The organism is Saccharibacter floricola DSM 15669 (assembly GCF_000378165.1).
Taxonomy (GTDB): domain Bacteria; phylum Pseudomonadota; class Alphaproteobacteria; order Acetobacterales; family Acetobacteraceae; genus Saccharibacter; species Saccharibacter floricola.
On the sequence record NZ_KB899343.1, the window covers coordinates 1 to 57,671 of the forward strand.

Annotated in this window: 53 protein-coding genes, 1 tRNA gene and 1 riboswitch (1 of these 55 running past the window's edge); of the genes, 30 read left to right on the forward strand and 24 right to left on the reverse strand. The window is 52.5% G+C overall.

The annotated features are described in order from the left end of the window. Window positions 1-519: invasion associated locus B family protein (locus F457_RS12745; RefSeq protein WP_018980825.1), on the forward strand; the 519-nt coding region annotated here is incomplete at its 5' end. 63 nt (window positions 520-582) lie between these two features. Here the strand turns inward: F457_RS12745 and F457_RS0109085 are convergent. Further along, window positions 583-1,098, reverse strand: a complete 516-nt coding sequence (locus F457_RS0109085; protein WP_018980826.1) for a hypothetical protein — start codon at window positions 1,096-1,098, stop codon at window positions 583-585. Between the two features lie 213 nt (window positions 1,099-1,311). Between F457_RS0109085 and F457_RS0109090 the strand changes: the two genes are divergently transcribed. After that, window positions 1,312-1,965 carry an SDR family oxidoreductase gene (locus tag F457_RS0109090; protein ID WP_040921048.1) on the forward strand — a complete coding sequence of 218 codons (654 nt, stop codon included), beginning with the start codon at window positions 1,312-1,314 and terminating at the stop codon, window positions 1,963-1,965. Between the two features lie 120 nt (window positions 1,966-2,085). Here F457_RS0109090 and F457_RS0109095 read toward each other — a convergent pair whose 3' ends face one another. Then, complete coding sequence (locus F457_RS0109095) at window positions 2,086-3,129, reverse strand: hypothetical protein (protein WP_018980828.1); 1,044 nt, start codon at window positions 3,127-3,129, stop codon at window positions 2,086-2,088. 266 nt (window positions 3,130-3,395) lie between these two features. On the opposite strand from F457_RS0109095, the gene F457_RS0109105 reads away from it, so the two are divergent. Together F457_RS0109105 and F457_RS0109110 are read left to right on the forward strand one after the other, a co-directional pair. Then, window positions 3,396-6,029 (forward strand): M1 family metallopeptidase, encoded by a 2,634-nt coding sequence (locus tag F457_RS0109105; protein WP_018980830.1) that lies wholly within the window; start codon window positions 3,396-3,398, stop codon window positions 6,027-6,029. Window positions 6,030-6,199: 170 nt separating this feature from the next. Then, on the forward strand, window positions 6,200-7,087 hold the full coding sequence (locus tag F457_RS0109110; RefSeq protein WP_018980831.1) for a TauD/TfdA dioxygenase family protein: 888 nt from the start codon (window positions 6,200-6,202) through the stop codon (window positions 7,085-7,087). A gap of 184 nt (window positions 7,088-7,271) precedes the next feature. Here F457_RS0109110 and F457_RS0109115 read toward each other — a convergent pair whose 3' ends face one another. The 11 genes from F457_RS0109115 to ccmC form a co-directional block, all read right to left on the reverse strand. After that, window positions 7,272-10,052, reverse strand: coding sequence for a TonB-dependent receptor domain-containing protein (locus F457_RS0109115; protein ID WP_018980832.1), 2,781 nt, complete (start codon window positions 10,050-10,052; stop codon window positions 7,272-7,274). Window positions 10,053-10,182: 130 nt separating this feature from the next. Beyond that, a complete protein-coding gene (locus F457_RS0109120) occupies window positions 10,183-11,580 on the reverse strand; it encodes a class II fumarate hydratase (protein WP_018980833.1) in 1,398 nt (465 codons plus the stop codon). A gap of 36 nt (window positions 11,581-11,616) precedes the next feature. After that, window positions 11,617-13,275, reverse strand: a complete 1,659-nt coding sequence (locus F457_RS0109125; protein WP_018980834.1) for an NAD-dependent malic enzyme — start codon at window positions 13,273-13,275, stop codon at window positions 11,617-11,619. Further along, window positions 13,275-13,589 (reverse strand): hypothetical protein, encoded by a 315-nt coding sequence (locus F457_RS12750; RefSeq protein ID WP_018980835.1) that lies wholly within the window; start codon window positions 13,587-13,589, stop codon window positions 13,275-13,277. The genes F457_RS0109125 and F457_RS12750 overlap by 1 nt, the downstream gene beginning before the upstream one ends. Next, the gene (gene ccmI, locus F457_RS13370; RefSeq protein ID WP_018980836.1) at window positions 13,586-14,329 is read right to left on the reverse strand and encodes a c-type cytochrome biogenesis protein CcmI; all 744 of its coding nucleotides are present in this window, start codon (window positions 14,327-14,329) and stop codon (window positions 13,586-13,588) included. Before ccmI ends, F457_RS12750 begins: the two co-directional genes overlap by 4 nt. A 4-nt stretch (window positions 14,330-14,333) precedes the next feature. Next, window positions 14,334-14,771 carry a cytochrome c-type biogenesis protein gene (locus F457_RS0109140; RefSeq protein WP_026294322.1) on the reverse strand — a complete coding sequence of 146 codons (438 nt, stop codon included), beginning with the start codon at window positions 14,769-14,771 and terminating at the stop codon, window positions 14,334-14,336. Next, window positions 14,768-15,331 (reverse strand): redoxin domain-containing protein, encoded by a 564-nt coding sequence (locus F457_RS0109145; RefSeq protein WP_018980838.1) that lies wholly within the window; start codon window positions 15,329-15,331, stop codon window positions 14,768-14,770. The genes F457_RS0109140 and F457_RS0109145 overlap by 4 nt, the downstream gene beginning before the upstream one ends. Continuing rightward, complete coding sequence (locus F457_RS0109150; RefSeq protein WP_018980839.1) at window positions 15,328-17,274, reverse strand: heme lyase CcmF/NrfE family subunit; 1,947 nt, start codon at window positions 17,272-17,274, stop codon at window positions 15,328-15,330. Before F457_RS0109150 ends, F457_RS0109145 begins: the two co-directional genes overlap by 4 nt. Beyond that, complete coding sequence (gene ccmE / locus F457_RS0109155) at window positions 17,271-17,804, reverse strand: cytochrome c maturation protein CcmE (protein ID WP_018980840.1); 534 nt, start codon at window positions 17,802-17,804, stop codon at window positions 17,271-17,273. Before ccmE ends, F457_RS0109150 begins: the two co-directional genes overlap by 4 nt. Before the next feature lie 2 nt (window positions 17,805-17,806). Next, on the reverse strand, window positions 17,807-17,950 hold the full coding sequence (locus F457_RS13810) for a heme exporter protein CcmD (protein ID WP_156809418.1): 144 nt from the start codon (window positions 17,948-17,950) through the stop codon (window positions 17,807-17,809). Continuing rightward, window positions 17,947-18,792 (reverse strand): heme ABC transporter permease CcmC, encoded by an 846-nt coding sequence (ccmC, locus tag F457_RS0109160; protein ID WP_018980841.1) that lies wholly within the window; start codon window positions 18,790-18,792, stop codon window positions 17,947-17,949. Before ccmC ends, F457_RS13810 begins: the two co-directional genes overlap by 4 nt. On the opposite strand from ccmC, the gene F457_RS0109165 reads away from it, so the two are divergent. Both F457_RS0109165 and F457_RS0109170 read left to right on the forward strand, forming a co-directional pair. Beyond that, window positions 18,791-19,207: an EVE domain-containing protein gene (locus tag F457_RS0109165; RefSeq protein WP_018980842.1), complete on the forward strand. Its 417-nt coding sequence runs from the start codon at window positions 18,791-18,793 to the stop codon at window positions 19,205-19,207. The genes ccmC and F457_RS0109165 overlap by 2 nt on opposite strands. Window positions 19,208-19,254: 47 nt before the next feature. Further along, complete coding sequence (locus F457_RS0109170) at window positions 19,255-20,094, forward strand: EcsC family protein (RefSeq protein ID WP_018980843.1); 840 nt, start codon at window positions 19,255-19,257, stop codon at window positions 20,092-20,094. Here F457_RS0109170 and F457_RS0109175 read toward each other — a convergent pair. Beyond that, window positions 20,061-20,288, reverse strand: a complete 228-nt coding sequence (locus tag F457_RS0109175) for a hypothetical protein (RefSeq protein ID WP_018980844.1) — start codon at window positions 20,286-20,288, stop codon at window positions 20,061-20,063. The two genes, F457_RS0109170 and F457_RS0109175, sit on opposite strands and share 34 nt — an antisense overlap. Window positions 20,289-20,329: 41 nt before the next feature. Between F457_RS0109175 and aat the strand changes: the two genes are divergently transcribed. From aat to F457_RS0109215, 8 genes are read left to right on the forward strand one after another with little or no spacing between them, the layout of a single operon-like run. Further along, on the forward strand, window positions 20,330-21,013 hold the full coding sequence (gene aat / locus F457_RS12760; protein ID WP_040921052.1) for a leucyl/phenylalanyl-tRNA--protein transferase: 684 nt from the start codon (window positions 20,330-20,332) through the stop codon (window positions 21,011-21,013). After that, window positions 20,997-21,764 carry a hypothetical protein gene (locus F457_RS0109185; protein ID WP_018980846.1) on the forward strand — a complete coding sequence of 256 codons (768 nt, stop codon included), beginning with the start codon at window positions 20,997-20,999 and terminating at the stop codon, window positions 21,762-21,764. The genes aat and F457_RS0109185 overlap by 17 nt, the downstream gene beginning before the upstream one ends. A 33-nt stretch (window positions 21,765-21,797) precedes the next feature. Continuing rightward, entirely contained in the window at window positions 21,798-22,295 is a 498-nt protein-coding gene (gene bcp / locus F457_RS0109190; RefSeq protein WP_018980847.1) for a thioredoxin-dependent thiol peroxidase, read from the forward strand. Window positions 22,296-22,319: 24 nt separating this feature from the next. After that, on the forward strand, window positions 22,320-25,589 hold the full coding sequence (locus tag F457_RS0109195; protein ID WP_018980848.1) for an AsmA-like C-terminal region-containing protein: 3,270 nt from the start codon (window positions 22,320-22,322) through the stop codon (window positions 25,587-25,589). 47 nt (window positions 25,590-25,636) lie between these two features. Further along, complete coding sequence (locus F457_RS0109200; RefSeq protein WP_018980849.1) at window positions 25,637-27,019, forward strand: replication-associated recombination protein A; 1,383 nt, start codon at window positions 25,637-25,639, stop codon at window positions 27,017-27,019. Continuing rightward, a complete protein-coding gene (locus F457_RS0109205; RefSeq protein ID WP_018980850.1) occupies window positions 27,016-27,987 on the forward strand; it encodes an RluA family pseudouridine synthase in 972 nt (323 codons plus the stop codon). The genes F457_RS0109200 and F457_RS0109205 overlap by 4 nt, the downstream gene beginning before the upstream one ends. 27 nt (window positions 27,988-28,014) lie before the next feature. Beyond that, on the forward strand, window positions 28,015-30,585 hold the full coding sequence (locus F457_RS0109210; RefSeq protein WP_018980851.1) for an AsmA family protein: 2,571 nt from the start codon (window positions 28,015-28,017) through the stop codon (window positions 30,583-30,585). Next, a complete protein-coding gene (locus F457_RS0109215) occupies window positions 30,582-31,283 on the forward strand; it encodes an ATP12 family protein (RefSeq protein WP_018980852.1) in 702 nt (233 codons plus the stop codon). The genes F457_RS0109210 and F457_RS0109215 overlap by 4 nt, the downstream gene beginning before the upstream one ends. Window positions 31,284-31,337: 54 nt before the next feature. Here F457_RS0109215 and ispF read toward each other — a convergent pair whose 3' ends face one another. The 3 genes from ispF to F457_RS0109230 are packed head-to-tail and all read right to left on the reverse strand — an operon-like array spanning window position 31,338 to window position 34,316. Continuing rightward, the gene (gene ispF / locus F457_RS0109220; protein ID WP_018980853.1) at window positions 31,338-32,561 is read right to left on the reverse strand and encodes a 2-C-methyl-D-erythritol 2,4-cyclodiphosphate synthase; all 1,224 of its coding nucleotides are present in this window, start codon (window positions 32,559-32,561) and stop codon (window positions 31,338-31,340) included. An 18-nt stretch (window positions 32,562-32,579) separates the two neighbouring features. Continuing rightward, window positions 32,580-33,053 carry a Co2+/Mg2+ efflux protein ApaG gene (gene apaG / locus F457_RS0109225; RefSeq protein ID WP_018980854.1) on the reverse strand — a complete coding sequence of 158 codons (474 nt, stop codon included), beginning with the start codon at window positions 33,051-33,053 and terminating at the stop codon, window positions 32,580-32,582. A gap of 51 nt (window positions 33,054-33,104) precedes the next feature. Then, window positions 33,105-34,316: an aminotransferase class I/II-fold pyridoxal phosphate-dependent enzyme gene (locus tag F457_RS0109230; protein WP_018980855.1), complete on the reverse strand. Its 1,212-nt coding sequence runs from the start codon at window positions 34,314-34,316 to the stop codon at window positions 33,105-33,107. A 75-nt stretch (window positions 34,317-34,391) separates the two neighbouring features. After that, window positions 34,392-34,471, reverse strand: a riboswitch (SAM riboswitch). Window positions 34,472-34,607: 136 nt separating this feature from the next. Here F457_RS0109230 and F457_RS0109235 point away from each other — a divergent pair. Then, window positions 34,608-34,681 (forward strand) — tRNA-Gly (locus tag F457_RS0109235). Between the two features lie 85 nt (window positions 34,682-34,766). Here F457_RS0109235 and F457_RS0109240 read toward each other — a convergent pair. From F457_RS0109240 to F457_RS0109260, 4 genes are all read right to left on the reverse strand, one after another. Continuing rightward, window positions 34,767-35,519, reverse strand: a complete 753-nt coding sequence (locus tag F457_RS0109240) for a 2OG-Fe dioxygenase family protein (protein WP_026294325.1) — start codon at window positions 35,517-35,519, stop codon at window positions 34,767-34,769. A gap of 125 nt (window positions 35,520-35,644) precedes the next feature. Next, entirely contained in the window at window positions 35,645-36,898 is a 1,254-nt protein-coding gene (locus F457_RS0109250; RefSeq protein ID WP_018980859.1) for an NAD(P)/FAD-dependent oxidoreductase, read from the reverse strand. Window positions 36,899-37,125: 227 nt separating this feature from the next. Then, entirely contained in the window at window positions 37,126-38,364 is a 1,239-nt protein-coding gene (gene argJ, locus F457_RS0109255) for a bifunctional glutamate N-acetyltransferase/amino-acid acetyltransferase ArgJ (RefSeq protein WP_018980860.1), read from the reverse strand. A gap of 3 nt (window positions 38,365-38,367) precedes the next feature. Then, window positions 38,368-39,267 carry a peptidylprolyl isomerase gene (locus F457_RS0109260; protein WP_018980861.1) on the reverse strand — a complete coding sequence of 300 codons (900 nt, stop codon included), beginning with the start codon at window positions 39,265-39,267 and terminating at the stop codon, window positions 38,368-38,370. Between the two features lie 376 nt (window positions 39,268-39,643). Here F457_RS0109260 and secA point away from each other — a divergent pair, with 376 nt between their 5' ends. From secA to glmM, 15 genes are all read left to right on the forward strand, one after another. Next, on the forward strand, window positions 39,644-42,334 hold the full coding sequence (secA, locus tag F457_RS0109265) for a preprotein translocase subunit SecA (RefSeq protein WP_018980862.1): 2,691 nt from the start codon (window positions 39,644-39,646) through the stop codon (window positions 42,332-42,334). Between the two features lie 40 nt (window positions 42,335-42,374). Further along, window positions 42,375-43,124, forward strand: coding sequence for a YebC/PmpR family DNA-binding transcriptional regulator (locus F457_RS0109270; RefSeq protein WP_018980863.1), 750 nt, complete (start codon window positions 42,375-42,377; stop codon window positions 43,122-43,124). Further along, entirely contained in the window at window positions 43,121-43,627 is a 507-nt protein-coding gene (ruvC, locus tag F457_RS0109275; RefSeq protein ID WP_018980864.1) for a crossover junction endodeoxyribonuclease RuvC, read from the forward strand. Before F457_RS0109270 ends, ruvC begins: the two co-directional genes overlap by 4 nt. After that, a complete protein-coding gene (gene ruvA, locus F457_RS0109280) occupies window positions 43,624-44,244 on the forward strand; it encodes a Holliday junction branch migration protein RuvA (protein ID WP_018980865.1) in 621 nt (206 codons plus the stop codon). Before ruvC ends, ruvA begins: the two co-directional genes overlap by 4 nt. Further along, on the forward strand, window positions 44,244-45,290 hold the full coding sequence (ruvB, locus tag F457_RS0109285) for a Holliday junction branch migration DNA helicase RuvB (protein ID WP_018980866.1): 1,047 nt from the start codon (window positions 44,244-44,246) through the stop codon (window positions 45,288-45,290). The genes ruvA and ruvB overlap by 1 nt, the downstream gene beginning before the upstream one ends. A 7-nt stretch (window positions 45,291-45,297) precedes the next feature. Continuing rightward, window positions 45,298-45,726: a YbgC/FadM family acyl-CoA thioesterase gene (locus F457_RS0109290; protein ID WP_018980867.1), complete on the forward strand. Its 429-nt coding sequence runs from the start codon at window positions 45,298-45,300 to the stop codon at window positions 45,724-45,726. Between the two features lie 138 nt (window positions 45,727-45,864). Beyond that, complete coding sequence (gene tolQ / locus F457_RS0109295; RefSeq protein WP_018980868.1) at window positions 45,865-46,596, forward strand: protein TolQ; 732 nt, start codon at window positions 45,865-45,867, stop codon at window positions 46,594-46,596. A 4-nt stretch (window positions 46,597-46,600) separates the two neighbouring features. Next, the gene (tolR, locus tag F457_RS0109300) at window positions 46,601-47,038 is read left to right on the forward strand and encodes a protein TolR (protein WP_018980869.1); all 438 of its coding nucleotides are present in this window, start codon (window positions 46,601-46,603) and stop codon (window positions 47,036-47,038) included. Window positions 47,039-47,051: 13 nt separating this feature from the next. Beyond that, a complete protein-coding gene (locus tag F457_RS0109305; protein ID WP_018980870.1) occupies window positions 47,052-48,065 on the forward strand; it encodes a hypothetical protein in 1,014 nt (337 codons plus the stop codon). A 20-nt stretch (window positions 48,066-48,085) separates the two neighbouring features. Continuing rightward, window positions 48,086-49,441 carry a Tol-Pal system beta propeller repeat protein TolB gene (tolB, locus tag F457_RS0109310; protein ID WP_018980871.1) on the forward strand — a complete coding sequence of 452 codons (1,356 nt, stop codon included), beginning with the start codon at window positions 48,086-48,088 and terminating at the stop codon, window positions 49,439-49,441. Window positions 49,442-49,512: 71 nt separating this feature from the next. Next, on the forward strand, window positions 49,513-50,001 hold the full coding sequence (pal, locus tag F457_RS0109315) for a peptidoglycan-associated lipoprotein Pal (protein ID WP_018980872.1): 489 nt from the start codon (window positions 49,513-49,515) through the stop codon (window positions 49,999-50,001). A 98-nt stretch (window positions 50,002-50,099) separates the two neighbouring features. Then, entirely contained in the window at window positions 50,100-50,990 is an 891-nt protein-coding gene (locus tag F457_RS12765) for a hypothetical protein (RefSeq protein WP_018980873.1), read from the forward strand. Further along, window positions 50,929-52,212, forward strand: a complete 1,284-nt coding sequence (tilS, locus tag F457_RS0109325; RefSeq protein WP_169584122.1) for a tRNA lysidine(34) synthetase TilS — start codon at window positions 50,929-50,931, stop codon at window positions 52,210-52,212. Before F457_RS12765 ends, tilS begins: the two co-directional genes overlap by 62 nt. Window positions 52,213-52,354: 142 nt before the next feature. Then, window positions 52,355-54,229 carry an ATP-dependent zinc metalloprotease FtsH gene (gene ftsH, locus F457_RS0109330; RefSeq protein ID WP_018980875.1) on the forward strand — a complete coding sequence of 625 codons (1,875 nt, stop codon included), beginning with the start codon at window positions 52,355-52,357 and terminating at the stop codon, window positions 54,227-54,229. Between the two features lie 160 nt (window positions 54,230-54,389). Further along, on the forward strand, window positions 54,390-55,751 hold the full coding sequence (gene glmM, locus F457_RS0109335) for a phosphoglucosamine mutase (protein ID WP_018980876.1): 1,362 nt from the start codon (window positions 54,390-54,392) through the stop codon (window positions 55,749-55,751). 70 nt (window positions 55,752-55,821) lie between these two features. On the opposite strand, the gene F457_RS0109340 is transcribed toward glmM, so the two are convergent. The 3 genes from F457_RS0109340 to F457_RS0109350 all read right to left on the reverse strand — a co-directional run. Continuing rightward, on the reverse strand, window positions 55,822-56,562 hold the full coding sequence (locus tag F457_RS0109340; RefSeq protein ID WP_018980877.1) for a response regulator transcription factor: 741 nt from the start codon (window positions 56,560-56,562) through the stop codon (window positions 55,822-55,824). A gap of 362 nt (window positions 56,563-56,924) precedes the next feature. Beyond that, window positions 56,925-57,353 carry a hypothetical protein gene (locus tag F457_RS0109345; protein WP_018980878.1) on the reverse strand — a complete coding sequence of 143 codons (429 nt, stop codon included), beginning with the start codon at window positions 57,351-57,353 and terminating at the stop codon, window positions 56,925-56,927. A 5-nt stretch (window positions 57,354-57,358) separates the two neighbouring features. After that, a protein-coding gene (locus F457_RS0109350) for an aminopeptidase (RefSeq protein ID WP_018980879.1) crosses the window boundary here: on the reverse strand, window positions 57,359-57,671 show its final stretch. Its footprint extends 932 nt past the window's final position; 313 of the gene's 1,245 nt are visible here — the last part of the coding sequence; its start codon lies beyond the right edge, outside the window; the stop codon is at window positions 57,359-57,361.

Below are 57,671 nucleotides of genomic sequence, written 5' to 3' on the forward strand. Positions count from 1 at the left end.
GGAGTAGCGTGCGTTGTGGCGTTGGGTGCTCCGACAGCTATGGCACAGAGTGGTAAGAAGCCCTCAGTTCATAAATTGCCGGGTGGTGCGTCTTCGTTGAACGAGACCTATCAGGATTGGCAGGTTATGTGTCAGCAAGGGTCAGCTGGTGCGCGTTGTGCGGCTGTTCAGCAGGCATTTAATAACCAGAATCATCAGCGTATTCTTAGCGTGCAGCTGATGCCAGAAAATGGCCGAACGACTGGTATCATCGTCGCTCCGTTGGGAGTTGCCCTCGTTAAGGGGGTGACGCTTCAATCTGATGGACAGAAGATTGGAGAACCAATGGGTTTTACAGCCTGTGTTGCCGATGGTTGTCTTGCTCCGGCGTCTTTTAATGAGGCGCAGTTTAATAAGCTTCAAAATGCGAAGAAAGCGACTGTGAAGCTGACGGCGCTGACGGGGCAAGATATTGTTTTGCCTTTCTCAACGAAGGGACTGAGTGATGCCGTTGCACGTGTTAATGCATTAATGCACTAAGATGGTGTGATGGAATCAGAAAAAAAGCCCTCCAGATGGAGGGCCTTTTTTGTAGGAAATGTATTAAAACCCAGCAGCAATAGCGTTAATTGAGATCGTGCCTGAGAAATATTTATTGGTCGGTAACGTTACCTGGCCATTGCCATTATGAAGAGGGATTGTACCGCGCGTATGAGGGAGAATACTTGAGGTATGCGAACCAACAGTATGCTCAATAGCAGCAGAAAGAGAATAAACGAGCGTTCCGTTGTCGTTACTCTCATCTTTGTTGGGTTTTAGGCGGACGCGAAGCGTATAAGCACTGATCTTATAGGCATTATCGCCCTGATCGACACCAACATGTGTCATATTTTTTCGATTATTAGGAGCAACTTTTGTTTGCAGGGCGGTGGCTGATACGGGGTTTTTCGTAACAAGTGCCGTTGGTGTTACCATCGCTTGCACTTGATATACGCGATCAAGCCCTTCTGCATGAAGGGGGGTGCTCGCTAGGGGGAGGAAGCCACCAAAAGTCGCGCATACCATAAGAAAAGCCCGACGAGATGATAAGCGGGGGGAGGGGGTGGTACGGAAAAACACAATGCGTTCCTTAAGAAACCTATAAAGATGACTTGCACTAAACCGAACAAGCTTTGCTAAACTGTTTCTACGTCATAACAAACTATCGAGCAAGAATAAGGCTATGAGCTAAGAGATGGTCTCCTGTGCAGAGCCGTTGACCGTTCTATGGTTGATCAAGCGACCAAGGTTTCTTACCTCCAGCGCTATAGAGATCGGAAGATGGAGATTACGATGGCATCCAGTATTTTTGTAATTGGTGCGGCAGGGAAAGTTGGGAGGCGCCTTGTCCCTCGACTTATCAAAGAGGGGCATCGCGTTACGGCGCTTTATCGTCGACCTGAGCAGGAGGAAGATCTTAAGAAGCTCGGGGCAGTCCCAGTGTTCGGGTCTCTAACGGAATTATCCGTTGAGGAATTAGCCCAGAAGATGAAGGGCAGTGACGAAATCGTCTTCTCTGCAGGTGCTGGGGGAGCGAGCATTGAGCTTACAACAGCCATTGACAAGGATGGGCTAGAAAAAGCTGTGCAGGCTGCTCAACAGGCAGATGTAAAACGGTTTATATTGGTTTCAGCCTATCCTAAATCCTGGCGTGAAGAGCTGTATGCGCAGGTTTTTGAGCATTATATGCATGTCAAAAAAGAGGCGGATACCTATTTGGCAGAAAGCTCATTAGATTGGGTGATCCTCCGTCCTGTTGCGTTAACAGACGAGCCCGGTGTGGGGCGTGTACATGCGGGATTGTCCGTCCCTAATGGGAGCATTCGACGTGATGATGTTGCGGACTTTATCGTTGCTGTGATCGGCAAAGCAACGCTTTCTCATCGGATCATTGAGTTGGTCGGAGGTGATACGCCGATTGATGTTGCTCTGCAACGTATTCCGTAACTGTGCTGGAAAGGTGGAGTTTTATACTCTACCTTTCCTCCGTAATGATCTATTTGCATATGTAATATTCCGGTTGATTATCCGGTGGCTATGGACATGCTGTTTGTATAGACCGTTTTATTAATCATTTTGCTCTTTCTTTTCGGCTTCATCGATGGCGTGCTGTTGAGCGGTGATTTCACCAACTGTTTCTTGAGCGGATGCTCCATGATGAATTTTCGCAGCGCTATCAATGATGATGTTTGTTAAGTCAGGGCCAAGTTCTTCAGCTTTCCCTTCTTCCTCTTGATGGTGATGCTCGGCGATCAATGTGCTTAAATCCCCAAGAGTGAATTTATGGTCATTTAATGCATCCACAATTGAGTGAATATTGTTAAAAAATTCGGGATTATCTGTGTCTTTATGATGGGGGTTTGAAATGGTTTGTTCAAAGATATGATTGAGAGAAGCAGCAGTGTGCCCGTCTCTAACGCCAATCCCGACCCAGCTTTTTTCATCATTGGCAGGGATTCCCGCATCTGTAAAACTCTGCGTATCAATAACCGGTGCAGCTTGAGGTGCTGTCTTATTCTGATTGCTAGCAGCAGCTGCCGCCGCTGTATGAGAGCCCTGAGCACTCTCTTCTGAAGACGAGCTTCCTTTCGTAGGAGCGTTTTTATCTACGGCAGGATGCGCGCTCTGCGTGGAGGCCGGTGCGTTTGGCTGAGGGGCAGCTGTCTGAGCAGCGGTTGGTGTATTTCCTTTCGTAGAAGCGTTTTTATCTACGGCAGGAGGCGCGCTCTGCGTGGAGGCCGGTGCATTTTGCTGAGGGGTGGCTGTTTGCGCAGCGGTTGGTGTGCTTCCTGTATGAGAATTTTTATCTACGGTAGGAGGCGCGCTCTGCGTGGAGGCTGGCGCGTTTTTCTGAGGCGAGGCTGTCTGCGCAGCGGTTGGCGTATTGCCTGTATGAGCGTTTTTATCCACGGCAGGAGGAGCGCTCTGCGTGGAGGTTGCCGCATTCTCTGTATGAGGAATGGAGGATGCTGGAGCGTTCTGTCCTGCTACGGATGTAGTATTTTGGGAAGCTTGTGAGCCGGTTGGAGAAGAGACGTTTGAAGCGTAAACCGGACCAGCTAGGCTGGACGTTAAAAGAGCAACCGAAGCAACGCGAGTGAGCGTGGTCATACAGGCAATGGGTCCTTGAGCTGGTGGGATCGTCTCAAAAAAGGAAAAGTGGTCGTCAGAGGGTATACGAATTCGTGATATTTTCTACGATAAAGACACTAACTTTTTGTCATCCTCAGGTAAGGAAAGAGATGGGTGATGATTGTGTTGTGCGTTAAAAAGCGTTTACCTTTTGATGAGCTTGGGATTTATGGCGGTGAGCACGGTCATAATACTGAGTTGTTGCCTATCGCCGTTGGCATGTTACGAGATTAGGATGAAGCTATATGAATAAAAGATATTACTATGCGGCAACAGCTTTGCTTGGGGCTTTATGTCTTACGCCTGCGCGAGCTGAGGCGCCTTTTTCGTTTAAAACCACGCCGGGGCAGCTTTCAAAAAATACGATCCCTTCTGCTTATGCGCTTAATGTGAATCTTGATCCGGATTCGCTTGTGTTAAAAGGGCACGAGGCGATTACCGTTACTGTTGTTGCGCCCATGCGGAGCGTGACATTGAACCAAGCCGGGTTGCATGTCACGCGCGCTGCTATCGATGATAATGCGGTTCAGGCGATTGTTCATGATGAGAAGAAACAAACAGTTACGCTCTTTATGCGCCGCGCGCTTAAAGTGGGGCAGCATCGTATAACGCTCGATTATGATGGGGCGATTTTAACGACCCCGAACGGGCTCTATAGTAATGATTACCGTGGGGAAGATGGCCGGACGCATCGTATGCTGGTTACTCAATTTGAGGTGGCGGATGCGCGGCGAATGTTCCCTGTTTGGGATGAGCCCGCTTTCAAAGCGACTTTTAGGCTGAAGGTGACGTTGCCTGCCGATTATGTGGGTGTAAGCAACATGCCTGTTGAGAAGACACGCCGCGTTGGTGCGGGCTGGAAGACGCTGACCTTCCAAAAAACACCGAAGATGTCGAGTTATCTCCTCGCTTTCATTGCTGGTGATATGGGCTTTCTGCAGGCACGGTCAGGTGCGACAGATATTGGGGTTTATACCCCTAAGGGTAAGCAAGAGCAGGGGCGTTACGCTCTGCAAGCAGCTCAGTCGTTGCTGCCTTATTATAATAGCTATTTTGGGACATCTTATCCGCTTCCCAAGATGGATATGATTGCCGTTCCTGGGAATTATCAGGCAGGTGCAATGGAGAATTGGGGTGCCCTGACCTACATTGATAATGATCTTCTCTTTGACCCGAAAAGCAGCACGTTATCGACTAAGGAGCTGATTTACGAAGTTGTTGCCCATGAGATGGCCCATCAATGGTCGGGTGATCTCGTAACGATGGGTTGGTGGAATGATTTATGGCTCAATGAAGGTTTCGCAAGCTGGATGGAGGTGAAGGCTACGGCGGCCTTTAACCCAGAGTGGGACTTCTGGACACGGCAGCATCAAACGCGAGAAGCAACGATGGCCCGTGATGCTCTGCCCAGCACACACCCCATTCAACAGGTGATCCATAATGTCGCTGAAGCGGAATCCGTCTTTGATGCGATCAGCTACGGCAAGGGAGAGCTGGTGATTCGTATGTTGGAAGGCTGGCTTGGTGAGGACAGATTCCGCGATGGGATGCGTCATTATATGCAGGCTCATGCTTATTCTAACGCGACAAGCCAAGATTTATGGAATGCTCTGTCGAAAGCCTCTGGGCAAGATGTTTCTCGTGTCGCGAAAAGCTTTACAGAGCAAAAAGGTCTTCCTCAACTGAATGTCGCTCTGCGCTGTGTCGGGGGGAAGGCGTCTTATACGCTGACTCAGCGGCGCTTCGTTGTTCATGATCCAAAAGCGAGCGCCTCTATATGGAGTATTCCCGTCGTGGTGGGCGGGCCGAATCAAGCTGTGCAAAAATTGGTGGTGGGAACGCGCCCTGTAACGGTGATGGGGGCTTCGTGCCAAACGCCTTTGGCTTTTAACTGGGGAGAAAGCGGGTATTACCGCGTTAATTATGATGCTGCTTCCCTTGCCTTGTTGGAAGATCATGCTGCAGCGTTGCCTGCTGTGGAGCGGGCCACTTTATTGGGAGACCGTTACGCCTTGTTTGAAGCTGGGAGGGCTCCGCTTTCGCAGTATCTCAATGGGGTGATCCGTCTTGTTGGTGCTCAAGAACGCAATAGTACGGTGGTGGAGGAAGTTCTATCTCGCTTCACGCTGCTGAATGGTTATGAGCAAGGGCAAGCAGATCAAGAGGTGTTTCAACAGCGGGTGCGTCCTGTGTTGCAACCGCAGCTTGCTCGCTTGGGGTGGGACGCTCAGGAAGGTGAAAGCGTCTTAGATAGCTTACTTCGTCCACAGGTCATTGAGGCTTTAGGGTTACTCAATGACCCGCAAACGCTCAAAGAGGCCAACCCCCGCTTTACAGCATGGCTTGCAGACGCGAATGCCCTGCGGCCTGAACTGGTCGCGCCAGTGACGGCTGTGATGATGCGTCATGCTGACCAAAACACGTGGAACCGCGTGGCTCAGCGTATCCAGCATGCCGATAGTACAGAAGTGAAGCTACGTCTCTTTAATGCGCTGTCTTATGTTTCTGATCCATCATTGATTGAGCAAACGGTTCAGTTTGCCTATAGCGGGGCGATTCCTAATGGGCGTATTAACCGTGTTCTCGTGATGATGGCGCGACATAGCGCTCATCCTGAGCAGGTCTGGCAGAGCGTTTTGGCGCATAAAGACGAGATCCGTGTGCATTTAACGCCCGGATCACAAGATACATTCCTTGCTGATATAGCCTCTTGTTTGCTGGGCGTGCCAACGCGTGAAGCGCTGGAGGCGGATGTTAAAGCTCGTCCGACACATGGGGCACAATTAGCTTTAAAACGGGCTTTGGAGCAAAGCGCTGCGCAAGAAGATAACCGTCATCGTGCTGTGATGCAGATACATGATTGGTTGCACGCTCCATAAGTCATGCAGGCAAGACTTTCTTCACTCTCTGTTCATGGTGTCTGTGTAGAAAAGGCGGCGATATAAATGATGCTGTGCATGGCCTCAGGAAAGAGTGTGCCCTTGATATAAGGACGTGATGAACGTTGGGATTGGGGGCCTCTTTCTTGCCAGAAAGGGAGGGAGTCTCAATGCCTGATACGTTGAAAGCGCCAGGGCTTCATGTGACTAAAATCGGCGCCCGCTTGGGCGTCGTTGTGCATGGAATTAACGCGAAGGACGCCTTGACGGACAGTCAATGTCAGTTCTTGCGAGAGGCATTACGTCTTTACAAAGTACTGTTTCTCAAACGTCAATTTCTTGATAGCGACCAACATGAAAAGCTTGCCTCTGTTTTTGGGGAGCCGATTTTACATCCAACGATCAAAGCGCCTCATGGGCCACGCTATCGTTTTGATGCGGCGGCAGATTATGAAGCGCCGACTGATACAGGACATACGGATGTCACTTTTATACCGGCCTATCCAAAAGTGTCTGTGCTTCGTGCATTGGAGATCCCCCCAGTAGGTGGGGCAACCGTATGGGGGAATACAGCAACGGCCTATCAGGATCTTCCGAGAGCGTTAAAACATTTTGCGGAAGTCGCCTGGGGCATTCATTCTAATAATTGTGGATGTAATGAAAAGCGATTTGATGCCGATGCTCAGATTGAGCAGCAAGCATTTGAAGGTAAATTGCCTTGCTATATTACCCGACATCCTGTGGTGCAGGTGCATCCTGAGACAAAAGAGCGCAATCTCTTGTTAGGGGATTTTATTAGTGGCCTAGACGGGTTTTCAAGACGTGAATCAAATGTTCTTATAGAGCTGCTTCAACGTTATGTGACTCGTATTGATAATACGGTGTCATGGCATTGGGAGGAGGGTGATGTGGCGATTTGGGATACCCGCGCAACCCAACATTATGCTCCTGCCAATTTTGAGAGCCATCCGCGGTTACTGCGACGCATCACGGTAAAGGGTGATGTTTCAATGAGTTGTGATGGTCGCCCCGGTCAGGCGCTTGTTCAGCCTAAGTAAAGAGGGGTAGAAAAGATTTGCTTTTTGGTGAAAGGCTCGTCATTGTAATTTTGATAATGATAATCATTATCACACAGTCATCCGCACATAACGCTACACCGTCGGCAGGGGCCAGAGCCTTCCGGCGGTGTGGTGTATTGAGGGCGAGCGTTCTGACAGTGTTGTGTGTGCAGGGGCAAGGCGCCTAAAAAGTAACGCCTGCTTGTGCAAAGACGGATCGTCCCGCAATAAATCCGCTATAAAGAGAAGAGGCCGTGTTAAAGGCTCCGTCTGCGACAAAAGGCGGACGGCGGTTGAAAAGATTATTGATTCCCACATTCGCTTGCCATTGGCGGTTTTGGTAGCTCAGGGTGATATCCTGTAAAAAAATACCAGCCGTACGCGTGCGGCCCGCAGTTGCGGCTGTGAGATCATGCGTGCCGTCATTCCAGCGAAGCGAGCCCGTATAATTGACGAGATAGGTGAGGCTAAAATGGTTATGCCGCCACGTTACTGTTGTGTAGCTACGGTGGCGAGGCATGCCGCTGCCACTAAGATACAGCATCCGTCCGGTGAAATTATGCCATGCACCGCTTTGGCTGTAGCGCTGGCGGTAGCTTAGAAGATATTGGAAATTTTCGCTTAAAGAGAGCACATCCTGCTGGGTCAGTGTGAGATGATAGTTCAGGGTCATATCCACACCATCAGTTTTCATTCCCCCTGTATTTTGAGGAATGGCAGAGATTGCCGTTAGCTGGTTACTGGCTGAACGTGGTGCAATAAGCGAGCAAAATTCAGGATTGCTCCCTGTATAGCACCCATCAAGAAGAGTTTGTGTGGCCAAGGTAGTGATCATGTGGCGGAGGCTATAATGCCAATAATCAACAGAGAGGTGGAAAGCAGGGGCAAAGCGTGGTGTGAGATCCATCCCTAGGGTAAAAGCACGTCCATTTTCAGGGCGTAAGGCTTCGTTGCCGCCAGAAAGTGTGGGCAGTTGTCCGACAAAGGCGGAGCTAAAATTATTGGGATCAATCTGCTCTTTTCGGCAGCGAGCTATGACATTACTGGCTGCTGCGCCATAGCTTGTAGCACGGGTGCAGGGGTCAGAAGCGGAGGGGTATCCTAGAGTTCGTCCACTATAGAGACTGTAAAGATCAGGCTGGCGGTAAGACGTTCCCCATGTTGTGCGAAAAGCAATATCGCGTGTGGGGGCCCAATGCGCGCCGATTTTCCAGTTTTTGGTCAGGCCGAAACGGTTATAGGCTGAGAGGCGTCCTTGTAGATTGAGGCTCAGATCATGCGCGAAGGGGGCTTTTTGCAACAAAGGGAGGCGGGTTTCTGCGTAGCCCTCGCTTACGGTGAAGCCTCCTCCCGTATAGGCCCCTGTTGTGCCAGCGGAGTCACCGCGTGCAACGACATCATCGGGTGCGTAGCTTAGCTGCTCTCCACGATGTTCCATCCCTAAAGAAAGTCCGATTGGCCCACCATAACGGTAGGGGAGGCTGACAAGATGAGGGTTGCGGAGGCGAAAATTAACGTCACGCATTTGGTAAATAGCATGGTCTTTTTGCGTAAAGCGGATGTAATCCGCCGCTTTCCCCTGATAGGGCGCAAAAGGGTTCTGTAAAACACACCCAGAAGCGCTGGAACAGAGGCTTGGGTTATACTGGACGGCACTGCTCGATGAGGTGGGATCAAGCGCTTGTGTACCCGTGCTGTTGAGCAGATGGCGGTAATTGACCATATTTGCGGTGCGTGCGGCGAGGCGGCTTCGTCCATAGGTCATAGAGAGGTCATAGTCCCAATGCGCACCGAGCTTTCCGTGCAGGCCACCTAGAAGCGTGAGTGTGTTGGTTGAAATAGATTGGCGGCGTGGCCCGAGCTCGGCCATGCGTTTTGTGATGCTGGCCTCTTGTCCCCACGGATTATAGGGGTTCCCAGCTGGGAGAACCCACGAAGAGGGCAGCGTTGAGGGAGGTACGCTGCCTTGCACCGGGGCTGGTGACATATCACGCGAGGCGACGGTGCGGCTAAAGCGTGTTGTGCCATAGAGGGTGATAAAGCGTGAGAGTGTTTCGTGAGCATCAAGTGAGAGCGCTGCATTTTGATGAGCATTGGCAATGGTGGAGTTCCGCCCAAAATTATACGCATCACGCGAGGCATTATAGGCTCTGAATGTGCCATCGCCATTGGGGACAAGCCGCTTTCGCGTTCCTGGTTCAAATGCCACGCCTGATGGGATGATGGATGAGCCGAAACTTGGTGCGCCTTTAGCGGGGTTATCGTTTTGGGGAAGGGCTGCCCAGTCGCGATTGCGAGAATAGATCGGCCCTGTTGTGTCATATTGTCCAAAGAGCGTGATATTGCCGCGTCCTTGGTCAAGGCTGAAACCTTTATAGGCAGCGATTTGACCAGCGCGTTGGTCACCTTCTTGGCTAAGACCGCCCTTGAGGGTAATGCCACCGGTGGTGAGGTCATGTTTGAGATGAATGTTAATCACCCCTGCCACAGCATCAGCCCCGTAAAGGCTGGATCCGCCATCTTTGAGGAGTTCGACACGCTCAATTTGTTGCAGTGGAATGCTGTTGAGATCCACACATTCTGATCCGGCATTCAAGGTTGTGCGTTTCCCGTCAATAAGAACTAAAACGCGTTGTGAACCAAGATTACGTAGATCCGTGCAGACGGCTCCCTTCCCGCTATTGGTGGTGCTGTTCGTGGTGCCAGAAGAACCAATGGACGGAAGGCGGGAAAGATAATCCCCAAGTGAGGTTGCGGAGGTTTTTTGGATGTCTCGTGCTGTAATGGTCTGCACAGGGTTAGGAGAGCTTCCTTTGCGCCCGCCAAGAGAGGAGCCTGTGACGAGTAAACGCTCAGATGAGGAAGCGAGCGCCGTATCCTCTCCATCTGCTGCGGAGGCGGGAGAGATGAAAAACGGGCTTGCAGACAAGCTCAGACTGACAAGAGCAAACTTGTAGACGGACAAGGCAGTGGCTCGCGAAAGAATTAAATAATATTTTATGATATATTATAACATATTCGCTATCTGCAAGCATTTCCGTCATGGCGGTGTAAAAAACGGGCCACTACAGGGAGGTAGAGGCCCGTTTTGTGCGTTATGGTGTGATATTAGGAGAGAGCATGGTGGTTGGATCAGCGATGTTGTCATACTCTTCAGCTGTCATAAAACCGAGGTCTAACGCGCTCTGCTTTGGAGAAAGGCCGTTTTTGACCGCATGATGAGCGACTTGTGAAGCCCGATCATAACCAATGCTGGGTGATAAGGCGGTGACAAGCACAAGCGAATGGTCAAGCTGTTGTTTAATATGCTCTTCATTGGCGACAATGCCTTCAATCATAAAGCGACGGAAATTTTCCATCCCATCATGAAGAAGGGTGAGGCTTTGCATGATGTTATGAATCATGAGGGGCTTGTAAGCGTTCATATCCAGCATGCCACCAGCGCCGCCCATGCCAACAGCCACATCATTGCTCATGACTTGCGTGCAGAGCATGGTCAGGGCTTCAGCCTGTGTGGGGTTAATCTTTCCCGGCATAATAGAAGAGCCTGGCTCATTAGTCGGGAGGGTGATTTCCCCAATCCCAGCACGCGGGCCACAGGCGAGCAAGCGAAGGTCATTGGCGATTTTGAAGAGACTTCCTGCTAAGCCACGCAACGTGCTGGAGAGATGAACGAGCCCGTCATGCGCCCCTTGTAAGGCGAATTTGTTTGTTGCGCTGCTGAACTCTAGCTGTGTTAGGCGGGCAATTTCACTGCAAGCGCGTTTGGCAAAGCCTTGGTCTGTATTGACCCCTGTGCCCAGCGCGGTTCCACCTAACGCCAGCGGGAGCAGGCCATCGCGGGCTTGTTCAAGGCGGGTGATATGCTCATCCAACATCCCGACATACCCGCACCATTCTTGCCCGAGGGTGATGGGCACGGCATCTTGAAGATGGGTGCGGCCAACCTTGACGATGTCTTTCCATTGCCGTGCTTTTTGTTCAATCGTACGGCGCAGACGCGCTAATGCAGGGAGGAGTTGCCGATCCACCGTGAGCGCGCTTGCAATATGCATGGCACTGGGGAATGTGTCATTGGTGGATTGGGCCATGTTGACATGGTCATTGGGATGGAGCGGTTCTTTGCTTCCCAATGCATAACCAGTAATCTGACTAGCGCGGTTCGCGATGACCTCATTGACGTTCATGTTAAACTGCGTGCCCGAGCCCGTCATCCACACATGGAGGGGGAACATGCGATTATGCATACCGCTCATGATTTCATCACAAACGGTGAAGATAAGATCACGCCGTTTGTCAGACAGGCGCCCGCTGGCATTGTTGGCTGTGGCACAGGCGCGTTTAAGGATCGCGTAAGCCTCAATCATTTCATGAGGCATCCGCTCCTTACCAATACTGAAATAGCGGAGGGAGCGTTGGGTCTGCGCGCCCCATAACACGTCGTTAGAGACGTCAATATCTCCAAGCCCATCGGTTTCAATACGGGTACTCATGGGGTCATTCCTTGACTAAAAAGAGAGGAAGTAGGGTTAAGTGGGTTGATAGTCTTGGTATGTCGGGGTCCAGCTGAGACGGTCTAAGGCGTTCTGGAAATCCTCGTCGGTAAAGTCTGGGCATAGTTTTTCATCACGGGCATGATAGGCGACGGCACGTGCAACCGTGCGGGCAATCGATGCACTATCTTCTAATGGAGGCAGCAAATTGTCCCCGTCCTGAAGGAGTGGGGAAAGCTCTGCCACAGCTTGCGCTGACGCCATGAGCATCCCGTCACTAATGCGCTGGGCCCCGCAGGCGAGGGCGCCTAACCCAAGACCTGGGAAGATGTAGGAATTATTGGTCTGATCTATGGCGATTGTGCGCCCATTGATCGTGACAGGGGCAAAGGGGCTGCCTGTGCTGACAATCGCCTGACCATTCGTCCATGTTAGAATATCTTGTGGGGTGGCTTCCACATGACTGGTTGGGTTGGACAGAGGGAAAATCAGTGGGCGCTGGCAATGCGTGCTCATGGACGTCATGAGAGATTGCGTAAAGAGCCCCGCTTGCCCTGAAACACCGATAAGAATGGTGGGGTGCTCCGTCGTCACGACGTCTTCCAATGTGCGGCCGACACCGTCGCGTGATGCTTCAGGACGGGCAAAGCGTTTTTGCCCTTCGGTGAGGTTCGGCATATCGTTTGTGAGCAGGCCGGGACGATCCAGCATGAAGAAACGCGCGCGGGCGTCGCTTTCACTCGTGCCTTCTGCCAGCATGGCTTGGAAGAGTTGGTCAGCAATACCGCAGCCCGCTGACCCGCCGCCTACAATCGTGATGGTTTGTTGGGAGAGACGTTCTTTCTTCGCTTTAACGCCCGCTAAAATCGCAGCGGTGGCGATGGCAGCGGTGCCTTGAATATCGTCGTTAAAGCTCAGCAGTTGGTTGCGATAACGTGCAAGGAGTGGGGCGGCATTAAGGCCGGCGAAATCTTCCCAATGGAGGAGGAGATGCGGCCAGCGTGCGGTAATGGCTGTGATGAACTCATCGACAAATGCGCTATAAGCGTCTCCACGTAAGCGCGGGGTACGGCTGCCGATATAGGAGGGGTCGTTGCGCAATGTTTCGTTGTTTGTGCCGACATCTAAGGTGATCGGCAGCATCATGTCGGGGTTGAGACCAGCACAGGCGGTGTAAAGCGAAAGCTTCCCAATGGGAATGCCCATGCCGTTGGCTCCGAGGTCTCCAAGGCCCAAAATCCGTTCACCATCGGTGACAATAATCAGCTTAACCTTATCGTAATCGGGCGAAGCGATGAGGTCAGCAATATGGCCTTTATGCTCTGCTGCGATAAAGAGCCCACGCGGCCTTTGCCAGATATGGGAAAATTCAAGGCAAGCTTGCCCCACGCCGGGTGTATAAACGAGGGGCATCATCTCTGTTAAATGGCGCTCAAGCAGAGCGTAAAAGAGTGTTTCGTTACTGTCTTGTAGAGAGCGTACATAAATATGACGGCTGAGCGTATCTGGCTTGGCCTTCACGGTTTCGTACGCTTGGGCGACTTGCTCATCTAAGCTGTGAATAGCAGCGGGAAGACGTCCGTGCAGGCCAAAGGCGGTGCGTTCTTCATGAGAAAAAGCCGTACCTTTATTGAGCAGTGGCGTATCAAGAAGGGCCTGACCTTTTAGAGAAACAGTGCGAGGTGAAGAAGTCATCAGTCAGTCTCCTTGATGTGGGGGCTCTGTTTAGAACAGATCCAGCGGTCTGTATTGAAGCGATATTGAGCGAAGGCAAAGCCTAAAAATAGGCCCCCAGCAGCGATAAGCACAAACCAGAAGGAGAGTGGGATGAGTAAAAACGCAACGCTGGGCGCAAGTAAAAAGCCGATGAGAGAAGACAGAATGATTTCACGTGAAACAGGGCCAAAATGTTTCTCAGCATGGCAGTTAGGGCAGGTGGTTGCTGTGCCGCCAATGGTGTGGTGGCAGCAGGGGCAGCTCATGACACCTTGAGAGGAGGGAGTCATCATGGATGATCTTGGTCCTTATCATGTTCGCCCGAAGCAATACGTGCTTCGACGGCCATCCGCCACGGAGCTTCAGGTGGGGACGCATCAAGGGCGCGATGATACAGTGCTAGGGCCTCTTTTGTCACATGGCCTGCATTGCGGGTTTCAAGCTCGGCAATTTGGAGGGCAAGCTCTGGGGTGAAATGACTGTTAAGAGCGATCGTCCAATCGGCCACAGTTTGTGTCGGCATGCCCATTTGGGCTTCTAACTCGCCACGACGAATATGCAAATTGGCCATAGCGGGATCCGTTGCAGGACGTGTAGCCAGTTGTGCATTGATCATATTGAGCTGCGTTTGAGCCGATTGTTCTGGCACAGGGAGGGGTTTGCGTTCATCGGCTGATTGCGCTGATAGCAGCGGAAAGCCGTTAATGCTGTAGAGAAAGAGTGCTAAAATAGGGATAAGAAAGACGGTTGCTACGCCGATGAGGATATGGAGCCGCCCGAGCGAAGCCGTGGCCTCTGGTGGGCTGGTGATGAGGTCATCAAGCTTGCGCTGCATCGTGAAACGGGCGGCCTCATAATCGCTATCGTCCAGCCGATGGGCATTATGGTCTTTATGGAGACGGTCTAGCTCTGTGCGATACTGGTCTTCTACGGGATTATAGGTTTCACGCTTTACTAAGGTTGAACGCCAAAGGCTGAGACCGATGGGGATGAAGATAAACAGCGTAAAGATTAGAAAGCCAAAGAGAAACATAATGTCAGTCCTTCTTTAACGCTGTGTCTTGGGGGGAGCGGGCTTGCATGGGGCGTTTGAACCAGAGGCGATAGCTCAATGCACACGCGCTGCCCAGAGCCAGAAAAGGCATGAGCCATAATAAAGCGGTCTCGCCATTGAAAACAGGTTTAAGCTGGATAAAATTCCCGTAACGGTGAGACATCCACGCAAGAATGTCGCTTTTTTGGCGTCCTTGCGTCAGTTGTTGACGCACAATTTTGCGGAGATCACGCGCTAAAGGCGCGCTGCTTTCCTCAATGCTTTCATTTTGACACACAAGACAGCGGAGTTGTTGGCCAATCTGTTCGGCTTCCTGCTCTTGCTGTGGGTTAGGTAGAAGTTCTTTAGGGTCATCCACCGCATATGAGGTGGCAGGGCTCAACAAGAGGACAGTGAGAAAAAAAGAGTGGGAGAATCTCATAAAAATGGCCGAAGGAGCGGAAGGAGGTCATGGGTAATGACCTCATGAGTGAGGGCCGCTCGATGATGCCAGACAACATGGCCGCCGGGAAGAATGAGAATGCTTTCGGGCACACCCGTAATGCCCCATTCAATGGCGGCAGACCCGTCCTTGTCCTGTCCAACGCGTTCAAATGGTTGGCCATTACGGGCGAGGAAAGCGCTCGCGCGTTCGGGGCGGTCTTTATACGCGATGCCCCAAAGGGTGAGAGAGGGAGCTAACGCGCTCAAAAGCGGAAGTTCTGTGACACAGGGAATGCACCAAGAAGCCCAGAAGTTGAGTAAAATCGGTTTGTTCTGCTGAGTAAGGCTGGTGCACTCAATGCCCTCTATCGCGCCCTGAAGGCCCGGTAAAGGCGAAAGGGGCGGAAACTGCGGTACTGTGCCCCCGGAGGTGCGGATAGCGCGTGGGTCAAACTGCCCCGTCCTCATGGATGAGAGAATATGCTGGAAGCCCAGCCCGAGGGCTGCGGCTCCTGTGAGGGGTAAGGCAGCAAGGATATGGCGGCGGGTGAGCGTCATGAGGGCGTCCCTTGGGTGCGTTTCCTGCCGAACGGGCAGGCCATGAGTCCGCCACCTGCCATGATGAGCCCACCGAGCCAGATCCATGGTGCAAGGGGATTGTGATGAAGGCGTAGGATATAGCGCGTTTCCTGTCCTTCATGTTCTGTTGAACCTAAAACAGCGTAGAGGTCTCCTGTCAAAAAGCTGCGGATAGCCACTTGAGAAATCGTCTGGTGAGGATGGGAGAAGACGCGTAGGGCTGGATGGAGCTGTGCGATAGGATGGCCATGACGGCTGACGCGTAGTTCAGCAACCCGGGCATCATAATTAGGGCCGGGATGGTCGGTGACGGAGACAAGCTGCCAGTCAAGGCCATCAAGGGATTGGTGCTCCCCAAGGCGAGACGCAACGATGGTATGGTGGGCCGCACTCATTCCGCACAGACCGAGGATCGCTACCCCAACGCCAATATGAGCCAGCGTCATGCCCCAGATTTTGCGTGAGGGGCGGAAGGGATGTGTAGCGACACGAAGCTGATGGAATAGGGCGAGCACACTAGAGTATATAACCCAGACAGCGAGCACAGCGCAGAGGGCAGCCATGCGGTCAGGTAGAAAGACAAAAGCCGGGATACAGGCGGCACAGGTGCAGAGAAAGGCTGGATAAAGACGCTTGCATGTTGTGCGAAGAGAGCCGTGGAGCCAAGGCAGGGCGGGGCCAATCCCCATTGCGATGAGAAGCGGGATGGTGAGCGGAATGGTGGTGCTGTCGAAAAATGGCTTCCCAACAGAAAGCGTATGGCCGAGGAGAAGCTGGATAAAGGGTGGGTAAAGTGTGCCGGTGAGCACGACGGCGCACAGGGTGCAGAGGAAAAGAGTGTTGAGCACCAAGGCGCTCTCACGTGAGAGAGGCGTAAAAGAGCTCTCATCATGGAGGGAAGGCGCACGCCATGCAAAAAGCGTGAGGGCTCCGCCAACCACGAGGGCTAACAGGGTGAGAATAAAAACGCCGCGCGTGGGGTCATTGGCGAAGCTATGGACGGAGTTGAGGATGCCTGAGCGCACCAAGAAGGTGCCAGAGAGGGAGAATGAAAAAGTGGCAAGAGCGAGCAGAGCTGTCCAGATACGCAGGCTCTGACGTTTTTCGACAACAAGGATGCTGTGGAGAAGGGCGGTGCCGCTCAGCCATGGGATGAGTGAGGCATTTTCCACAGGGTCCCAAAACCAATACCCCCCCCAGCCCAGCACGTAATATGACCACCAAGATCCAAGAGCGATTCCGCAGGTGAGGAGTGCCCATGCCACAAGCACCCAAGGGCGGACGAGCGTTGCCCAAAGGCGCGTCAGCTGTCCGTCTATGAGGGCAGCAATGGCAAACGCAAACGGGACGACAAACCCCACATAGCCAGCGTAGAGGAGAGGCGGATGAACCGCTAAACCTGGGTCTTGGAGGAGGGGATTCATGCCCATCCCATCAGCGGGCATCGGGAAGAGGCGGGCAAAGGGGTTGGAGGTGAGGAGACAAAACAGGTCAAAACCGGCGGAGATCAGCCCGAGCACCCCCAAAGCGTGGCGTTTTAGGCGGGAGAGGGTGTTTTGATGCCGTGTGTGAATAAACGACACACAGGCACTGCATAAGCCCAGCAGAACAATCCAGAGCAGGATAGACCCTTCATGATTGCCCCAAATACCCGTTATTTTATAGAAAAGCGGTTTCGCGAGTGCGGAGTTTTCTGCGATATTTTGCACAGAAAAATCATCACGCAGTGCGGCAAGCATGAGGCACATAAACGCGAGGAGGAGTGCGAGAGCATGTGCCCAAGCGAAGCCCGGTGTTAATGGGCTGAAAAAAGAAGGGCGACCTTGCCGTTTGAGAAAGGGAGCGATGCCTTGGAAGAGGGCGAGAACACACGCTAAAGCCAGAGCGTAATGGCCTTCTTCCGGCCCGAAAAAATCCATCATGGGTGGGTCTCTTTAGGGGTGGCCGTCATCGCGTTCCAGCTGGCTGCGTTGGGTGGTGGGCCAAAGCGCGGGTCCCATTTCCCGCTGCGTTGGAGGGCATCGGCTACGTCCTTGGGCATATAGGTTTCGTCATGTTTGGCAAGAACATCATCGGCGAGGAAAACACCGTCAGTCTGAGGATGCCCGATCGCGACGATGCTCTGCCCTTCACGAAATAAATCCGGCACAATGCCATAATAATGCACGGTGATAGCTGCTTGGCCGTCTGTGACATCAAAGCGAATTTCGGGTTGTGCGGAGGAGAGGTTTTTATGCACAGACCCAGCTACGACCATCCCACCGAGGCGAATGGTGCGATCGGGAGGGGGAGGGTGGTTGAGGAGCTGCGACGGAGCCATGAAAAAGACAAGGCTGTTCGATAGCCCGTAGAGGGTGAGAGCTGCAGCCCCGCTCAAGCAAAACAAACAGACCATAACGATCCAGAGCCGGCCTATGGAACGTGACGAGGACAGGCGACGTGAACGTGTCATTGTCATACGGAGCGGTCAGTCTGTTGGTCAGACGTGAATTGCCGGACAGCGCGCCGATAGCGATAGATAGCGCCGATGGTGAGCGAGCCGAGGCAAAGACAGGCGATCCCATAACTGGCGAGTACAAAAGTCCACGCAGTGTTCATGGCTGTCCCTGTCGATGAGGGAGGGACGCTAAACGGCGCTCTAAAATGGCCGTACAGATACGGGTGCCGATAAGGGCAACGGCCCCTAATGAGTAGCCAATGGCGCATAGTAGGAGTGGCCAGAGCATAGAGAGCGACATGGCTGGAGCTCCGCTTAAAGAAAGCGTGTTGGGCTGGTGAAGCGTGTTCCACCATTGCACGCTGAATGTGATGATGGGGAGGTCAATCACCCCAGCGAGGGCGAGAAGAGCGGCGGCTTTTTGCCCGCGGGCGGGGCGGTCAAACGCGCGGATGACGGCCATATGACCGCAATAGAGAAAGAACAGAACCAGCATTGACGTTAAGCGTGCATCCCAGACCCACCATGTGCCCCATGTGGGTTTTCCCCAAAAAGACCCGCTGATGAGACAGAGCAAAGCAGCACAGGCACCGATAGGGCCAATTTCGAGGGCGGCAAGGTCAGCAAGGGGATGACGCCATATGAGAGAACAGGCACCACATAACGCTAACCCCACGTAGCAAGCAGAGGCAAGCCACGCCATCGGTACATGAAGATACATGATGCGTACGGTCTCGCCCTGCTGCCAATCAGCTGGAGAGAAGAAGAGCCCCCAGACGAGTCCGACAAGTAAGATCACGGCTCCTAGCCCCCCAATGATAGGGAGGCATGGACGCGTAAAACGTAGGAAAACGCCCGGATTGGCAAGGCGGTGAAACCAAAGAGACACGGTAAGAGACGGGCTCCTTTTGGGAGGACATTGTTCTCCATAATCTGAACCTTCTATACTCGCCAAGAGATAACGCGTTTGCAACGTCAAAGTCGGAAAAGGAAGTCCAAGCATGGCCTATTGGCTGATCAAGTCAGAACCAGCCTCTTTCTCGTGGGAAGAGCAGGTTCGTAACGATGTTGAGCCGTGGAATGGGGTGCGCAATTATCAGGCGCGCAATAATCTTTCAGCCATGCGGTGCGGTGACCGGGCGCTCTTCTATCATTCTGTGACTGAAAAGCGTATCGTGGGGGTCGTTGAGGTGGTGAAAGAGGCCTATCCAGACCCGACGACCGAGGATCAGCGCTGGGTGTGTGTTGATGTTAAAGCAGATGGGGCTTTTAAGAAGCCGATTAGCTTGGCAGACATTAAAGCAGACCCCAATTTAACGGAGATGGCGTTGCTCAAACAGTCGCGGCTGTCTGTTGCCCCTGTGACAGAGGCTGAATTTGCTTATCTGACTCGCCGTGGCGAGTGGGAACAAGGTTAAATGATGGTGTCGCCGTTTCTGGCGTAGACAAAACGGAGAAAAACCCCATGAACGCAGATCACGATACACAGTTACCCAGCACGTCTTTTATGTCGCGCGATATGGATGGTGAAGACCTCGCACAGCTTCATCAGGTCTTAGAGCAAGTTGAACAAGGGCGCGGCACGTTGGTTCGTTTGGCGGACTTGATGGGGGGCGCTGTTGGCCGGGCAACTCAGCTTGGTCTGCAAGGCTTGTCTATGGCGCCGGGCTTCAAAGCGAAGATACAGCGCGTGACAGAAACGGCGATTGAACAAGCTTTTCGGATTGCGATTTTAGGCGTTGAACGTGAAGGAATGGCCGTTTCGCGTAAAGTGCGGGAAAATATGATGCAGGCCGCTGTGGCTGTGTCCGGAGCTGCGGGTGGCTTTGGCGGGTTTGCAGGCATGGCGCCTGATATTGGCTTTACGACGCTTGCGATCATGCGTGAAATCGCGATGATTGCGCGTGAAAATGGCGAAGACCTGAACGACGAAGAGACGCGTCGTGCATGTTTGGAAGTCTTTGCTCTGCGTTCTGTCGCGACGGGACGTCGTGAGGGTGACGATGAAAACGAGCTTGGCTTTTTTGCGGCACGTGGTTTGATGCGCGGTCAGCCTCTTGTGATGTTGATGGCTGAAGTCGCTGGGCATTATGGGATTGCGCTGTCACGCAAGCTTGCTGCTCAGATGGTGCCTGTTGCTGGCGCCTTATGCGGTGCTGCGCTTAATTCTGCTTTTCTAGCGCATTATCGTGCGGTAGCGCGGGCCCATTTTACGATACGGCGGTTAGAGCGTACGCATGGGACGGCTGTGCAAGAGGCCGCTCAAGCTTATCAGGGGCGTGCGACGGGCGATGAATCTTTGTGATGTTTGGCTGAAAACTCTGCTTTAGCGCGGTGGGCTTTCTGGATGTCTTGATACGTCTCGAGCACCCCAAAGCCCACAATACCGAGCAGGCAAACGCATTCAAGCACATGCAGAATACGCGTCGTTTCTGGATAGAAGAGCTGAGTAAGTGCGCATATGACAAAAGCGATGACGTAAATAAAGGTTTGGGGCATGGTCTCTTCTTCCAAAGTAAGGTTCATGTCGTAGCACGATGATGATGGATATAACAGCAGAGCAGCTTTTGCGTGCCTATAGCCTTGGTCTTTTCCCGATGGCGCCAGACCGCGAGAGTGATGAACTGGAATGGTTTAGCCCTCAGGAGCGTGGGATTATTCCCCTTGAGGGCTTTCATGTACCGCGCCGGTTAATGCGTACCGTTCTTTCGGGCCGCTATCAGGTTTGTGCAGATCATGATTTTGCGGGGATGATGAACGCGTGCGCTGCCCCCGCGCCAGGGCGGGAGGAAACATGGATTAGCCCTCGTATTTGCACATTATATGAAGAGCTTTATCAGCATGGTTTTGCGCATTCTATCGAGGTGCGCCGCACAGATGGCAGTCTTGCTGGTGGGCTCTATGGGGTGGCCCTTGGGGGGGCTTTCTTTGGGGAAAGCATGGTCTCTCATGAACGCGACGTGTCCAAAATTGCCTTAGTTCACCTCGTTGCAGCCTTGCGCAAGGGGGGCTATCGTCTGCTGGATACACAGTATGTCACCCCTCATTTGAGTCGCTTGGGGGGAAGAGCTGTACCATTGTCTGATTATCAAAGGCGACTCAGTGAAGCGTTGACTGTACAGGCTATTTGGCCTGGGGACGTTGATTTATCTGCACTGCATAGTGAGATTATTGCGCTGCGGTTGCCTAAAGGGGGAGGAGATTATCATGTCTCATTATCGTAAACTCGGCTTAGTGGGTGGTGCTTTTGCTGCTATATTGGCTGCTGCACCAGCACATGCGGAGGCCCCGGCTGATCATCCAGCATTAGCACCAACGCGCGATGTTGTGGTGACTTATCGTTTCTGGGCAGGAGGGAATGCAGCGGCACCTGAGAAGAAGGTGATGGTGTCTTTTGCTGCAGATGGCAATCAGCTGCGCATTGATCCGATTGGGGTGCAGGGTATTACGATTTTGGATCGCTTAAAGCAACGTGTGACCTTAATCAGCACTGAGAAGAAGAGCTACATCCAGTTCCTCCCGGTTAATGGCCTCAGCAACCCCTTCATGCTGAGCTTGAATATGACCTATCACGCAGAGGGAATGGGGACTGTTGCCGGTCATGAATGCCGTCGTTGGTCGATTGAAAGCCCCAAAGGGAAGGCGCAGGCTTGCGTTACTGATGATGGGGTTATCTTGGCAGAAGCAGGCGTTGATTCAGACGGTGTAAGCGGGAAGATGGAAGCGCAGAATGTCACCTATCGTGATTTGCCTGCCAGTACGTTTGAGCCACCAGAAGGCTACCAAAAGATCCAACGGAACACACCTTCTCAAAAAGTACGCCAAGGTGAGCCTGTTCCGGGTGCTAATGTGGTGCACCATCATGCCGAGACAGGCCATCAGGTTGATACGACCCAGCCTGCTGCATCTAATGATTCAGCGGGTGATGGCAGCGTGTATCATTCAGACCAGCCGTCCCACGGGGCGGGCCAGTAATCGTAACGAATGTATCAATAAGGATTGGCAAGCGTGACAGATAAAGTGATTGAGGTTGGTGACCAAGGGCCGGCATTTTCGTTGCCTGCCCTCACCCCTGAAGGGGAGAGTACGGTGAGTAGTGAGTCCCTTAAGGGGGCTCCTTACGTGCTGTATTTTTACCCAAGAGCCTCCACGCCGGGCTGTACGACACAGGCTTGTGCGTTGCGTGATGCTTTGTCTGATTTGCGTTTGCCCAATGGGGAGACGCTCAAAGTTTTGGGTGTGAGCCCTGATCCCCTTAAAAAGCTTGAACGATTTTCACAGAAACAAGGGCTGAATTTTCCACTCCTGTCTGATGAAGAGCACATATTGGCCGAGGCCTACGGTGTGTGGGTGCAAAAGAAGCTGTATGGGCGGCAATTTATGGGGATTGAACGCAGCTCGTTCCTCCTTGATGGTCAAGGCCGTGTCTGTGCGATGAAACGTCGCGTTCGCCCTGCTGAACATGTGAGCTGGGTGCAGGGGGCGCTTGCTCATTTACCTGAATAATTGCGTAAGACGGACTGCCCTGCCATGAGTGATACGGATAGGCCAGCCCAACAACGTTCTGGTGCGTGGCGGTGGCTGCGTTGGTGCGTTATCGGTCTCTTTCTTCCGCTGGCTATTATCGCTGTTCTGCTTTGTTTTGTACTGTGGCGTTTAGCGCAAAGCCCGTTGGATGTTACGGCGTTGTCTCAACGGTGGGAGCCGGTGGCAGTGCAGCTGACGGCTGGGCAGCCGCCTGTTGGGTATGTCCATTGGGGGAAGATCCTTCTAGGCTGGAGCCCGCATAGACAGCATATTCCTGCAGGTTTATTGCTCCGGGTGGAGCATGTGAATCTTGTTCAAGGTGATGGCCGTGTGCTGAACCAGCTTGAGCATGTGGCTGCTGTGCTTAATTTGGCGGCTCTTTTGCGGGGGCATGTCGCTTTTCGGGCTGTGCGTGTGTCGGGTGCCCAATTCGCATTAAAACATTATGAAGATGGGACAATTGCTCCTGATATCATCGGTTTTCCACGTAAGTCTTTGACTTCTCGCAAAAAAGGGAACTCTTTAGCTTTTCTGGATGCTGACGCGCTTCGTGATGTTGAGATCAGTAATCTTTCTGTCACGATGCGTGATGCGCAGCGTGCTGATGCGGTCATGCATTTTCACATGCCTGCATTAGCGGTGCATTACCGGCGTCATTTTGGGTGGCAGGGGCACATTGAAGGAGCATTTCATTGGGGGCAGGAGGATGTGCCCTTCCAGCTCAATGCCCAATCAGTTCGGGAAGGGCTTACTCATCTTAGCTTAGATGTTCATCCTTTTGTGCCTGCGCGTTTAGCGGGGTGGCTCCCTCAAGTTGATGCACATGATATGAAACGGTGGCAGCTGCCTGTACAGCTTCATGCAGAAGGTGACGTGCAACCTAAAGGAATGGGTGGGCGGCCTTTAAATCTGCAAGCAGAGTTTTCTTTAGGGGCGGGAGATATTTTACAAACAGATCATGATCCTCTTCATCTGCAAGAGGGGCATGGGCGTTTTGATGTCAGATGGCAAGGCAATCAGCCTTTGCAGCATGTCGTGCTGGATCAAGGGCGTATTCGCTTAGTGATGCGTGATGGCCATCATCAGCTGGTGCCTGTCATGCTGTCATCACATGTGCAGATTGATGATATGGTGCATCCTTCTGCTGTCGATATTGCTGTGCAAGCCCGCATTCCAGCCTTTGATTTTGCGACTTTGGGCTCTATTTGGCCTTATGGCATGGCCAAAGGGGCGCGCCGTTGGATCACGACCAACATGACAGAAGGGCGAGGTGATGGGTTGGCCATTGATGCGCAGCTTCATAGTGCGACAGGGTTGAAGGGTTTGAGCGTTCAGCGCCTAGAGGGGCAGTTGAAAGGGCATGCGCTCTCTGTCTCATGGTTACGTCCTGTTCAACCTGTGACGAATGTGGAAGCCTCAGCACGTTTTCTTGACCCCAATACGCTGCAGATTGATGTTGCTCATGGTCAGCTTTCAGATGGGCAGCATGCGACGATTGCGGTGCCACGAGGGCGGATTACCCTATCGGGTATTTTGCGACGGCATAGCCAATTTGCTCATATCCAACTGGGTTTAGATGGTGCTTTCCCGTCATTTTTAAATGTGCTCTCTCATCCAAGGCTTCATCTGTTATCGAATCATCCGTTGTCGTTACGTCAACAGGCAGGAAAGATTGCGGGTGAACTGTCAGTAAGTTTGCCGCTCGATAAATCAGTGAAGATGGGCGATATTCATTTTGATGCTCAGGCGCAGTGTCAAAATATTACGTTTGACTCACCTGCCCTTGGTGCTGTGAAGGGGGGGAAAGGGCAGCTTCAGGTGACGTCGCAGGCAATTCGTTTCCAAGGCAAGGCAGATATTCGCCATATTCCTGTTGATGTGGTTGCAGAAGAACGTTTTCAAGCCAACGAACCAGGGCGCGTGTTGCGGTCTGTCAGGGCACAGACAGCGCTTGATACGGTGCTCTTGCGTAAGATGGGGCTGTCTCTTCCTGCTGGGATGATGAGCGGTGCTGCCCCGGTCACGGCTGTTTATGTGCAAAAAGGTCTGGGCCATAAGCACCGTCAAGGAGAGGTGCAGATCAATGCAGACTTTACCCCCGTTGCGTTGCGTGTGCCGTCTTGGGTTAAGCCGGCGGGTGTGCGGACATCGTTGAGCGCGCATATTCGCACTCTTGATGCTCGTATTCAAGCAGTCACAAATTTGCGTGCACAGGGGCCTGGGCTCTCTCTCGTTGGCGGTGCTATGGTGAAAAAGGGCCGCGTCTTTGGGGTGCGTGTGGATCATATGACCCTCGGGCGCAATGTGGGGCGTCTGCAGGCGTCTTGGCCAATAGGGGCAAAGGACAACACGCCCTATCATATTGATGTGACAGCAGAGAGTTTGGATGTGAGCCCGTGGTTTCAAGCTCATCAGTCTTCCACCGGGGCGCCGCGTTCTTCACATCTCCCGCACCGGGGTTATGCCAAGCCTCTTCTTCCTTCAGGGGAATGGGCTGTTTCTCTTCAGTCTGGGCGTGTGTTCTACCGGCAGGATAAAGCGCTGACGGATATGTCTGCGACTGTCGCATGGAAAGGACGCCGGTTGGAGCAGGCTGTTTTTCATGCGAAAGGGCCGCATGTTCTTTCTGTGCAGCTAGAGCCCGACTCTCAAGAGAAGCAAAGCCATGTGCTTAAGGCCGATATCGGTAATTTGAGTTCTCTTGTTAAAGAGCTTGAGGGCTATCAACAGCTTGAGGGTGGTCATGTTCATCTGGAAGGGTGGTTTACAGCTTCTTCTCCATCATCAAACGATTATGGCATGTGGGGATTGGGATTAGGCCCGTTTACAGGGCATATGCGTGTGCATGATCTTGCGCTGGATCATCCTCCGGCGGCCTTAACGGCGGCAACAGTGTTTGCGCCGCTTCATTGGGGACAGATTGAGCGCGATCGGTTTGAGAATTTGGCAGGTTCTGCCACGGTTAAAATGCAGCATACGGTTATGACAGTTGAAGATGGGCAGTTGAGCAACGCAATCCTTGGGGCTACCCTTGAGGGGAATGTTGATATTGTTGCCCAGCATCTTTCTCTGCAAGGAACGGTCTCGCCGCTTTTTGGGTTGAACCATGCGGCTGGGGGCTTGTTTGGTATGCGGTCGTTTTTTGCCCCAGAAAAGGGTAGTGGTGTGATGGCACTGACCTACACGTTGGACGGCACTTTTGATAAACCGACCTTTCAGACTTATCCGCTTTCCGTCTTCCTCCCAGGAATGTTACGCCATATCTTGCAGTGATGGGCGATAACGATGGAATGCCGATAGGTCAGGATGGTGAGAAGAATATGGATATGACAGCCGATACGTCTGATCTTTTTGGGGCTTCCTCTCCTTCGTCAGACATAGCTCCTCGTCAGACCTCCTCGGGTCAGGGGCGTCGTTCTGCCCCTCGGACGCAACCGTTGGCTGATCGTCTCCGTCCGACACGGCTGGAAGATGTGCGTGGGCAAGAGCATCTTCTTGCAGAAGACGGCACGCTGACACGTATGCTCTCGCGTGGTACGCTGCCGAGCTTGATTTTATGGGGCGGCCCCGGCTGTGGTAAAACCACGATAGCTCGTCTGTTAGCCTCACAGGCCGGGTTGTTTTACGCGCAGCTTTCCGCTGTTTTTTCTGGCGTTGCGGATTTACGGAAGGCGTTTGAAGAAGCTGATAAACGCCTTGATAGCACCGGCAAGGGTACGCTGCTTTTTGTTGATGAAATCCATCGTTTTAACCGCACGCAGCAAGATAGTTTTCTCCCTTATGTGGAGCGTGGCACGGTCGTACTGGTTGGTGCCACAACGGAAAACCCTTCTTTTGCGCTAAATTCCGCTTTGTTATCACGTTGTCAGGTGCTTGTTCTCAATCGCCTTGATGATGCAGCCCTTGAAGGGCTTCTGACCCATGCAGAACAGCTTACGGAACGAACTCTCCCCTTAACGCGTGAAGGGCGAGCATCTTTACGGGCGATGGCCGATGGGGATGGGCGTTATTTGCTTAATATGGTGGAGCAGCTCCTCACACTCACCACGCAAGAGGATGCGCGTCATCTAGGGCCGCAAGAGCTGGCGAAAGTGCTTGCGCGACGCCCTGTCCTTTATGACCGAGATCGCGAAGAACATTATAATCTGATCTCTGCTCTCCATAAATCGCTCCGTGGGAGTGACCCAGACGCGGCCCTGTATTGGTTTGCGCGTATGTTAGAAGGTGGGGAAGACCCGCGCTATATTGCGCGCCGCTTGGTGCGCTTTGCAGCAGAAGATATTGGAGAGGCCGACCCGTCGTCTTTGCCTCTCGCGCAAGCAGCAGCGCAGGCTTATGAGCGTTTGGGCTCGCCAGAAGGAGAGGTTCCTCTTGCACAAGCGGTGGTGCATATGGCCGTCGCCTCAAAATCGAATGGGGTGTATGCGGGCTATAAAGCGGCGCGAGCTTTGGCCAAAAAGACGGGGAGCCTTATTCCACCAGCTCATATTCGTAATGCGCCGACGGGGTTGATGAAAGACCTCGGTTATGGGGAAGGGTACGAATACGATCATAATCATGAAGACGGCGTTTCGGGGCAAAATTACTTCCCTGATGGGATGGAACGCGTCCAACTTTACCACCCTGTTAATCGTGGATTTGAAGAAAGGATCATAAAACGTCTGGACATGTTGGCTCAGAAACGGGCATCTCGCCAATCATGAGTGTTGAAAACCGTATCATAAGCGAAGATGAGGCTGACCTACGCCTTGATCGTTGGTTCCGTCGTCATTACCCGAATTTGACGCAAGGAGCTTTGCAGAAGCTGTGCCGTAAAGGGCAAGTGCGTGTTGATGGGAAGCGTGTTCAGGCGAATCATCGTCTTTTCCCGGGGCAGACTGTGCGTGTTCCGCCGCTGCCTGACCAAAGCCGTCCGGCTCCACCGCCACCGCCCGATCCAAATTTAACGCGGCGAATCGAGTCGATGATCTTGTATCAAGATGATCAACTTATTGTGCTCAATAAACCTTCTGGTCTGGCGACACAGGGTGGGCCGGGTATTCATGAACATATTGATATGATGCTTGATGGGCTCCGTCCGCCGGGCGGGGATCGTCCACGTTTGGTGCATCGGATCGACCGTGACACGTCGGGCTTGCTGCTTTTAGCACGCACACCGGGGATTGCTGCAAAGTTGGCTGCTGCATTTCGTAGCCGTTCGGTAGAGAAGACGTACTGGGCTATTGTAGTTGGGCGTCCGATGCCCGGTGATGGGGTGATTGATCAACCTCTTGCAAAGGTTGGTGCGGGTGGGGCAGCGCTCGTTGTGCCAGCAGACCGCCGCGATGAGGATGCGCAATCGGCCAAAAGTGCGTATGAGACGCTTGATGCCGCTGGGAAGCGCTTTAGCTGGCTGGCTTTGTCTCCGCTGACAGGGCGCACCCATCAGCTCCGTGTGCATTGTGAAAGCCTCGGGACGCCTATTTTAGGAGACCCTCGCTATGGCGCGAAGACGCCACACCCCACTGGTTTTGCAAAGCGGCTGCATCTTCATGCCCGCACGCTAACATTCCCGCATCCAGCGGGGGGAACACTGAGTGTGACAGCGCCGTTGCCAAAGCATATGGTGGACACATTCCGGATGCTTGGTTTTGTGGTGCAGGCGGCTCCTAAACCCAAACGCATTTCCTAATTTTTAAGACGCGAAAGGTCGCAGCTGATGAAAAAGCTGGTCGGAATTTTGATCATGTTGGTCGTGATGCTTTTGGGCATCAGTATCGGAACCTATATGCTGATTGACCAAAAGGCTGTGCGTGACCATGTCACGCAGGCTTTTCATGAACAAACCGGCCTTGACCTCAAGATGGAAACGGCTTCGTTCCAGGTGTTCCCGTGGCCGTCCTTCCATGCAGGTCAGGTGGTCTTAACGCGTTCTGGTTGCACGCCTTTTGTGCAAGCTCGATCTGTTCATGCGGATATTTCTCTTCTGGCGTTGCTGCATCGGGAAGTATCGTTTCAGGACTTCACTGTAGAGAATGCTCAGATTACCCTGCATCGTACGCATGATGGTGTCTGTTCTTCTTGGCTCCCTTTCACGGCGGATGACAAACCTGCAGCACGGAAAATGGGTGATGCTCCCTCAACAATCACTCCACATGCGCACTGGAAAGTCTCTTTTGACGCGCTCCATGTGACGAGCGCTCAGCTGTCTTGGCGTGATGATCATTCCAGCAAAGGGGAGGAACGCAGCGGCGGTTTCACGATTGCGTCGTTGGATTTACAGGGCATGCATAGTGTGAGCCCGTGGATTGACCTTCATGCGTATCATGGAGAAACGCCTTTCAATTTTAAGGGGCGTATGGGCTCTTTCCATCGCGTTCTTTCAGCGTCTACGCCTCAAGGTGAGCCATGGGGCTTTAGTCTTGGGCTGACGTTTGGAAAAGAAGGCCAGCAGGATCAGATGGTGATGGATGGTTCTTTTACAGACCCTCATCGTTTGAAAGGTTTACGCCTCAGCATGCAAGGCCATTGGGCAGATTTGCGCGATATAGAGCAATTATTCCCTCATATCGGGGTGCCAGCGGTGCAGTCTGTTGGTGGCATGGTAGATGTGCGTGAGCGTGATGAACCAGAGTTACCAGCGGGCGGGTTTCTTGAACGATTAGCGGCCCTACCGGGGAAGCTTTACCCAGTCCAGATGCATGTTCAGCTTGGTAGTGTCGATTTCCCACAAGGCACGCTCGGCATTGAAGCACCGTTGCATTTACGGCAATTACAAATGGATGCTGACGCGTCTCTTGCGCCACTTACCATTCATGGAGACGCGGATTGGGGGCGCTTTTCGTGGGGGGTTCGCGCTCAGCTTGGCACGTTGGAAAAAAGCGTGGCAGCGTGGAAACAGCCGGATCAGCCCACCGTTCCCCTGGAAGCAACCTTGCAAGGGCGTGATCGTAACCTCATGATGTTATTGAATCACCGTGAGCATAAAACAGCGGCCGAGCAAGATGGTGTGCAGTTTCATGCTCAAGGGACATTGGGGCGACAGGCGAGTCAGCTGAGTTTTGATGGACAAGCCGATATGTTGCAGGCACCCGAGCTTCCGGGGATTGAACAAGGGCTTTCTGGCACCATTGTACATGGCTTATCGCTAAACGGGCAGCTATCCGCAGGGGCGTTTTCACCTCAAGGGCTTAAACAGCTTGATGTGCATGATCTGCGTTTCGATAGTCGTGAAGTTGGGGGAGATGGGCGCTTTTCTATTACACGCCCCGTTGCCTCCCAACCGGCTTCTATTGAGGCTCATCTCCATTTAACGCATGCGGACGGAGACGCTCTCCTTCCTGCTTCTGTGCAAGGAGATGGAGAGGAGGCTTCCCCTTCGGCACAAGGATCGCAAGACCATTCTGATCGCCTTCAGGCCGTGCGTACCTTTCTTGATACGCATCATATCTTGCTGGATCTAACAGCTGATCAATTAGCGTTTTATGGAATGGATTACCGCGACGCTCATATAACCTTAGCTCTTGGGGACCGCCGCCTGTTGGTTGATCCATTAAAGGCCAGTGTTGGTGGGGTAGCGCTCTCAGCGAAAGTCGAGATTGATAACACCACGCATCCGACGACGGTGCGTGTGCAAGCAAGCCCATGGATGATGCCGTCAACGCAGTTCTTCCAACTTATTGGGCAATCTCCTGTCTTTGAGGGGCCTGTGCAGCTTGATGGTGCGCTTGAGACCCAAGGGGACACGCAAGAGGCTCTTCTCTCATCCCTAGAAGGCGCGATGGGACTTTCTGTGGTGAAGGGGCAGATTCATACTTCTGTTCTTGCTCCTCTGGCAGGTCCCGCCGCAGCATTCTTAAAGCTGGGGAATGGAACGATGGGCCTGCGTTGTGCGGCTGTTCGGGTTAATCTCCATCATGGGCAGGGCGTGTTGGAAGCGCTCGGTGCACAGACAAAGCATTTCCTCGTGAAGGGGCATGGGCAGGTCAAACTTGATGATGGTGCTTTGTCATTGCAGCTCCTGCCACATGTCAGCTTGGCCGGGAATGAGATGAGCATGCCGATACGTGTTGCTGGGACGATCACAGCACCGCAAATAACATCGCTCCGCACAGAAGGTGGGCAAAACCAGCTTGATATTGGCCAAGGCACGGAAGCGGAGGATCTTTGCCAAGAGGTGATTAGTAAAGCGCGTGATGGCCACGATGGTTTGCCTATTCCGGCTTTGTCAGGGGAGCATTCTCGCACCAGTGATATTCTCAAAGCCCTTGGGATTGGAGGAAAGCCGTGAGCCAGCCACGTAAACGTTTTTGGAAAGAGGTTACTTTAGACACGCAGAAGGGCGGTTTATACGCGCCGGCCTTGGATGGCCGTCCTGTCAAACTTCCTAAAGGCACGACACTGGCAGTGGCCTCTAAGGCTTTAGGGCAGGCTTTAGTGAAGGAGTGGCAGGCGATCGAGCCTAAAGCGCCCTTTACGCCAGAGGAACTGCCTCTCACGCGTATGAGTGGCACACGGATTGAGCGTGTGGCACCATATATGGACGAGATGCGGGAGCAGCTCTTGGCCTATGGATTGGATGACGCGTTATGTTATCGCTCTGCTGCGCAGGATGAACAGCTTGTCGGGCGGGTGCTGGCATGGGCGAAGCATCATCATGCTTTGTCCCCCGATGCCACAACAGGGATTATGCCGCTCTCTCATCCCCAAGCGTATCAAGACGGGCTAGCCCGTTTATTAGGCACGCTCGATGCAGATACGCTGGCGGCATTAGGTGTTATTGCCCCTGTTTTTGGGAGCTTGTTGCTAGCTTTTGCGGTTATATATGACGTGTTGAGCTTGGAAGAGGCGGTAGCACTTGGACAAGCGGATGAGCGCTATCAGCTTAAGAAATGGGGGCATGACGCGGAAATGGCCCAAACGCTTGAGCGCAAAGAGCACGATATTCGTGAGGCGATGCAGTTTCTTTCGCTCGTGCGGCAAGGCTGAATAGTCTCAAAAGAAAAAGCCCCCTTTTGGAAAAGGGGGCTGACGTGAGAGGGATTATTCTCCGCTATCAGGCACCATAAGGCTGACAGCAGCTGTCGCGGCAATGCCTTCTTCCCGTCCTGTAAAGCCCAGACGTTCTGACGTTGTAGCCTTGACAGAAATACGGCTGACATTGACCTTAAGAAGCTCCGCGAGGCGTTCGCGCATAGCTTGGGCATGAGGGCCGATCTTGGGGCGTTCGCAAATGATGGTGATATCAGCATTGACTAACATGCCACCCTTGGAGCGGATAAGGTCTCCGGCATGGACAAGGAAACGTGCGGAATCCATGTCGCGCCATTTATCATCACTGGGGGGGAAATGCCGTCCAATGTCCCCTTCAGCGAGGGCCCCATAGATAGCATCACAGAGTGTATGAATGCCCACATCAGCGTCAGAATGCCCGGCGAGGCCGCGTTCATGGGGGATATCAATCCCACAAAGAATAAGCTTACGATTTTCGGCAAAAGCGTGGACATCGTAGCCCAGCCCAACGCGGGGCAGCATAGGGGGTTGGTTTTGGTCCATGACACGGTCGAGACGCATCAAATCCTCCGAAACAGTCAGTTTAATAATATCTTCTGAGCCCATAACAATGGCGACATGATGCCCAGCATGTTCCAGTAGCCCTGCATCGTCTGTCAGCGCGGTGCGATGGCGATGATGGAGCTCACGCAGAAGAGGGAAGGAGAAACCTTGTGGGGTTTGTGCGCGCCAGAGCCCTGCACGGGAAACGGTGCCTGTAATGAGGTCGTTCTCGACCTTCTTAAGTGTGTCGCTCACTGGAAGGGCGGGAATGACCCCCTTATGCTGCTCTAAAGCCGCGATCGTGTCGGTTATGACGCGGGCTGGGACGTAGGGGCGTGCCCCATCATGGACAAGAACGAGGTCTGGTGGTTCGGGTAGTTGAGCGAGCGCGTCCAGACCGGCCCTGACACTATCATGGCGTTCTGCACCACCATCGACGGGAGGGAGCACGTCGAGTCCCTTAAGCGCTTCAGCGAGCAGAGGATCACTCCCGACAGGTTGAACGACGTCAACATGGGGCAGCAAGCTTAGGGCTGCATGGCGAATAACAGGAAGGCCACGAAGCGTATGGAACTGTTTGCTGATTGGCTGTGATGCGCCTTTTTCGTGCGTAGTTGCCGGGGCGCTCGCAGCAAAACGGCGCCCACGACCAGCGGCCAAGAGGAGGGCTGCAACACGTTTACGACGATAGGGTGCAGAAGAGGCGTTCAAGGCAGCAAAGTCCTTTTCTTAATGGATGAGGCCGCCATGATGGGGGCTATCAAGACTGACAGTGGGGATGGTGATGTCAAAATGTTGCCGACTATCGGGTGCGATCATATGAAAGAGCCCTTTCATAAACCCGGTTGGGGTTTTGAGCTCGGCACCTGACGTATATTGGTACTGTCCTTTGGCGGCAATAAAGGGCTGTTCCCCGACCACACCAAGCCCCTGCGTGTCTTCCCGTTGGCCGTTTGCGTCAAGTGTTGTCCAGCTGCGTGACAAGAGTTGCAGATTTTCAGAGCTGCCATTGTCAATAACGACATGGTACAGCCACGCATACTCGCCGTCTTCTGGTGTGGAATGCTCTTCCAGCCAAAAGGTGCGTACGCTGACGACAACATCATGTGTTGTCGCCGTATAGCAAGGAGGGGCCTTGAACTCTTCAGCTGTATCTAGGTCAAAGCGCGTTGTTGTGGCTGTATGGGATGAATCGTCAGACATGACGCCTTTCTAGAATCATCCCAGCCATTTGTCAGGTTCTTCTTCGTGCTCTTAGCCGGCTTTTATGGCTAAAGCAGCCTGAGCACCCCGTGTTAATTCATCAATAAGGTCTGCTGGGTCTTCTAATCCGACGGAGAAGCGGATGGAACCATCGGTAATACGAAGCTGTGCGCGTTCTTCTTCCGTCAGTTTTTTATGTGTTGTGGTGGCAGGATGAGTGACCAAGCTTCGTGCATCACCAAGATTGTTTGAAATGGCGATAATAGAGAAGGCATTCATGCAGGCAAAAGCGCCCTCTTTGCCATTGGCGACTTCAAAAGCGATCATAGAACCGCCATCGCGCATTTGACGCTGGGCAATGGACGCTTGGGGATGATCTTTCCGGCCTGGGTAAAAGACTTTTGTCACACCGGGGAGTTCAGCGAGCGCATCAGCAACACGGGCTGCATTACTGGCCATTTTTTGAGCGCGAAGATCCAGTGTTTCCATCCCCTTGAGGAGAACCCATGCATTAAAGGGGGAGAGCGTATTACCGGTATTGCGGGCAAAGGGCTGTAACTTTTCAGTGACCCATTCTTTGCTTCCCAAAACAGCGCCCCCCATTACGCGTCCTTGGCCGTCTAGGTGCTTGGTACAGGAGTAGATCACAACGTCCGCTCCTAGCTCTAGCGGGCGTTGACCAACAGGGGTGGCAAAGACGTTATCGACCATAAAAACGGCCCCAGCCTTATGAGCACGTTCAGCAATACGCTGAATATCAAGCACATCCAGCATAGGGTTGGAGGGTGTTTCAATCAGCACAACAGATGTCGGTTGAGAGAGGGCTTCCTCCCATGCCTTATCATCGCGTCCATCAAGTAAGACGGTGTCGATGCCGTAGCTTGGGAGTAAATGGCTGAGCAGCCAGTGGGTGGAGCCAAACAGCGCGGAGGAGGCAACGACGCGGTCACCGGCTTTGAGCCCGGCTAATAGAGCGCAAGAAACGGCCCCCATGCCTGTTGAGGTCATCAAGCAGGCTTCTGCCCCTTCAAGCAGAGCGAGGCGCTCTTGCAACGTATCTACGGTTGGGTTGCCGTAGCGGGAATATTGCAGGTGATCAATGGTGCCTTCAAAAGTAGCCGCAGCTTGCTCGGCATTGTCATATACAAAGCCAGAGGTCAGGAAGAGCCCATCGGACGTTTCACCGTGAGGCGTGCGGTTACGGGCATCATGGAGTAGATGGGTCGCTGTGCGCCATGAAGATGAGTGTGTGTGAGATGACATAGAGGATCCCTCCATCAATATCTGCGCATTGCCAAGCGCAAACGCTGTGGTGGGCCGTGGAAGTCCTGCTCTTTTAAGGGGAGAAACAGGGCCTCTTTAGCGCAATTTTTTAACCTCGCCGCAAGCCGGCCGCCCAAATCACGAGGTCTCCTCCAAAAACTTTAGAGGAAAGATAGGGCTTCACTATGAAGCTCCATAGGAAAGCCGTCAAGAAAAGCAGTACGGTTTTTCTCCCAATGGAGGGCTTGCATGACGCGGGAAGGGAGGGTAAGAAAAGGGCACATAAGAGATGCGGGTGTAGTTCAATGGTAGAACGGCAGCTTCCCAAGCTGCATACGGGGGTTCGATTCCCCTCATCCGCTCCAATGTTTCCCCAAAATAATATACTGTTCGTGGTGCGTATGGCACCGAGTCTCAGATTGATGAAACTGAAACCCGGTGAACCTGTATTTACTCGTAGCGTAAGGTGACGACTAAGACATCACGATGGGCAGGTTTGGTGGGGTCTTCAGGCTCCACAGCGGTCACACCGTGATATACGCGGTGATCATTGACAATGGCGGCATCCATCGGTTGAGCCAAGGTGAATGATCCAAGTGTGGTTTTTTGGTCGAGAGTATGAATGCTGGTGACCCCTTCGCGGATATTGTCGCGATCTACCATGAAGACAAAAACCCAATCGACACCATCACGGTGCATTCCTTCAGGTGTGGGTTTCGCTTGTGTCTGAGGGTCAGCTTCAATACGAAATTGGTGCACCTCTGCATGCCATTTATAAGGATGCTGTGAGGTCGGTGTCAGTGATGACGCCATGTCTGCGCTCATAGCGAGGATAGCGCGTAAGGTCGGGTGCTCGACAATCTCGTCTTTGATGGGACTAAACCAGCGCTCAATTCCGCCATTGAGCAGATTATAGTCGCGGCTTTGATAATGAGGCTGGTGTTGCTTCGGGGTGATATGGCCATCGGCGAGTGAGAAGGTTGCATAGCGTCGCCGCCGATAGCGCCCCCCATCGGCCATGTAGCGATCCACGCCGAGGTCATTCCAACTATCTGCAAAGCTTTCCCAATCAGCGGCATGTTGCTGCTGAAGGAGGGCTCGCGTCTGTTGGGCAGGGAGGAACATGAAGCCCTCTGCCTGGAGCCGGTTTTTAATAGCATCCAGCGAGATAGGGCCGGATGACGAGGTGGAGGAAGAGGTCATGGTCATCATGAGACTCATATGAAAAAGAAACGGCCCTTTCTGCAAGAGGAAAGCGTCGTTCTTTATAGGCCATTCATGATGAAGAAAGCCTATGGAGCGCTTATGAGGCGCTCCATAGAGATATATTAAGAATTCTTTTTAGAGGGTTTATCGGCCAAGTCTGGACGATTTGGGGAAAGATGCTCGCGCAGAGTGACAAAAGCCGTTTTGACAATACCGCTCAGGCAAAGCTGGTGTTGTCGAAATAGTCCTTCATGAACAAAGCGTGCAAAACATGCACCGATACCATGTCCACCAAAGGCTTTTTTCGATGGCCACATGCCCCATGCATTATAGTTTGCTAGAGCCACAACAGCGCCGCGATCGTGATAAGCGAAAGGCGGTGGGGTCTGCCCTTTAAGAAGGCGGGGTAGGGCGATGCGTCCTATATATTGCCCTTCTTGACGGGCTGCTTGTGCTGTCGGGGCGACTGGGTTGGTGTTAATATGTGAGCAATCACCTAGAGCGATAATATTCTCATCATCGACTGATTGAAGCGTCGATGTCACGATAAGTTGACCGCTTCGACTCCGCTCTAGCCCATCGAATAGATCGGTTGCTTGCCCAGCTTTAACGCCTGCTGCCCAGATGCGCATAGCGGCGGGAATTGAGCGTCCGTCTTTGAGGGTAACAGTCTGCGCATCAATGGAGCTGACCATCCCTTCAGTGATGACATCGAAGCCGATTTTCTCGAGCTCTTTTTTCGCTTCTTCAGAGACACTTTCGGGGAAAGCGGGCAGAAGGCGCGGCATTGCTTCAATCAATGTTGGTTTAAGCAAATGACGGCGCGCATGTTCCCCAAGTTCAGGCGTGCTATCAATCGCACGGCATAGCTCGGCGGCAAGTTGAACACCCGTTGCTCCACCACCAACAATGCTTAACGTGAGAGGCTCTCCCGTTTTTTGAGCCATGATGAGGGCGTTGCGGAAGCGCTCATGAAGGGCGTTGGCATCATTGAGGGTGTTTAGGAAAAGGCAGTGCTCCTGTGCGCCCGGTGTACCAAAGTCATTTGCGCGGGCCCCAATAGCCACCACGAGGCGGTCATAAGGGAGATGCTGACCATTATTGAGGTGCACAATTTTCTTATCGCGCTCAACTTTTTCCGGTGAACTTTGAATGAAATCAAAGCCAAAGCGTTTGGAGAGTTCTATAAAAGAAAAGAGGTTCCCGCCATGCTCAATCGTGCCAGAGGCGAACTCATGAAGCGAGGGCTTCCAGATGTGAACTGGGTTGGGGTCTACTAGGGTGACAGACGCTGTGTTTTGGCGGCAAAGAGTAATAGCGGCTTCTAGGCCGCCAATACCTCCGCCGAGAATGATGACATGTTTGTCAGCAGACATGGACCGCTCCTCAATTCTTTTGAGTGTAACAAATTACGAAAAAAGAATATCTCTGCTACCGGGGAGCGCTGCTACATACAAGCCCTATTAGAGTAATAGGGCTTATTTGCTGGGTTTTTCCTCCTGCTAACCGAGGAAAAATAGGATGTTAGTTGTTACTCGTTTGTAAAGAAACGGCAAGGGGGAAAGGCCTTTCCCTCTTGCCGATGAGCTAAATACGTACGGTATCAGCTGCGATAGGAGCCGTTGATGTCAATATAGCCGTGGGTAAGATCGCAGGTCCACACATGGGAGCGACCTTTGCCAATCCCGAGATCTGCTGTGAGCGTGATTTCCTGCTCACGCATATAGCGAGAAAGCGCTTCTTCATCGCACTCTTCTGCGACTGCGCCGTTACGGGCAACCCAATAATCACCAACAGCGATAGAGAGTTTGTCGCGGTCGGCAGGTTCACCACTTTTCCCCACAGCCATGACAATTCGGCCCCAATTCGCATCTTCCCCAGCAATAGCGGTTTTTACCAATGGTGAGTTAGCGATAGAAAACGCGACGTTACGAGCCGACTCGTTGCTTTCTGCACCTTGCACTTCCACCTGGATAAGCTTCGTGGCGCCTTCACCATCACGAATAACGAGCTGAGCAAGCTCTTTCATCAGGTCGTGGAACGCATCGCGGAAGTCATCAAGAGCATTATCATCAGCTTCCGTAATCTCAGCATGGTCGGCTTGTCCCGTTGCAAAGGCCATGACCATGTCAGAGGTTGAGGTGTCCGAATCGACCGTGATTGCATTGAAGCTGGGACCGACGCCCTCTTGAAGAAGGGACTGTAAAACAGGTTGAGGTAATTTTGCATCGGTTGCGATATAGGCCAGCATCGTCGCCATATCAGGCGCGATCATGCCGGAGCCTTTAGCGATACCCTGAATTTTGACGGTCGTCTCACCAATGGAGACTTCACGACAGGCCGCTTTGGGGAAGGTGTCTGTCGTCATAATGGCGGTGAGTGCATCTTCCCACCCATCTTCAGATAAAGCCTCAATGGCTTCTGGTAGGGCTTTTAAGATGCGCTGATAGGGTAGAATTTCACCGACAACGCCAGTTGAGCCGAGGAAAATATCTTCGACGGGGCATTCTAGTTGGTCTGCTAATTCAGTTGCACAAGCCACCACCGCTTCATCGCCAGCGCGGCCTGTAAACACGTTGGCATTGCCAGAGTTTACCAGTAGGGCGCGTGCTTCGGTCGTGTTGGCCAGAGCCTGACGACACCAGGGGATAGGTGCCCCTGGGCAGGTATTCTTCGTAAAAACGCCGGCTGCTGTCGTTCCGGGCGCAAATTCGAACAAAGCGAGGTCTTTGCGCCCCTCATAACGGATATGCGCCGCCACACCGCTGAGGCGCACTCCAGCGACCTGCATCAGGTTTGGTAAAGACCGTGCTAGAGGGGAACGAGGATGTGACGTCGCCATGAGTTAGTGAGCTCCGTGTTGCATAGGGGCCGCCGCATTGGAGATCGGCTTCCCGTTGTTATCGTAATGCGTGACCTTGACCTGCTTTTCAGCAGCTTCAACGACCTTGCGGACTTCTTCACGCACCATATCACGGCGAATGGTAGTCTGCACTTCTTCAAGGGTTGGAACGGGCGCCATACGTGTGCCAAGCACCTGAACGATGTGCCAACCATATTCCGTATGAATGGGTTTTTGTGCGACAGGGCCTGGTTTTAGCGAGAAGGCTGCATTGGAGAAAGCAGGGTTCATGTCACCACGCTTGAACCAGCCAAGATCGCCACCGGCAGCAGCAGACGCCTTGTCTGTTGATGACAGGGATGAAAGCTTTGCGAAATCTTCACCCTTGTCGAGCTTCTTGATCAGATCTTGGGCCTGCGCTTCTGTGCTGACGAGGATATGGCGTGCATGCACTTCCTCTTCAGGTTTTTGGTTGGCGTAGTGAGCCTGATAGTAGCTTTTAACGGATGCATCGGTAATTCTAGGAGCAACTTGCTGCTCAAGATATGCATTTTGAAGCACATTGCCTGCAGCTGAATCCATCGCAGACTTTACTTCTGGCTTGGTGCTCAATCCCTCTTTTTCTGCCAGAATCTGGATCGCTTTTTGGTCAATTAATTGGTTAATGAGTAGAGGAATAAGGACTTTAGGTTGGATCTGACGTGCTTGCTGTGGCAGGGCACTAGCGGCGCGTTGAATGTCAGAGATGGTAATTTTTTGGTTATCAACCGTTGCAATGACTGAATCGGGGCTTGGTGTTTTTGCCACCGGTGCTGCTGGCATTGGAGCTGCGAAGGATGCTGTACCAAACGCCAAGCCGCTCAGAAGAGTAGTGCAGGCGAATAAGGAGCGGGGGAGCCGCATAGAATTACCTCAAACATTTAGATCAATGAGAATTATCTCAGTACCATGACAAAGCCTGACTAGACCTGCAAGGGGTGAGAAGCGCTCGTACGTGAGTATTTTCCTACAATTTTGTCATAAAATTCTGTGAAGAGGGGTTGGAAGCGATAAATAAGGGTTTTAGAGCCTCTACCCTTTGATGTTTAGCCATAATTTTGGCATATTTGATCCCCGTCGCGAGGGAAGAAATATGGGTTTTCCATTGACCCCTTGTGGAGGGATGCTTATTTCCAGCATTTACATGAAAAATCGTGACTACCTGCGGTAGCAATGCCGGGTCCTCGATGATGGGGGTTTTGGATGATGTTACAGTGGGGTCAGCATTTCAGGGTTCATCATGATTGCACGCCTTGCTCGCGCCCTCTTCGGCTTCGCTAATGATCGCTCTCTTAAGCGCTATCAAAAACGCGTACCAGAGATTAACGCTCTTGAGCCTGACGTTAAGGCGCTGAGTGACGGGCAGTTGCGCCAAAAGACGCAAGAATTTCGTCAGCGTATTGCTGATGGTGCAAGCCTTGATAGCCTGCTGCCGGAAGCCTTTGCTGTCTGCCGGGAGGCATCGCGTCGTGTTTTAGGGATGCGCCATTTTGATGTGCAGCTCATTGGCGGCATGGTGCTTCATGACGGGCGTATTTCTGAAATGCGAACCGGTGAGGGGAAAACGCTCGTCGCAACGTTAGCCGTGTATCTCAATGCCTTAGCGGGCAAGGGTGTGCATGTTGTTACCGTTAACGATTATCTGGCGAGCCGTGATGCGGCAGAGATGTCCGTCTTATACGGTTTCTTAGGGTTGAGCACCGGTGTCATTGTCCCCAACCTCTCTGATGATCAGCGCCGGGAAGCATACCAGTCCGATATTACGTACGGCACGAATAACGAATTTGGCTTCGATTATCTGCGCGATAATATGAAATACACGCTGGAGGAAATGGTTCAGCGTCCCTTCAATTTCGCCATTGTTGATGAGGTTGATAGCATCCTCATTGATGAAGCACGCACCCCATTGATTATCTCTGGGCCTGCTGATGATAGTTCAGACCTGTATCGTCATGTTGATGTCGTTATTGCACGTTTGGTGAACGAGCCGGATATGTATGACAAAGACGAGAAGATGCGCACGGTCACCCTGACAGAAGAGGGGTCTGACCGTGTGGAAGAGCTGTTGCGTGAAGCAGGTGTCTTAAAAGAAGGTGGACTGTACGACATCAACAATGTCGCGGTGGTTCATCATGTGCAGCAATCATTGCGTGCCCATACGCTCTTTTCGCGTGATGTGGACTATATGGTGCGCGATGGGAAGCTTATTCTCGTTGATGAATTCACCGGTCGTATGATGGATGGGCGCCGCTATTCCGACGGGCTTCATCAAGCGTTGGAAGCGAAAGAAGGGGTCGAGATCCAGCAAGAGAACCAGACGCTGGCTTCTATCACCTTCCAGAATTATTTCCGCCTCTATCCAAAACTGTCTGGTATGACTGGCACGGCCATGACCGAGGCTGATGAGTTTGCTGAAATTTATAAGCTGGATGTTGTCGAGATCCCCACCAACCTCCCTGTAAGGCGGGTGGATACGGATGATGAGGTCTATCTGACCGCTGCTGAAAAATACAAAGCCGTTGCGGATTTGATTGAACAAGTGCGTGCGACACAGCAGCCTATTTTGGTTGGAACGGCGTCGATTGAGAAAAGTGAGTATCTCTCAAACTTGCTGACACAGCGCCGCATCCCTCACAATGTGCTTAACGCACGCCAGCATGAGCGTGAGGCGAGTATTATTGCCCAAGCGGGGGCGCCGGGAGCGATTACCATTGCGACCAATATGGCTGGCCGTGGGACGGATATTAAGCTTGGTGGTAATGTCGATATGCTTATCGATGAACGTCTTGCTCAATTGCCGGAGGATGATGAGGCAGGGCGCGAGAAGGCGGCTGCTGAAGTGCGTGCTCAAGTCGAACGTGATCACGATATCGTCTATAAGGCTGGCGGTTTGTATGTGATCGGCACAGAACGTCATGAAAGTCGCCGCGTAGATAATCAGCTTCGTGGGCGTGCCGGTCGTCAGGGTGACCCCGGTAATTCACGCTTCTTCCTATCGCTAGAAGATGACCTGATCCGTATTTTTGGCACGAACCGCATGGGCGGGATGATGCAGAAAATGGGGCTTAAGGAAGGGGAGGCCATTGTTCATCCATGGCTTAACCGTGCTCTTGAAAAGGCCCAAAAGAAGGTCGAAGCGCGTAACTTCGACATGCGTAAAAACACGTTGAAATATGATGATGTCATGAATGACCAGCGCCGCGAGGTGTATTCCCAACGTCGGGAATATATGGCGGCAACAGACGTGTCTTCTGTCGTGAATGACCTTCGTCTGAATGTCGTTGATGAAGTGGTTCAGACACACATTCCTGAAAAGTCCTTTGTGGAAGCATGGGATGTGGATGGCTTACAGCGCGAAATGAAGGATAATTTGGCGCTTGATCTGCCTATCGCTCAATGGGCGGAGGAAGATGGTGTGGATGAAGAAACCATCATTGAGCGTATTGATAGCGAAGCGGTCAAAGCTCATGCTGCGAAGGCGGCAACGATGGGGCCGGATATGATGCGGATGGTCGAGAAGCATATCTTGCTGACCTCACTTGATGCGTCATGGAAGGAGCATCTGCACGCTTTGGATCAGATGCGTCAGGGGATTGGTCTGCGCGCTTATGGGCAGCGTGATCCGCTCAACGAATATAAGCATGAAGCATTCCAGATGTTTGGGGCTATGCTGGCGGATATGCGCTTGCGTGTGGTGCAGACTTTATCGCATCTACAAACAACGGCGGAACCACCGCCAGCCTCAGAAGAGCCTGCTGCTGCCCCTCGTGAAGAAGAGCACGTCGTTGAAGCGCCTCAGCAGTCATCACAACAAGAGGGGGTCATTGATGCAGAGACCTTGGCGCGCTGGCGGGCAGAAGTGCCCCGTAATGCGCCATGCCCCTGCGGATCGGTTCACAAATTCAAACATTGTCATGGTAAGCTGCTCTAAGTGTAGCAAGCCGTAAACGAACGAAGGAGAAGGGGAGTCCATGGCAGGACATTCACAATTTAAAAATATTATGCATCGTAAAGGCGCGCAGGATGCGCGTCGTGCTAAGCAATTTGCTAAAGTTATTCGTGAAATTACGGTGGCAACGCGTTCTGGTCTGCCTGACCCAGCCATGAATCCACGGTTACGTGCGGCTATTCTCGCTGCTCGTGAAGTGAACATGCCAAAGGACACGGTTGAGCGCGCGATCCGAAAAGCGTCAGGGGCTGCTGGCGGTGAAGATTATGTGGAAGTGCGTTACGAAGGCTATGGCCCAGCCGGGGTTGCCATCATCATCGAAGGGTTGACCGATAACCGTAACCGCACGGCTGCTGAAGTGCGTTCATCCTTTTCTAAACATGGCGGCTCTCTTGGAGAGACAAACTCTGTCTCCTTTGGTTTCGATCATATTGGTGTGATCAGGTATCCCGCTGAAGCGGCGTCAGAAGATGAGATGCTGGAAGTGGCGATTGAGGCAGGGGCGGATGATGTGCAGATGACCGAGGACGGTCATGAGATTGTGACCTCTATGCAGGATCTCATGAGCGTGCGTGATGCACTGGAAGCGCGTTTCGGTGAGCCACGCTCTGCCAAGCTAGATTGGCGCCCTCAAACGACCGTGTCATTGGATGAGGAAAAAGCACGCTCCGTGCTCAAGCTCATTGATGTTCTGGAAGAGAACGACGACGTTCAGGCTGTTTATGCCAACTTTGACCTCTCTGATGAGGTTGCGCAGGCACTGAGCGCTTGATTCGTCTGTTAGGCCTTGACCCCGGCCTGCGTTTTATGGGCTGGGGTGTCATAGATGTGGACGGCAATCGGTTGCGTCATGTTGCTGATGGCGTGTTGGCGACAGATGCGAAAGACGATGTGCCTCGTCGCCTTTGTGTGCTTCATGACGGGCTGCAAGAGCTGATAACGCGCTACGGCCCTGCTGAAGCGGCTGTGGAAGAGACCTACGTTAATCGCAATGGCTCTTCCACGTTAAAGCTTGGCTATGCGCGTGGTGTCGCATTGCTCGTGCCTGCTTTGGCGGGGGTTGCGGTGCATGAATATGGGGCACGTGCTGTTAAGCGGGCCGTGGTGGGTACAGGTGCTGCGACAAAAGACCAAATTACGATGATGGTGCGCCGGCTTCTGCCAGGGGCAGAGTTGCGTCGTGCTGATGCTGCTGATGCCTTAGCGATGGCTATTTGTCATGCTCATCATCGTGCGAGTGCTCAGCAGATAGCCAGAGGGATCTCAATGGCATGATCGGACAGCTGACAGGCTTAGTTGGGGATATAGAGCCAGATCGTTGCCTCGTTGATGTCAACGGCGTGGGCTATGTGGTGTTTGCCTCAACACGGACGTTAGAACAGCTGCCTCATCCGCCAGAGGTTGCGCGTGTTTTGATTGAAACCATCGTGCGTGAAGATGCGATCCAGCTTTTCGGTTTTGCAGATGCTGAAGAGCGGTCATGGTTTCGTTTGCTGACAACGGTGCAAGGGGTTGGGTCACGCGTGGCGTTGGGGATTTTGTCCGTCAACACACCATCATCGCTTTGGCAGGCTGTGACGGTTGAGGATAAGCTTCCATTCACGCAAGCCAGTGGGGTTGGCCCACGTTTGGCAACGCGACTTCTGACAGAGCTTAAAAGTAAAGTCGCAAAAATGCCTGTTCCTGTTGGCACTGTGGCCTCGGCTACGCAGGGTGTTGGCAAGAAGGGTGGCTCCGCTGTAGCTGGGGTGGAAAGTGATGCCTTGCTGGCTCTCGAAGGGCTGGGCTTTAAGCGAGCTGAAAGTTGGCCCATTGTGAGCCGCCTTCTCGCTGAGAATAAGGGTGCGGCGTTGGATCTTATTTTGCGCCTCGCTCTTAAGGAGCTTGCGTGATGATAGATGAATCGCAAGGCTGGACGGATAAAGCACAGGAAACGGATGCAAGCCGTTATCCCGAAGATGCGGCGGATGTGGGGCTGCGCCCTCAGAGCTTGGCAGATTTTACAGGTCAGAAAGCGAGTCGCGAAAATCTCTCTGTCTTTATTGAAGCGGCTAAAGCGCGATCGGAAGCCTTAGATCATGTCCTGCTGCATGGGCCGCCAGGGCTTGGGAAGACGACATTAGCGCAGATTGTCTCAAAAGAGCTTGGGGTTGGCTTTCGGGCAACATCAGGCCCTGTTATCCAACGCTCTGGAGACTTAGCGGCCATTCTGACCAATCTTCAGCCACGTGATGTGTTGTTTATTGATGAGATACACCGTCTTCAACCAGCGATTGAGGAAGTGCTTTATCCTGCGATGGAAGATTTCCAGCTTGATCTCGTCATTGGTGAAGGGCCCGCTGCGCGCTCTGTGCGGATTGATCTTGCTCCCTTCACGCTTGTGGCTGCAACGACTCGTTCTGGCTTGTTGGCCACGCCCTTGCGGGATCGTTTTGGGATTCCGCTACGGTTAGTCTTTTATACGCCCGATGAGCTGCGTCAGATTGTCACGCGCGGGGCGAAGAAGCTGGGCGTTCATCTGACAGAAGATGGTGCGCAGGAAATTGCGAAACGCTCACGTGGCACGCCGCGTATCGCTGGGCGCCTTTTGCGCCGTGTGCGTGATTTTGCCCTTGTGGCGAAGAAGGAGAAGATTGACCAGCGCTTGGCTGATGCAGCCTTGTCACGACTGGAAGTCGATTCGCACGGTTTAGATGCCATGGATCGTCGCTATCTTCGTCGCATTGCAGACCACCATCGCGGGGGGCCTGTCGGGGTGGAGACATTGGCCGCCGCTTTAGCGGAGGCACGTGATACACTCGAAGATGTCATTGAGCCTTATCTGATCCAAGAAGGGCTGATTTTACGGACATCACGAGGCCGTATGCTGGGAGACCCGGGCTGGCGTTATTTAGGGCTAACCCCTCCCTCGCATACGCAGTCTCCAACATTATTTTAGGGGCATTATGGCGGCACATACATCGCAGTTTCGTGTGTATTATGAAGATACGGATGCGGGTGGGATTGTCTATCATGCGCGGTATCTTGGTTTTGCTGAACGCGGACGGGCAGAGGCTTTGCGGTCTTTAGGGATGGAAGTCGGTGCGCTCGCTCAACAAGAAGGGATTGGCTTTGTCGTGCGTCGTTTAGAAGCGCATTATCATGCCCCTTTGCGCCTTGATGACGTACTCTCTGTCGAGACGGTCTTGTTGAAAAATACAGGTGTGCGGCTGGTGTTAGCGCAGAAGATTTACAACCTCTCGCGCGATCATCAGCATGCTGTGTCTTTGACTGTGGAACTCGGTTGTCTGGATATAGAACGGATGAGCCCTGTCCGTATTCCGCCACATTATTGTGATTGTCTTTCCGCATTGCAGGAAAACGTCTCTCCCTGACTAAACCGTTAGAAAAAACAGGCTTTCGTCATTGGCTCTAGGATGTCATGAAGGAGGGTAAGAAACGCGACACTCTATGACGTCGTTGAGTGATGCTTGCAAAGAAACAAAGCTGTAACGGAAGCAGGAGAGAGCAGAGTGGATCAAGGTGTGACATCAAGTGCTCTGGGCGCTGTTGGTGCAACGGGATTATCGCCGGTGCATCTGTTTTTGCACGCATCCTTTGTTGTGCAACTCGTCATGATAGGTTTGGTTCTGTGCAGCGTGCTGGTTTGGGCCATTATTATCGAAAAAATTCTGCTGCTGCATCGCATCAAAAAAGAAGCGAATGCGTTTGAGGATCGTTTTTGGTCAGGGGGTTCACTTGATGAGCTGTATGATCGCGAAGGGGCGCGTCCTGTCCATCCATTAGCGGCCGTTTTTGGGGCTGCTATGGGGGAATGGCGCCGTTCATCCCGTATTACAGGGATTGATATCCTCCGAGGTGGCACGCAAGAGCGTATTGATCGGGCTATTGGGATTACGATCGGCCGTGAGAGTGACCGTTTAAGTCGTTTTGTGGTGCTGTTGGCGACGATTGGGCCAGTCGCTCCTTTTGTAGGATTGTTTGGTACAGTGTGGGGCATTATGCATGCCTTCGCGTCTATCGCGGCGATGCATAATACAAATCTTTCGGTTGTTGCACCGGGTATTTCTGAAGCTCTCTTTGCGACGGCGATTGGTTTGATCACGGCTATTCCTGCTTATATTGCCTATAACTTGATTAGCCGTGCGTTGGATAATTTCTCTGACCGCATGGAAGCTTTCGGGACAGAGTTTGCTGCAATTTTGTCTCGTCAATCTGAAGAGCGACATACCGAGAAAGGCTGAGATCATGGCCATTTCTTCAGGAAGAAGAGGCTTGAGGCGGACAGCTCGCCACCGCCCAGCATCTGATATTAATGTGACGCCGCTGGTGGATGTCATGTTGGTGCTGCTCATCATCTTTATGGTGACAGCTCCGATGATGAGCAGCGGTGTGAATGTTGATTTGCCTAAAACAACGGCATCGCCGGTCAATAGCGATAATCGCCCGATTACCGTATCACTTAAAAGCGATGGTGGGCTGTATCTGGGTGATGATGCTGTCAGCCGTGATGCGTTGCTGGACCGTTTGCGTCAGTTAGCTGGTAATGAAACCGGACGGCGTGTGTTTGTCCGTGCTGATTCCAAAATTGATTATGGGCAGGTCATGCAGCTGATGGGGCAAATTACGGCAGGTGGCTTTAATCATGTCGCGCTTTTAGCCCAACAACCCCAGAGCAGTCCGTAAGGAGGTCTCCCTCGTGGCGTCTTCTCCTCTGTTAGCAGAGACACCTTCGGTTCGGCTTCCTCGTGACGAGGGCAGTGCGGTCTGGGGCTGTGTCATCCTTTCCTCTCTTATTCACGGGGGGGGGCTTTTTCTGCTTCTTTGGCACTGGAACTCTCCTCCATTGCCTGAGCCAAAGCCAGAACAGCCGGTTGAGATGGTGTATGAAGCAACACCGTCTTCCAGCGTGTCGGCACGTGCCTCTCAAAAGGCACAGGTGCCGGCCCCTCCAGCGCCGACGGAGGTCAAAGCGCCTCCAACGCCTGAGCCACCAAAGCCTGCCCCACCTGAACCAACACCTCCGGTTCCTCCTCCTCCGCCAGAGGCGCAGGCATCGCCTGAGCCAACACCTAAACAGGCTTTAACACCGGTTCAGCAAAAAGCGCCGCCGAGTGAAAAAGGTGAGGTAAGCGAAAAGCCAAAGCCAGCTCATAAGACGCAGGCAAAACCTGCGCAAATTAAGGCAGCGGAGCATCAGGTTGAAAAACCGCCTGCTAAACCACAGCCATCGCAAACGCACCAAGCCCACGAGGCGCCGAAACATCAAGCTGATAGTCACTCGCTCCTGGCGACATTGGAGAGCTTCCGTACCGAGCAGAAGCAGGACCATCCACCGCGTGCGCAGGCCAATCCTCAACAGGGTGGGTCGCGTTTGGGAGGTGGTCGTCCTGATGGGGATACGCGTGCATTAACCAGTGGTGAGCAAAACGCTATTGGAAGCTCCGTGCAGCGTTGTTATCAAGAAGATACAGCGGCGCGGAATTATGCGCATTTTGAGGCGCATCTTATTGTGACTGTTGATGGAGCGGGTGAGGCGCACCTCGTTTCCTTTGCGCCAGAGACGGCCACGCGGATGGCGGCAGATCCGTCTTATCGCGTTCAGGCAGAACGGGCTCGTGCGGCTGTCTTGAGCCCCGTCTGTGCACGTTTGCCTATTCCGTCCCGTATGTTGGGGCAAAGGCGGCAATTTCGTTTTGTCTTCAAGCCCTGATTTTCAAGAGGTATCTGCACATGTCCTTTTTTTCTAACAAGGAAGCTGAAGCGCTTAAGGCACATTTTTCACGGCGTTCTCTATTGGGTGGTTTAGCGGCGGGCGGCGTTATCGCTTCCCCATTGCGCGCTTTAGCCCAAGGAAACAGTGCTTCGAGCCCTGAGATTACGGTCGCTAATGCGCATCAAGCACCGATCCCCATCATTGTGCCTGACTTCGGGCCGGGCGTGGGGCAGCGTATTGCGAGCGTGATTGCTGCAGACTTGGGCAATACAGGTCTGTTTCAGATCTTACCGGGCGAGGTGCCCCCCAATGTTCAGCCTGACTTTAGAGCCTTAAAAGCGCGTGGCGCGCGGGCTGCGGTAGCTGGTACCGTGGTTGAAAGCGGGCAGCTTCGTGTTGAAATGCGCCTTTGGGACGTACTGGTTGGGCAGCAAATCCAAGGGACGGCCTACACGGCTCCAGTCGCGGATTGGCGCCGTATTGCCCATATCATCGCTGATGTTATTTATCAGCGCTTGATGGGTGAAGAAGGCTATTTTGATACACGGATCGCCTACGTCGCGCGTACGGGGCCACGGCGGCGCCAGACCACCCGTCTTGCTATTATGGACCAAGACGGGATGAATCCTCATATGTTGACTGATGGGCGCTGGCTGACGTTGGAGCCGCGCTTTAGCCCTGTGAGTGAGGAAATTGCGTTCCTCTCTTACGCGCAAGACCGCCCTCGTGTGTATACATACGATATTAACTCTGGCCGTCAGCGCATGTTAGGGGCGTTTGAAGGGATTTCGTTTGCCCCACGTTTTGCGCCTCATGGCAAGGCAATTATTTTGTCAGCGACGACCTCCGATGGTGGAGCGGATCTGTATCAGGTTGATTTGGCCAGTCAGCAGCGGCGTCGGTTGACGAGCTCCCCGGGGGTGATTGATACAAGCCCGTGTTATAGTCCAGATGGTCAGCAAATTGTCTTTAACTCTGACCGTGGCGGTAGCCCGCAGCTCTACGTTATGAGTGCTTCAGGTGACGGTGCCCGTCGTATTTCCTATGGGGCGGGGCGCTATGGATCGCCGGTTTGGTCTCCCCGTGGCGATGTGATTGCGTTTACGCGTATTCATCAAGGACGCTTCTCCCTGGGGGTGATGAATCCTGATGGCACCGGGGAGCGTATTCTCACAGAAGGCTTTACGGTGGAGAGTCCAAGCTTTGCACCAAATGGTCGTGCGTTGACCTTTTGTCGGCAGAGTGAAGCAGGCGCTGGAGGTGCTGGCTTTACATCAACGATTGGGGTTATTGATGTTGCTGGGTTTAATGAACATATCTTACCTACGGCGACGGGTGCTTCTGACCCAGCATGGTCACCAAAACGGCGTTGATTTCGTTCTTGTGTTTTAGGGAAATAAAGCGCAGGTTTTTCTAGTATTTTATAAATACCGTAGAGGTTGAGATGAAAAGTTTTAAGACATGTGCGGCATTGGGTATTGCTTTAGCTTTGACAGCATGCAGTGGCGATCATGATAAGCATGACGTTGGCGGGACAGGCCAGGATGTGGCCCCTCAGGTCAATGCCGGCCCTGTTCCAGGTAGTGAAGCAGACCTCGTTGCGAGCGCTGGGGACCGTGTGTACTTTGCTCTGAATCAGAATCAGATTAGCGGTGAAGCACGCGTGACACTGGATAAGCAGGCTGCTTGGCTGGCCCGTTATCCACAAGTTAATGTGTTGATCGCTGGTAACTGCGATGATCGTGGGACGGAGGAATATAACATTGCTCTGGGTCAGCGTCGTGCCAATGCCGCTCGTGAATATCTTGAGTCGAAAGGTGTGAACGCACAGCGCATCTCAACTATTTCTTATGGTAAGGATCGCCCTGCTGTCGACGGTGATAGCCAGGATGCATGGGCCCAGAATCGTAACGCGATTACATCCGTACGCTGAGTTCATGAGTTCTGATACTCATCTGTTCTGTAAAGGTTGATTGGTCGGGTTGAGCAGCTTATTGCTTAACCCGACTTTTTTATGTGAGGGAAATGTTCATGTCCCGTTTAGCTGCGTCTTCTATGCTGCGTTTGGCGGTGCTCTCGGTAGTGCTTGGTGGGTCAATGGCTGGGCCTGTGGCTTCTGCCGATGATGAAGGGCTGTCGCGTGAAGCGATTATGCGCCAGCACCAGCATCTTGCCCAACAAAATGGCGGGGGAGACGAGCCGGCGAGTGAGAACGTAGATGGGGAAAGCTTGGCACCACCTCTTGCGGCTTCAGACGAAGGCAATGGCTCTTCCCAAGGGAAGGTGACGAAAAAAGCGGGCGGTGACCTTGTGACGCGTTTATTGGAGCGTGTCAGTGCTTTAGAGGGGCAAGTGCGAACCTTACGTGGTGATGTTGACCAGCTTACGAATCAAGTTCATCAGGATGAGGCTAATACGAGCAAGCAGCTCAGTGATATGCAGTTTGCTCAACAAGGGGCGGCTCCACGTCATGCCGCTGCTGTTGCAGCTCCAGCAGTTGTAAATGAGGAGCATAAATCAGCGAACAGTTCCGTTTCTACGGCTAAGCAAAATCTTCATGATGGTGCTCTTGCGATCAAAGCCCATCATTATGATGAGGCGGAGCGGCTTGCACGGGAGGCGTTGAAAACGGCCCATAGTAGCTGGGGTAAAACTGAAGCTCAGTTTTTGTTAGCGCAGTCTCTCGCAGGTAAAAAAGCCTATCAAAAAGCAGCACTCGCTTATTATGATACGTACAGCAAAGACCCTCAGTCTAAACGTGCTCCTGAAGCCTTGTTAGGTGTGTCAGGTGCGATGCTTGCGCTGAAGGATAAGAACTCAGCGTGCGAAGCATTGCAACGTCTGAAACATGAGTTCCCTAATGCACCAGAGCGCGTTAAAGCGTCTGAAAAAGTCTTCCGCGCACGTGCAGCCTGTCAGTGAGAATGAATTTTTAGCGCTCATTGAGCCGCTGGGGCCATTTCCGCCTGACTGTCCAGAAACGCCCGTTATGCTGGCTGTGTCAGGAGGAGCGGACTCGATGGCGTTGGCTGTTATGGCACGTCGTTGGCGCCGTTATGTGGTAGCCCTTGTGGTGGATCATGGTTTGCGGGCGGAATCTCCAGCTGAAGCGCAACAAACCTGCGCCCGATTGGCGGCATTAGATGTGCCATCACAGCTCGTTACGTTGAGAACACTTGCTTCTGGAAGTACGCAAGAACAAGCGCGAATAGCGCGCTTTCAATGTCTGGAACGCGCTTGTGTTCAGGCAGGTGGACATGTTCTGCTTGTTGCTCATCACGCAGCGGATCAAGAAGAAACGGTGATGATGCGTCAGGAGCGTGCGAGTGGATTTGGTGGGCTGTGTGGTATGGCACCACGAGCTGTACGAGAGCGGATCGCTGTCGTGCGGCCTCTGCTGAGAGTAAGGCCAGAACGTTTGCGAGCAACCTTGCGAACGGCCGGCGTCAATTGGTGCGAAGACCCGTCTAATCAAAAACGTCATTATCGTCGTGTGCAAATACGTCAAGATATGACGCCGTCTCAGCGGGAAGAGATGACAGCGTTGAACGGTCAGGCGCTTGCTCGCCAAAAGAAACGCGACCAGCAGGTGGCTCAGTGGCTAGCAGAACAGATAGTCTGGCATCCTGAAGGCTGGGTGAGCCTTAACCGCTCTGCTTGGGAGATGATGAATAAGGATGGTATGTTAGATGGCCTTGCGCGATTGATAAAACTGATCGGTGGACGGCTTTATGAGGCCAATAGAGAGGCCGTTCAGCGTTTATGGCAACAGGGTTGTGGAACGCTTGGTGGTGTGTGTGTCACATGGCGTGAGGCGCATCAGGACATTGTTCTGTTGCGTGAGCAACGCGGGGTCGCTGCGGGTGTAGCGGCTCAGACGGGCCAGCGATGGGATGGCCGGTGGCGGTATCTGGGCCCTGATCAAACCTCTTGCCAGATTGCGGCTTTAGGGCAAGCAACATGTTTTTTACGACAGGGGCGAGAAGTGCCGTCTGCTGTGTTACAAACTGTTCCAGCCTTGTGGTGTGAGGAAGAGGTGGTTGCTGTCCCTGAAGAAGCACGTGGGCTCGATGGTCGTATACCACGCTGTTCTTTTGTGTGGGAGAGCGGTGTTCCGGTGACGGGAGAGCGTTCTTTTGGTTAAAACAGGCCTTCATAGGGCGATAAAAGCGCTTTTCTCTGATTAAAGGGGTAGGATCATTGCAGGAAATGCCTATCTTTAGAGAGATGAGTTGTAAGAGAACGGATTGCCGGACATCCGGCTTTCGTGAAATCATGAGAGTAAGATGAACAACATCGGTCGTAATGCCGCGATCTGGGTGGTTATCGTTATGGCCGTCATCGTCGTGCTGACAGCGTTTCAGCCTGGTGGCAGCCATAAAGCGGTCCAACAGATTGCCTATTCTGATTTTGTCCACGATGTGGACCAGCATGACGTGCGTTCTGTGGCGATCCGTGACCAGAACATCTCAGGTGTCCTGACAAACGGAACGTCTTTTGAGACATACGCTCCGCCAGATCCTTCTTTAGTGCCACGTTTGACGTCGGCAGGGATTGAGGTGAAGGCGCAGCCTCCACAGAGTGATGAGAGTCCTTTCCTCCGCTATGTCGCTGCTTATCTGCCTATTCTGTTGATTCTTGGGATTGGCTTCATGATCTTCCGCCAGATGCAAAATGGCGGTGCGGGTGGTCGTGGTGCGATGGGCTTCGGAAAGTCGCGCGCCAAGATGATGACCGAGCAAAAAGGTCGTGTGACATTTGATGATGTCGCTGGGGTTGAGGAAGCGAAAGAAGAGCTTGTGGAGATTGTGGATTTTCTGAAAAATCCTCAAAAATTCACAAAGCTTGGCGGGAGAATTCCCAAAGGGGTGCTGCTGACAGGCCCTCCTGGGACGGGGAAGACCTTGCTCGCACGTTCTGTTGCGGGTGAAGCGAATGTTCCCTTCTTTAGTGTTTCTGGCTCAGACTTCGTTGAAATGTTCGTGGGTGTCGGGGCATCGCGTGTCCGTGACATGTTCGAGCAAGGTAAGAAGTCTGCTCCATGCATTATCTTCATTGATGAGATTGATGCTGTTGGGCGGAGCCGTGGCTCAGGAATTGGCGGCGGCAATGATGAGCGCGAACAAACGCTTAATCAGATGCTGGTCGAAATGGATGGGTTTGAGAGTAATGAGGGCGTGATCCTGATTGCTGCGACGAACCGTCCTGATGTTCTTGATCCTGCCTTACTGCGTCCCGGTCGTTTTGACCGCCAGGTGGTGGTCTCTAACCCCGATGTGGATGGGCGTGAGAAGATTCTTCAGGTTCATATGAAGAAAGTGCCGCTTTCATCTGATGTGGATCCACGCATTATTGCGCGTGGAACGCCGGGCTTCTCTGGTGCTGAATTAGCCAATCTGGTGAATGAGGCCGCCTTGTTCGCTGCGCGTCAAAATGCGCGCTCTGTCACGATGGATCATTTTGAAGAGGCACGCGATAAAGTGCTGATGGGGGCAGAACGCCGCTCCATGGTCATGACAGAAGAAGAGAAGCGATCCACGGCTTATCATGAAGCGGGGCATGCTTTGGCAGGCTATCATACGCCAGGGAGTGTTCCTATTCATAAGGTGACGATCTTGCCGCGTGGCCCGGCTTTGGGTGTGACGTTCTTCCTGCCGGAGAAGGATGACATTTCTTATAAGCGTCAACGTTGCATGGCTGACCTTGTTGTGAGTGTTGGTGGGCGTATTGCTGAAGATGTCATTTACGGGCATGACCAAGTGAGTGCTGGGGCTGCGGGGGATATTCAATCTCTGACAAAGCTTGCGCGCAATATGGTGATGCGCTTCGGGATGAGTGATCGCATTGGTATGATTGATTGTGCTGACTTGCGGATGGTCTCTCCTGAGACACATCATCAGATTGATGAAGAAGTGCGTCGCTTGTCCGATACTGCTTATGAGCAGTGCCGTCAGCTGATCTTGTCGCATCTGGATGAGTTACACCGTATTACCGATGCCTTGATGGAATATGAGACCATTACGGGAGAAGAAGTCGGGAAAATCATCCGTGGTGAGCCATTAAACCGCGACGAAGAGACGCACTCTTATAATGGCCGTCGTCCTTCTGTACCTTCAAGTGGGGCTCCTGCAGGGGGTCTACCGGTGCCACAACCCGGCTGATAGGCGTTTTTAAAAAGACGTTTAACGAGGCAGGCGTATGACGAGAAGGTTCGTTATACGCCTGTTTTGTGTTAAAGGCGTCAGATTATTATTGATGCACAGGGTTGCATTCTGAATTGTCGGATCGACGCGATGTGACGGGTGAGAGAGGGACGTATTCATGGCTGGTAAGCGAGTATTTTTTGGTACAGATGGTATTCGCGGTCAGGCTAATACGTCTCCGATGACCGTAGAGGTCGCCCAAAAGCTTGGCCAAGCGGCGGGAATACAATTTACAACGCAGTCTAACCATCGCCATACGGTGATTGTCGGTAAAGATACGCGTCTTTCAGGGTATATGATTGAATGCGCCTTGGTGTCGGGTTTCTTAGCCGCTGGGATGGATGTCATTCTTGTTGGCCCCCTTCCGACGCCAGCCGTCGCTTTTCTGACCCGTTCTTTGCGGGCGGATTTGGGCGTGATGATTTCTGCATCCCATAATCCGTTTACGGATAATGGAATTAAGCTTTTTGGCCCTGATGGTTTTAAGCTGTCCGATGCGATGGAAGCGGATATCGAAGGCCTAATGCAGCAAGATTTGTCGGGGAAATTGGCAACGCCTGAACATATCGGTAAAGCGTCTCGCCTAACGGATGCTGCGGGGCGGTATGTGGAAAATGTGAAATTCTCCTTCCCGCGTGGGCTGCGTTTAGATGGGCTTAAAATCGTTCTCGATTGTGCGAATGGTTCTGCTTACCGTGTTGCCCCTGCTGCTTTGTGGGAGCTGGGGGCTGAGGTGATTTCCATCGGCTGCCATCCAGATGGGGTGAATATTAACGATGGCGTTGGCTCTACACATCCACAGCGTATGTGTGCGGCGGTAAAAGAGCACGGCGCGCATTGTGGGATCGCTTTAGATGGCGATGCAGACCGTGTTCTTTTTGCCGATGAAGAAGGACATTTGGTGGATGGAGACCAGATTCTTGGTCTTATTGCGGCATCATGGCATGAGCAGGGGCGCCTGAGAGGGCAGGAAGTTGTCGCAACGGTTATGTCCAATATGGGGTTAGAAAAATATCTCCAAACGATGGGACTGGCGTTGCATCGTACAGCTGTGGGCGACCGTTATGTGGTGGAGCGTATGCGCCAGGTGGAGGCGAATTTAGGCGGCGAGCAATCTGGCCATATGGTATTGTCTGATTACGGCACAACAGGCGATGGTTTGCTGGCGGCACTACAAGTTTTAGCGGTTATGGTCGCGAAAGATCAAACTGCCAGCCAAGTTTGCCGGATCTTTAAGCCTTATCCTCAGCTTTTGGAAAATGTGCGCTACACGGGTGAAAATCCACTTAGAAGCTCTGAAGTGGCTGAGATTAGCCAATGGGCTGCGTCTATTTTAGGCGATCAAGGGCGGCTCGTGCTCCGTGCTAGTGGGACTGAGCCGTTGATCCGTATTATGGTCGAAGCTCAGAATGAGGAGACCGTACGGGAAGTGGTGCAGCAGGTTCGTGAAAAGATTTGCCGTGTGATTTCTGTAGCGTAACTGACGACAGCAACACGTCTCTTATGTGGCTTTATCAACATAAGAGACGTGTTGCTGTAAGAGAACGTTTTTAGATCGCTTCACGTAAGTTAGACGCCGTATGTGCCGATGATACTGGTGCTGAGGGAGCAGGCTGTTCTGGTTGTTCAGACAAAATATAGCCACGACCCCATACGGTTGTGATCATATGACCAGCTCCGAAACGTTGGAGCTTTCGTCTTAGCTTACAGATGAAAACATCAATGATTTTCATTTCAGGCTCATCAATCCCTCCATAAAGATGGTTCAGGAAGGTATCCTTGGTAAGGATAGCACCACGGCGAACGATCAAAAGTTCCATAATGGCGTATTCTTTACTGGTTAGATGTAAGAACTGTCCATCAATGCTGATCATTCGACTGCTGAGATCAAGTTCAAGTGGGCCAACTTTGATACGTGGTTCAGCAAAGCCATGGGCGCGACGCATGAGAGCCTGAACACGAGCAAGAAGCTCATCATTATCGTAAGGCTTAATCACATAATCATCAGCACCTGCAGCAAAGGCCATGACTTTAGCTTGAGGCTGCATGAGTGTGGAGATGACCATAATTGGTGTTGTGATTTGCGCGCGTCTTATTTGACGAATAATGTCATGACCTTCCATATCCTCAAGAGACATTTCAGTAATGAGGAGGTCATAATCATAGTATTTTAGCATGTTGATCGTATCACTTCCTGAAGTCGCATGATCGACTGTATAGGAAGCATTCCGCAACATTCTAATAAGAGGGGACGAGATAAAAAGGTCACTTTCCGCGATTAAGACACGCATAGGTTTTAGCTCCTGTGGTGGAAATACAATTAGAAGCAGTATCAGCAATAAATGCAACCATAGATTGTTTTTTGTGAATTTTACAACCAGACAGTGTGTTAGTACCACGGTCAATCGCGCATATGATGGAACAAAAAAGTAGGTAAACATTTAGCTGAAATGCTGATTCATTATAAAAACAATAAAGGTAAAAATAACGTATAAGTAAAAATGGGATAACGTTTCTTGTAGGAATTTTATTTCAAAATTTATTTTAAATACCATCAAATTTAGTGAAATAAGGCTATTAAAGAACGTTTATAAAAAACCTCGCCCGAATCGAGACGGGCGAGGGAATAAGGTTATAGGAAAGTTTCTTCACCCTATGGCGAAGAAGGGCGTATAATGTCCGAAATTTGATCGGGTGTCCCGATGAGTGCACACGCAACGTGGTGAGATGTGTCCTTTACAAAAACGAGGCGTGTTTGCGGGCTACTTGGGAAGAGATCCGTTTCAAGACTATAGAGAGAGGGTGGAGGGCTCTGTTCATGCTCTTGTGCAGCTTTCGCTGCTTGGGTCATGAGGAGCCCAATACTTTTCTCAAGAGCTGTGAGAACGCGTGTAGCGGTGTCAGCAACCGTTTCTTGTTCTTGAGCGTGATGACTAATCAGCTCATTCCATCCTGAGCGTGTAATGAAAGCGGGAATGCCATCTTCTGGTGTTTCGCGCTCTGCTCTCACAATGGACCCAGATTGAGCCAATGTGAGGATGTTAAGTTCCGGTAGCTGAGCTGGATCAAGCGAAATAGGCATAAATATTAGTCCAGCACCCACTCACCCTGGCGGAGAACAGGCGTGCGCTCTCCGTTTTTGATGCCATCAACATCAATTTTGTCAGAACCAATCATCCAATCAATATGGATAATGGAATGGTTGGCACCACGAGCAATCAGCTCTTCTTCACTCAAGCCTTCGGGATCGGTCATGCATTTTGTGTAGGCTTGACCCAAAGCGATATGGCAGGATGCGTTCTCATCAAAAAGCGTGTTGCGATACAGGATACCGCTTTGTGAAATAGGGGATGAGTGCGGCACAAGAGCGACTTCGCCAATGCTTCGGGCCCCGTGGTCG

Bases quoted from the DNA above. Each gene is read 5' to 3' on its own strand.
- F457_RS0109090 (WP_040921048.1), top strand. From the start codon at position 1,312: ATGGCATCCAGTATTTTTGTAATTGGTGCGGCAGGGAAAGTTGGGAGG.
- F457_RS0109095 (WP_018980828.1), bottom strand. From the start codon at position 3,129: ATGACCACGCTCACTCGCGTTGCTTCGGTTGCTCTTTTAACGTCCAGC.
- F457_RS0109105 (WP_018980830.1), top strand. From the start codon at position 3,396: ATGAATAAAAGATATTACTATGCGGCAACAGCTTTGCTTGGGGCTTTA.
- F457_RS0109110 (WP_018980831.1), top strand. From the start codon at position 6,200: ATGCCTGATACGTTGAAAGCGCCAGGGCTTCATGTGACTAAAATCGGC.
- F457_RS0109120 (WP_018980833.1), bottom strand. From the start codon at position 11,580: ATGAGTACCCGTATTGAAACCGATGGGCTTGGAGATATTGACGTCTCT.
- F457_RS0109125 (WP_018980834.1), bottom strand. From the start codon at position 13,275: ATGACTTCTTCACCTCGCACTGTTTCTCTAAAAGGTCAGGCCCTTCTT.
- F457_RS12750 (WP_018980835.1), bottom strand. From the start codon at position 13,589: ATGATGACTCCCTCCTCTCAAGGTGTCATGAGCTGCCCCTGCTGCCAC.
- ccmI (WP_018980836.1), bottom strand. From the start codon at position 14,329: ATGTTTCTCTTTGGCTTTCTAATCTTTACGCTGTTTATCTTCATCCCC.
- F457_RS0109140 (WP_026294322.1), bottom strand. From the start codon at position 14,771: ATGAGATTCTCCCACTCTTTTTTTCTCACTGTCCTCTTGTTGAGCCCT.
- F457_RS0109145 (WP_018980838.1), bottom strand. From the start codon at position 15,331: ATGACGCTCACCCGCCGCCATATCCTTGCTGCCTTACCCCTCACAGGA.
- F457_RS0109150 (WP_018980839.1), bottom strand. From the start codon at position 17,274: ATGATGGATTTTTTCGGGCCGGAAGAAGGCCATTACGCTCTGGCTTTA.
- ccmE (WP_018980840.1), bottom strand. From the start codon at position 17,804: ATGACACGTTCACGTCGCCTGTCCTCGTCACGTTCCATAGGCCGGCTC.
- F457_RS13810 (WP_156809418.1), bottom strand. From the start codon at position 17,950: ATGAACACTGCGTGGACTTTTGTACTCGCCAGTTATGGGATCGCCTGT.
- F457_RS0109165 (WP_018980842.1), top strand. From the start codon at position 18,791: ATGGCCTATTGGCTGATCAAGTCAGAACCAGCCTCTTTCTCGTGGGAA.
- ccmC (WP_018980841.1), bottom strand. From the start codon at position 18,792: ATGCTTGGACTTCCTTTTCCGACTTTGACGTTGCAAACGCGTTATCTC.
- F457_RS0109170 (WP_018980843.1), top strand. From the start codon at position 19,255: ATGAACGCAGATCACGATACACAGTTACCCAGCACGTCTTTTATGTCG.
- F457_RS0109175 (WP_018980844.1), bottom strand. From the start codon at position 20,288: ATGCCCCAAACCTTTATTTACGTCATCGCTTTTGTCATATGCGCACTT.
- aat (WP_040921052.1), top strand. From the start codon at position 20,330: ATGATGGATATAACAGCAGAGCAGCTTTTGCGTGCCTATAGCCTTGGT.
- F457_RS0109185 (WP_018980846.1), top strand. From the start codon at position 20,997: ATGTCTCATTATCGTAAACTCGGCTTAGTGGGTGGTGCTTTTGCTGCT.
- F457_RS0109195 (WP_018980848.1), top strand. From the start codon at position 22,320: ATGAGTGATACGGATAGGCCAGCCCAACAACGTTCTGGTGCGTGGCGG.
- F457_RS0109200 (WP_018980849.1), top strand. From the start codon at position 25,637: ATGGATATGACAGCCGATACGTCTGATCTTTTTGGGGCTTCCTCTCCT.
- F457_RS0109205 (WP_018980850.1), top strand. From the start codon at position 27,016: ATGAGTGTTGAAAACCGTATCATAAGCGAAGATGAGGCTGACCTACGC.
- F457_RS0109210 (WP_018980851.1), top strand. From the start codon at position 28,015: ATGAAAAAGCTGGTCGGAATTTTGATCATGTTGGTCGTGATGCTTTTG.
- apaG (WP_018980854.1), bottom strand. From the start codon at position 33,053: ATGTCTGACGATTCATCCCATACAGCCACAACAACGCGCTTTGACCTA.
- F457_RS0109230 (WP_018980855.1), bottom strand. From the start codon at position 34,316: ATGTCATCTCACACACACTCATCTTCATGGCGCACAGCGACCCATCTA.
- F457_RS0109240 (WP_026294325.1), bottom strand. From the start codon at position 35,519: ATGACCTCTTCCTCCACCTCGTCATCCGGCCCTATCTCGCTGGATGCT.
- F457_RS0109250 (WP_018980859.1), bottom strand. From the start codon at position 36,898: ATGTCTGCTGACAAACATGTCATCATTCTCGGCGGAGGTATTGGCGGC.
- argJ (WP_018980860.1), bottom strand. From the start codon at position 38,364: ATGGCGACGTCACATCCTCGTTCCCCTCTAGCACGGTCTTTACCAAAC.
- F457_RS0109260 (WP_018980861.1), bottom strand. From the start codon at position 39,267: ATGCGGCTCCCCCGCTCCTTATTCGCCTGCACTACTCTTCTGAGCGGC.
- secA (WP_018980862.1), top strand. From the start codon at position 39,644: ATGATTGCACGCCTTGCTCGCGCCCTCTTCGGCTTCGCTAATGATCGC.
- F457_RS0109270 (WP_018980863.1), top strand. From the start codon at position 42,375: ATGGCAGGACATTCACAATTTAAAAATATTATGCATCGTAAAGGCGCG.
- ruvA (WP_018980865.1), top strand. From the start codon at position 43,624: ATGATCGGACAGCTGACAGGCTTAGTTGGGGATATAGAGCCAGATCGT.
- ruvB (WP_018980866.1), top strand. From the start codon at position 44,244: ATGATAGATGAATCGCAAGGCTGGACGGATAAAGCACAGGAAACGGAT.
- F457_RS0109290 (WP_018980867.1), top strand. From the start codon at position 45,298: ATGGCGGCACATACATCGCAGTTTCGTGTGTATTATGAAGATACGGAT.
- tolR (WP_018980869.1), top strand. From the start codon at position 46,601: ATGGCCATTTCTTCAGGAAGAAGAGGCTTGAGGCGGACAGCTCGCCAC.
- tolB (WP_018980871.1), top strand. From the start codon at position 48,086: ATGTCCTTTTTTTCTAACAAGGAAGCTGAAGCGCTTAAGGCACATTTT.
- pal (WP_018980872.1), top strand. From the start codon at position 49,513: ATGAAAAGTTTTAAGACATGTGCGGCATTGGGTATTGCTTTAGCTTTG.
- F457_RS12765 (WP_018980873.1), top strand. From the start codon at position 50,100: ATGTCCCGTTTAGCTGCGTCTTCTATGCTGCGTTTGGCGGTGCTCTCG.
- tilS (WP_169584122.1), top strand. From the start codon at position 50,929: ATGCACCAGAGCGCGTTAAAGCGTCTGAAAAAGTCTTCCGCGCACGTG.
- ftsH (WP_018980875.1), top strand. From the start codon at position 52,355: ATGAACAACATCGGTCGTAATGCCGCGATCTGGGTGGTTATCGTTATG.
- glmM (WP_018980876.1), top strand. From the start codon at position 54,390: ATGGCTGGTAAGCGAGTATTTTTTGGTACAGATGGTATTCGCGGTCAG.
- F457_RS0109340 (WP_018980877.1), bottom strand. From the start codon at position 56,562: ATGCGTGTCTTAATCGCGGAAAGTGACCTTTTTATCTCGTCCCCTCTT.
- F457_RS0109345 (WP_018980878.1), bottom strand. From the start codon at position 57,353: ATGCCTATTTCGCTTGATCCAGCTCAGCTACCGGAACTTAACATCCTC.